The following is a 51,902-nucleotide window of genomic DNA, read 5'->3' on the forward strand; positions in this document are numbered from 1 at the left end:
CCCGGCGGCGTGGGCACTCGTTCGAGGGGCGGACGCACGGAACACACCCGTGACCGCCGATCGGCCGCTACACTCCCACCGCCCGACGTTTCCCCAGGTCAAGCCTCAAAGTCCTGCTGGAGTACTAAGTCAGTGGAGACCGTGACGGCGTGCCACTCGTCGCGTGGTTGACCTACCGGGCCGGCCGCCGCCTGGCGCCGGACGTGTCGTCGTAGTCGTCGATGACGGTGGCGGCGGCGGTGGCGGTGGCGGCGGCGGTGGTGGTCAGGCTGGCGCCGTCGAGGAAGTCAGCGCGGAAGTAACCCGGCTCCACGACGGTCACCTTGACGCCCAGCGGCTCCAGTTCCGCCGCCAGGGCCTCCGTGATGCCTTCGAGGGCGAACCTGGTGGAGGCGTAGATGCCGAACCCGGCGTTGTTGATCAGTACGTCGATCCGCCCGAACCACCTCACGGCGGCCTCGACAGCGGTACGGACCTGGTCCTCCTGCTCGACCCGGCCGCCCGGGATCTCTATGGCGACTGGGAGCAGGTCGCCTCGGAAATGGTCGCCAGCCTGCGGCTCCAGGCCGGGAAATGGCCGGACGACCCCGGAATCACCGAACTCGTCGGCGAACTCGCCATGAGGAGCCCGGAATTCCGGATCTGGTGGGCCGACCACCGGGTGATGGCCCACACCAACGGCACCAAGTATTTCCGGCACCCGCTGGCCGGCGACATGGGGCTGGGCTTCGAAGGGCTGACCGTTCCGGGCGACGAGGAACAGACGATCTACGTCTACACCGCCGAGCCGGATTCGCCCTCCGCCGAGGCGCTGGGCCTGCTGGCGAGCTGGAGCGGCGGCGGCCCGACCCGTACGGCGGCCCAGGGCCCGAACACCGCGCCGGGCGCCACGACCGCACCGGGCCCCGAGACCGCGCCCGGCCCCGAAGCCGCCCCTGCCCCGCGCACCGGCCGCACCCGTTCCTCCGGCGACGTCACCCCCTGATCACGGCGTCCGAAATCCGCCAGCACCGTCCCCCGCGAACCAGCAGAGTGGAGGGTGTACAAGGACACCGAAGCATGAAGGAGGCGGCGGCCATGACCGCTTGGACGACGATCACCAGCCCCTTGGGCGACCTGCTGCTGGTGGGCGAGCCGGGCGAGGACGGGACGTCCCTCGCGTCGCTGACCTCGCTGTCGATGCCCGGCCGGCGCGGCGCCACGGCCGTACGGGACGACTGGTCGCACGACCCGACCCTCTTCGCGGACGTCGCCGATCAGGTCCGGGCCTACTTCGCGGGCGAACGCGTCGAGTTCCGCATCCCGTTCACCCCCGGCGGCAGCGCGTTCCAGCGCCAGGTGTGGCAGGCGCTGGAGGAGATCCCGTACGGCACCTCCACCACCTACGGCGAGCTCACCGCCCGCATCGGCCTGCCCCGCGAGCGCGTCCAGGCGGTCGGCGCGGCGATCGGCGCCAACCCGCTGCTGCTGGTCCGCCCCTGCCACCGGGTGATCGGCGCGGACGGTTCCATGCGCGGGTACGCCGGAGGCGTGGAGCGGAAGGTGCAGCTCCTGACGCTGGAGGGCGTGCTTCAGCCGACGCTGATGTGAAGGCCCGGGACTCGGGCGCGGTCGGTACGGGATCAGTCCGCGGCCGGCCGCAGGCGGGTCCCGGCGCGTTCCTCCAGCAGGGCCACCGCAAGCAGTTCGCCGTCCGCCGGGCCGAAGCGTTCGAGGGCCTGCTGGTGGATGCGGCGGACCGCCTCGGCCGTCTCGTAGGGGGTGCCGTGGGCGCGGGCCATTTCCACGACGGTGGCGAGCTGGTCGTGGATGCGGTCCAGCCCGAAGGAGGCGAGGTAGTCCCCGGCGAACAGCGCGGGCAGGTCCCGGCGGATGAACTCACCGGCCGCCGGGCCCGCCGCCAGCACCTCGCGGAACAGCCCCGGGTCGACACCGGCCCGCTGCCCCAGCAGCAGCGCCTCCGCCGTGGCCACCGCCTGCCCGAACCACAGCGCGTTGACCAGGAGTTTGACCGTGTACCCGGCTCCCTCCCCGCCGACGTGCGCGATCCGCTCGGGCGGGGCCAGCACGTCCAGCACGGGCCGGTACCGGGCCAGCACGTCGGCGTCACCCCCCACGTACAGCCGCAACTGCCCCGCTTCGGCATCCGCCGGACCACCGCCCATCGGGGCCTCCAGCACCTCGATGCCTCGCGCGACGGCCCGGCGCCGTATCGGAGCCGCCGCCGCGGGCGAGTTGCTGCTCAGATCGATCCAGGCCGCGCCCTCGGGCAGCGCGTCCAGCACGGCATCACTCATCGCCGCCTCGACCTCGGCCGCCCCCGGCAGCACGGTCAGCAGCAGATCGGCCCCCGCCGCGACCCCGGCCGCGGTGCCGCTCCAGCCCGCCCCGCGTGCCCCCGCCTCCGCTGCCCGCCCGGCCAGCACGTCATGCACGGTCACCCGATGCCCGGCGGCGACCAGCCGCCCGGCGATGGGCGCACCCATGCGCCCCAGCCCGATAAGTCCGATGCTCAGCACGGGCGGAGCGTAACCGGGGGATGGCTCGGGAGCGTTGCGGGGGTGCGCGCCGCGGGCGTACGGAAGGGTAGGCGCGGGCGTACCCGCAGGTCACACGGTCAGCGGAGGGCGGGACACCGTCTCCGGGCCGGCCGGGAGCGCAACCGGGGATACGCCGGGACGTCGCACGGGTGCCGCTGCGGCCGTACGAGCAGGTGAACGCGGGTGCGCCTGCCGGTCGCGATCAGGCGGGCGGGGAACCGTCTCCGCGCCGCCGCTGCGGCAACCGAGGTACGCGTAGGAGCCGCGCCCCCTTCAACGGCCCGGTCGCCTACCGGAGACAAACGGAATGCCACGTGCGCTCAGTTGGACGGGTTCCCGGTCTCGCCGCCGGTGAAGGGGGTGATCACGAAGACGTTGTCGCACTCGGTGATCTGGCCCGGGATCACCAGCGAGGCGCGGCTGCCGGGCGGGTACATCCGCAGCGAGCTGGACGCGGGCAGGCAGGTGCCCTGCTGGTTGACGGTGTGGATGGTGTCGCTCGCCGAGGCGCCGGGGGCGAGCGGAACGGGCTGGTACGTGAGCCGCTCGCGGGTGGCGGGCTGGCCGATCTGGTTGCCGTTCGCGTCCAGCATGGACAGGCCGGGGAAGCCGGTGACATGGCAGGCGGTCCGGCTGGTGTTGGTGATCACCAGGTAGCGGTAGAGGTTGCCGGCGCCCGCGTCGCCGCCGCCGAGGCGGGCGGAGAGCTGGTCGGCCGTGCACTGCGGGGTGCCGGCCGGGGTCTGCTGCGTGGTCGTGCCGGCGGGGGTCGGCGTGGGACCGGGCCCGGGGACGGTCGCCGAGGGCGTGGGCGGACCGCTGGTGACCGGAGTGGGTACGACGCCGGCGGACGTCGACGTACGGCCGGGGGCGGGCACGAGCGTGGTGGGGGTCCCTGTCGGCCGCGGGGTCGGGGACGGTGCCGGGGCCTGGGTGACCTGGGCGCTGCTGGCCGGCGGGTCGTCCACCGCGCGGGAGGTGTCCGGGGAGAGCGCGCCGGCCAGGTAGACCGAGCCCGTGATCAGGGCGGCGACCACCAGGCCGCCGGCCCCCGCCCGGACCTGGCGCCTTCGCCGCGCCCGGCGTCTGATCCGCTCGAACGCCCCGGGCGGCGGCGGCAGGAACTCCCCCGGCGGCCGCAGCAGCCGGCCCAGCGGATCGGGCAGGTCCACGTCGAAGCCGTCGAGGTCCGCGAAGCGGTCGTCCGTGAAGCCGCCGTTCCTAAAGCTGCCGAGGTCCGTGCCGAAGCTGCCGCCGGAATCCGGCCCGCCGCCCGTACCGCCGTTTCCACCGCCAGGCCCGGAATCCCGCGCAGGGCTCCGGTCCCCGTCGGAGTCGTGCGGGGCAGGGACCGCCTGGCCGGTCGGGCCGGTGGGGCCCGTCGAGCCGTTGGCGCCGGCCGGGCTGGCCGAAGGTGCGGGATCGGCGGGGCTCCGTTCGCCCGGGCCCGTGCCGCCGGACGAACCCGTCGCACCGGTGGAGCCGTGATGATCGGGCGCACTCTCGCGGGGGTCGTCAGGAAATCCGGTCATGGTGTCCCCCGAGCTTGGCGCGGAGTAGTTCGCGGGCGGCGTGCAGATCGGCCTTGACGGTCCCCTCGTTGCGGCCCAGCAGTGCGGCGACCTCACGGACCGGCAGGTCCGCGTAATAGTGCAGAAGGGCGGGATTGCGCAGCCGTTCGGGCAGCGACTGCACGAGCATGCGCACCGACGGGTCCGCCGTCTCCTGCTGCTGCTTCACGATTTCCTCCGTGCCGACCCGGCGCAAGGCCCGCCGTTCGCGCTCCAGTTTGCGCCAGTGGTCGCGGACCAGGTTGGCCGCGGTCACGTAGAGGAAGCCGCTCGGCTCGTCCACCTTGGTCCAGCGCGCCCACAGCCGGGTGAACGCCTCCGAGGCGATCTCGTGCGCGGTGCCGTCGTCGTCCACCAGCCGGCGGCACCAGCCCGCCAGCCGTGGGTACAGCGCCGCGAACAGCTCCGAGGCCGCCGCATCGTCGGAGGACCGGATGGCCGCTCTCCTCACTCCTCGTCGGTCACGCGCCGCCGGGGCGGGCACCGCGCCGCCCGCCCCCGTGGCACGGACCGCGGCCGTACGGGCGGGCGCCGCCTCGATGGCGGTCGGCGGGCCGACCGGCGAGGTGCCTGCCGTCGGCATGCCTGCCGCGACCGTGCGCGCGGCGCCCGTCCGTGGTCCGGTCGTGGTCGTGGTCCGTGCCGTCGTCGTCGCGCCGGGCGCACCGGGGGGCGGCGGGCCCGGCGGTGGCGTCATCGGACCAGTGAGGCGTAGACGACCACGTTGTCCGCGTAGCCGCCGCCGGTCCGGGTGCCGCCGCACGTGATGAGACGCAGGGCGGGATGGTCGACGTTCCCGTACACCGAATTCGTCGGAAAATGTGCCTTGTCGACGGTCTGGACGGAGTCCACGCCGAAGACCGCGGTGACCCCGTTCTGCAGGCCCACCAGGATCCGGTCGCCGGAGCCGAGCGCGGAGAGCCTGCGGAAGACGCCGTCACCGTAGCGGCCGACGGTGACGTGACCGAGGATCACCGACGGTCCGGTGCTGCCCGGCGTGGGCGACCCGTCGTACCAGCCGGCCGGCGAGTGCGGGGCGATCGGCGGCACCTGGACGGTGCCGTCGGCGGCCAGGCCCAGCGGGATCACTTGGGTGTCCACGCCGATCGCCGGGATGCGCAGCCGTACCGGCTCGGAACGGGGCAGTGCGTGGACCGGGGCGGCGCCGTTGCCGGACGGGCTGTGCGTGCCGGGCGCGGACGACGTGGTCGTGGCTGCCGCCGGCCCTGGCGCGGCCGGACTGCCCGTGGACTGGCCGGGGCCGCATGCGGTGAGGACGGTGAGGGTGGTGAGTACGGCGAGGAGGGCGGCGGTACGGGCCCGGGATTTACGGAGCCGAGCCGTACGGAGCCGAGCCGTACCGCCCGTACCGGCCGGGTCGGCAGGGGCCGTACGCAACACCGTACGGACGCGGGAACGCGCACGGCGGCCCGCCGCCGCCGGGGAAGAGCGGCGGCGGGCGGGCGGCTCGTGCGACACGGAAGCCGGGGCCAAAGCTCAGCCCCGGGTACGCGCGGAGCGACGGCGGGCGGCCAGGCCGAGGCCGCCGAGCAGCAGCGCGCCGCCGGCCGCGGCGCCGCCGACGATCGCGGTGGTGTGCGAGTCGGAGGCGGAAGCGGTGGGCGCGAGGCCGGTGTCGGGCGCCCCGGAAGGCACCGCGGTGATCTGGCGGCCGGGCACGGGGGTCGGCGTGGCGCCGACCGACGTGGGCGAGGGAACCGGGGTGGGCTCCTGGCCGCCGGAGCGGGTGGGCACGGGCGTGGGGGCCGGGGCGGAGTTGGACGGGTTGCCCGTGGTGCCGGCGACGAACGGCGTGACGCTGAACAGGTTGTCGCAGTTGGTCACCTTGCCGGGGATCACCAGCGAGGCGCGGTTGTCGGGCGGGTAGACCCGCAGCGAGGTGGAGGTGGGCAGGCAGGTGCCCTGGTGGTTGATCGTGTGGATGGTGTCGCTCGCGGAGGCGCCGGGCCGCAGCACCACCGAGGCGTAGGAGTTGTGGTCGCGGGTCGCGGGCGCGCCTATCTGCTTGCCCTGCGCGTCCAGCATCGACAGCCCCGGGAAGCCGGTGACGTGGCAGGCCGTTCCGCTGGTGTTGGTGATCACCAGGTAGCGGTAGAGGTTGCCCGCGCCCGCGTCGCTCCCGCCGAGGTGGGCGGACAGCTGCGAGGTCTGGCACATCGGGGTGGTGCTGCGGGCCGGGGCGTCGGCCGTCGCGGGGACGGCCGCGACCGCGGCGGTGGTCAGGGCCGCGGCAAGGGCCGCGGTGCCGGCGGCGAGTGAGCGCTTGCGCATGTCGGTCTCTCTTCTCCCCCGTGGCCCCGGGCTCGGGAACGAGCCCGGCCGGGCCGTGCCGGGAATCGCGGGGAGAGACGACACAGCCCCGGGGCGGGTTGTAAAGAGATTCCAAAATGCTGCGGGGCGGCGGGACTTGCCGGCCCGTGCCCCGTCCGTCACATGCCGTACGTCACGCCACAGGTGTCACACTCCAGGCAGGCCACAGGTGTCACCGGCGGCACGCCTTACGCGGAGTGCCGCCGCCCGTAGTGCTGGTAGGCGCGGGCGGCCCGGTCGTTGAGTGCGCTCCCCACGTCGCGCAGTTTCCGTACGACCGGGTTCGGGTGCGGCGGGATCTCGGCGCCCTTGCGGAAGCCGGCGGTGCCCTCGCGGTCGGCCGAGCCGGGCGTCTCCTGGCCCTCGGGCGCGGACGGCAGGGCCCGGCCGGTGAGCGCAGTGAGCTTGGTGGTCGTCCCGGGCGCGACCCCGTGCGTGAAGCCGGCCGCCTTGGCGGCGGGGGTGAGCACGATCCGGGTCCGGCGCCGCTGCATCGCGGTGACGATTCGGTCCGCCGCCCGCCGCGCGTCCATCGACATCAGCGGAGTGCCGGCCAGTGCGGAGAACCAGGCGAACTCCTGCGCCTGCTCCCCGCCGAACTCCGCGGCCAGGTGCGAGCCGGTACGCATCAGCCCCGGCTGCACGGAGGTCACGCTCACGCCCTGCGGGCCCGCCTCCGCGTGCAGCCCCTCGGCGAGCGCGGCCACCGCCGCCTTGGCGCAGGAGTACGGCAGCAGGTGCGGTACCGGCAGCAGGCCGCCGACCGAGCCGATCAGCGCGAGCCGCCCGCCGGCCCGGCTGCGGCGCAGGTACGGCAGGGCCTCCAGGCAGGTGTGCAGGGTGCCGGTGAAGATGGTGTCCATCGCCTCGCGGAACTGCGTGGCGCCGGTGGCGTCCAGCGGCGCCACCTCGATGACCCCGGCGTTGGCGATCACCACGTCCACGCCGCCGCGTTCCTCGGCGGCCGCCCGGAACATCTCGCGTACCGCTTCCTGATCGGTCACGTCGCACACCGCGGTACGCACCCGGGCGCCGGGCCGCAGCCGCAGGAAGTCCTCGGCGGTGGCGAGTTCCTCCTGGTCGCGGGCGGCGACGGTCACCGCGCAGCCGCGCTCGGTCAACTGCTCGGCCAGCAACAGGCCGAGGCCGCGGGAGCCGCCGGTGACCACCGCGGACAGTCCGGCCAGGGATTCTGGGTGGAGCTGGATCGCTGCCATGGGTTCCTCCCGGTGGTGTCGCCGCCGGGCCCGGCCGGACCCGGCCTCCCAGGTGCTCGCCTACCCCGCCCACGGCCCTCACACCGCCCGGGACCCGCGGCGGCGGGGGTTCCGTACGGTCCGCCGCCTCACCCACAGGCATGTGCCCGTCACCGTACGCGTACGGAACCGGGCGGACGGGGTGTGCCGAGTGCGGGGCTCCCCGTAACCGAACGCCTGGTCGGGCGGCAATTCCGCCCCCTTAACTCGCCCCGTCAACACGTCCCGGCAAAAAGGCCGGTGAGGACATCGCATGCTGCCCGGTCTTGCGGGTACGCGACCGTCAAGAAAGAAGGAGGACCAAATGGCTGTCGTCGCTTTGGTGTTGCTGCTGGCGCTCGTTCTCGGGGGTCTCGGATTCGCACTGCACGTGTTGTGGTGGATAGCGCTTGCTGTCCTCGTGCTCTGGCTGCTCGGATTCGTATTCCGCAGCGCGGGTGCCGGTACCGGACGCAGAAGCCGCTGGTATCGATGGTGAGGTGATTCACCGCGATTCCGGGCGCGGGGCGGGGCGGTATTCCCCCGCCCCGCGCTGGCGTGTCCGCAGGCCCGGCGGAGGGGCGCAACGGGCCGCCGACTGCCGCACATTGGTACAGACCGCGCCAAGGTGCCAGGGCAGGGGCGGTTTCACGGCCGGCCCCGTCACCCGGGCCCCTGGAGCATCCTGGCCCCCGTCCGTCCCGCCGGCGGATTCGGGGCCGCGATTCTTTCGGCGAATGGGTACGAGCTTGAAAGGCGGCTGTGAGAGGGTATGCGCTTGACCCCCCGGACGGCTTTACGGAACGGCGGCCGGTATCGTGCCGGCCGCCAGGTGGTTTGTGCCGGTGGGGCATACCTCGGCGAGCCAGCGACACAAGGATCGTGCCCATGGATTCCACACTGCCCCAAGCGGCGTCGGCGGCGCGGAGACGGAAACGCCTGACCAATCGGATCAAGGACGGGCTGCGCGACCTGAGCGTTCAGCTCGCCTTGCTCAACCATCAGGTCGGCAGCCATCTCGATCTGCGTGACACCGATCTGGAGTGCCTGGACCTGATCAGCCGCCACGGCCCGATAGGCCCGACCGCCCTGGCCCGGCGCGGGGGCCTGCATCCGGCCACCCTCACCGGGGTGCTGGACCGGCTCGAACGCGGCGGCTGGGTGGTCCGCACCCCCAACCCCAGTGACCGCAGGGCCGTGCTGGTGCAGATCATCAGGGAGAAGGAGGCCGAGGTCGCGCTGATGTTCTCCGGCCTGAGCAGCGCCATGGAGAGTGTCTGCGCGGAGTACGACGACGCCGACCTGCTCAAGATCGCCGACTTCCTGCTGCGCACCGCACGCGCCAGCCGTATCGCCACCGACCAACTCGCCGAGTCCTGAACCCGGCCCGGAGCCCGAGCCCCGGCCTGAAGCGGAACCCGAACCCGAACGGGAACCTGAACGCTGCGGGGCACCACTGCGCCGGCCACCGAAAACTTTTCGCCGCGGACCCGGTGATCCGGTGGGACGGCCTGGCGATAGCGCTTGTGGCGGGGGGCGAAATTCGGCCGTGCGGGGGCAGCGTACGGGCCGGCGGACGTGCCCGCGCTCGGTGCTCCGAGAACGCGGGCACATTCGAGAAATGCGCCGCCGGCTTACGGCACCACTCAAGGCCAGCCGGCCGGCGACGGATGTGCGCCGGGGTGTGTCAGAAGCTCCACAGGTCCCGGCCGCGATACCGCGGCTGCCAGGACAGCCGGTAGAGCAGCCGCAGGGGCGGCGGCATCCGCTGGAGCCATTTACGGGCTTCGGCCGGCGCCATGCCGTCGGTGATCCAGGGCATCCACTCGGCGGCGCCGCTGAGCTTCTGCCGACGGGCCATGGCACCGCGGAATCCGCCCCAGTCCTTGGGTGTCATCACCGCCTCGATGAGCGGCAGGGCGTCGGCTTCCTCGTGCGCCAGGTGCACGTCCAGGGTGGCCCGCAACTCCTCGACCTTCTGCGTCAGGTGGGGTGCCCGCGCGTCCATGGCGGCGTCCACGGCGGCCAGTTGCGGGTCGAGCACCCCGTGCTCGGCCTCCATCGCGTCCAGCAGCGCCAGGGCGTCGGCCCGCCCGGCCACCCGCTCCCGCAGCCGCGGCCACAGCCAGGCGTCCTCCACCGTGTGGTGCACGTGAAGCTGCCGCTTGAACGTCTCCCACCCCTCCCGCACCCGCGGCGCGTCCGTCCGCCCGGCCGCCGCGGCGCCCGCCAGCCGCTCCAGGTCCCGGCGGAACGCGTCATGCGTGACGTACATCTCGGTGAAATTGATCCTGTCGGGGTCATTGGCAGTGACGATGCGCTCGATCTCGGTCGTCATGATTCCTTCACTCCCTTGCGGCACTGACTCGCGGCGGGGGACGCGCCGGCCGCACCGAGCGCCCGACGCCACCCGTGGCCCCCTCGCCACGTGCCCGCGGCTCCCCTCCCCGCGGTCCCACCCCCAAGAGGCCCCCACCGCGCCGGTGTGTGACATCGGGCTCCGCCCGGCCCGAACCGGCAAAGCCCGCCCCACCGACCGGCAGCCCCAATCACCGCCCACCCACCCGGAATTGCCGATTCCGCCAGCCCCGTTCCCCCGCCGTCCGCCGGAGCCGTCCCCGCAGCCCGCCCTTTGCTCATTCTTGCTCGAACGGCCATCTGTTCGCGCAGCTTCACTCACCTACACTGACGCCAGCAGCACGGCGCGGCGCCGGGGGCGCCGCGTGATCCCCCGGCCGACCGTGAGGAGCCCCGATGCCCGCGTCCCTGACCACCACCGAGATCGCGACGCAGCCCGAGTGCTGGCAGCGGGCGTCCGAACTGGCCACGACGGCCGCCGGGAAGCTGCCGCACGAGGGGGAACGGGTCGCCGTCGTCGGCTGCGGCACGTCCTGGTTCATGGCGCAGTCCTACGCCGCCCTGCGCGAACGGGCCGGCCAGGGCGAGACCGACGCCTTCGCGGCCTCCGAGTTCCCGTTCGGCCGCCGCTACGACCGGGTGCTGGCCATCACCCGCTCCGGCACCACCACCGAGGTACTACGGGCCTGCGAACGGCTGCGCGCGGCCGCCGTACCCGTCACCGCCCTCACCGCCGACCCGGCCACCCCCGTGATGGACCTCGCCGACGAGGTGGTCGTCCTCGACTTCGCCGACGAACAGTCGGTCGTCCAGACCCGGTTCGCCACCTCCGTACTGGCCCTGCTGCGCACCCACCTGGGCGAGGACCTGACCGCCGCCGTCACGGACGCCCGCAAGGCGGTCGAGGAGGACACGGACCCGGCATTGCCCGCCGCCGAGCAGTTCACCTTTCTCGGCACCGGCTGGACCCACGGGCTGGCCCAGGAGGCGGCCCTCAAGATGCGCGAGGCCGCCGGTGCCTGGACCGAGGCGTACCCGGCCATGGAGTACCGGCACGGCCCGATCAGCATCACCGGCCCCGGCCGCGTCGTGTGGGGCTTCGGCCCGCTCCCGGACGGGCTCGCCGAGAACGTCGCCACCGTCGGCGGCCACCTCCACCACCGCCCCGCCAGCGACCCCCTGGCCGACCTCGTCCGCGCCCAGCGGCTCGCCGTCGCCATCGCCGAGGACAAGGGCTACGACCCCGACCGCCCCCGCAACCTCACCCGCTCGGTCGTCCTGCCCTGACCCCCGTTCCCGTACTCGCCGCTCCCTGGCCCGCCCCTCCCCGCCCCGCCGAGGAACCACCCGTGCCTGCCGCCGCCACTTCCGCCCTCGTCACCGCCGCCCGCGCCTCGGGCCGGGGCGTCGCCGCCTTCAACGTCATCACCCTCGAACACGCCGAAGCCGTGGTGGCCGCCGCCGAGCACACCGGGCTGCCGGTCGTCCTCCAACTCAGCGAGAACGCCGCCCTCTTCCACGCCGGCCGCGTCGAACCCCTGCTGGCCGGCGCGGCCGCCCTCGCCCGCGACACCCCGGTCCCGGTCGCCCTCCACCTGGACCACGTGACCTCGGAGGACCTGCTGCGGGCCGGCGTGGCGGCCGGCGTCTCCTCGGTGATGTTCGACGCCTCGACGCTGCCCTACGAGGACAACGTCCGCGCCACCGCCCGCATCACCGCATGGGCCCACTCCAGTGGCGTCTGGGTCGAGGCCGAACTCGGCGAGGTCGGCGGCAAGGACGGCGCCCACGCGCCCGGCGTCCGCACCGACCCCGCCGAGGCCGCGGCCTTCACCGCTGCCACCGGCGTCGACTCGCTGGCCGTCGCGGTCGGCAACTCCCACGCGATGACCGAACGCACCGCTCGCATCGATCTCGACCTCATCGCCCGGCTCCGCGCGGCCCTCGACGTCCCCCTGGTCCTGCACGGCTCGTCGGGCGTCCCCGACGACGACCTGCGCCGTGCGGTCACCGCCGGCATGACCAAGATCAATATCGGCACCGCGCTGAACATCGCCTACACCGCCGCCGTCCGCGACCGTCTCATCACCGACCCCTCCGTCGTGGACCCTCGCCGCTATCTCGCCTCCGCCCGCGAGGCCATGACCACCACCGCGGCCCATCTCCTTCGGGTCGTGGCGGGCTGACACCCCCAGAACGTGCCGACTCGCACCAACCCCGGCGAATCCAGACGCACCATCCGCATGCACCGCGAACGGAGCCCCCTCCGCGTATCGAACCGTAACCTCCTCGCCACGTTTGTCACCGTTACGCGGGTTCCACGTCACAGCAGATCAACAAGCCCATGCGGTCACCGCCGGCCTGTCGTTGACCCCCCGAGGGTGCTGATCAACGGCTCCCCTGCCGTATGGAGGTGCATCTTGACCGACCGGACTCTGTGGTCGTACGCGGACATCGCCGCGCACATCCGCGTGCAGGTCGACACCGTGCGCTCGTACCGCAAGCACGGGCATCTGCCCGAGCCCGACGTCGTGGAGGGCGGCAAGCCGTTCTGGTACGCCGACACGATCCGGGCCTGGAGTGCCCGGCGGCCGGGGAACCGCGGCCGCCGGGATCCCGGCTGAGCGTCAGCTCCCGGAGACCGGCTCGGGGTCCCGCCGCTCCTCGGGGCGTGGGGCCCTCGGCGTGTCCTCGGCCTCGCCGCCCTCGGATATGCCGAACCGTTCGTGGAACCTGCGCAGCACGGGCGGTGCCCACCAGGTGGCCCGCCCGGTCAGCCGCATCACCGCCGGGACCAGCAGGGTGCGCACCACCATGGCGTCCATCAGGACGGCCAGCGCGAGCCCCAGGCCCAGCATCTTGGTGTTGGTCACCCGGGAGGTGCCGATGGCCACCATCACCACGGCGAGGATCACCGCGGCCGCCGTGATCAGCCCGCCGGTCCGTTTCAGGCCGAAGACGATCGCGGACTCGTGGTCGCCGGTGCGGTCGTACTCCTCCTTGATCCGGGAGAGCAGGAACACCCCGTAGTCCATGGACAGTCCGAAGGCCACGCAGAACATCAGCACCGGCAAGGTGGTCTCGATGCTGCCGGTCGCGATGAAGTTCAGCGGGCCGGACAGGTGGCCGTCCTGAAAGACCCAGACCACGCTGCCGAACATCGCGGTGAGGCTGAGGGCGTTGAGAAGTACGGCCTGCAGCGGTATGAGCACGCTGCCGGTCAGCAGGAAGACCAGCACCAGGGTGACCAGGGCGATGATCCCGGCCGCCCAGGGGAGTTTGGCGCCTATGGCGTCCTTGCTGTCCACCAGGACCGCCGCCTGGCCGGTCACGGAGGCGTGGAAGCCGGCCGGCAGCGCCCTGATCTGCCGCACCAGGTGCTGGGTGCCGGCGTCCACGGCCTCGCCCTTGGGCAGCACCGTCACATAGGCGGTGTCCGAACCCGCCGCGGTGTAGGGGCCGTCGACCCGCACCACGCCCGGCAGGGCGGCCAGTTTACGGTCGTAATCGGTCAGCTCGGCCCGGTCGGCGCGCTCGGCCAGCACGGTGATCGCGCCGTCCGGGCTGCCGGGAAACTCCTCCCGGATGTGCTGCTGCACCGCGTGCGCCTCGGCCGAGGCGGGCAGCTGACGGTCGTCCGCCGTGCCGAACTTCACCTGGAGGAAGGGCAGTCCGAGCACCAGCAGACCGGCCACCACGCCCACCACGAACAGCGGCGCCCGGCGCATCACCGTGCGGGCGATGCGGGCGTACCCGGCGCCCGGATCGGCGGCGCTCCTGCGGCGCAGCAACCTGCGCAGGTCCAGCGCGTTGACCCGGTCGCCCAACAGGACCAGTGCGCCGGGCAGTACGACCAGCGCGGCCGCGGCCGCCAGCAGGACGACGGCGATCCCGGAGTAGGCGAGGGAACGCAGGAAATACTGCGGGAAGACCAGCATCGCGGACAGCGACGCGGCCACCGTGAGCGCGGAGAACAGCACGGTCCGGCCCGCCGTGCGCAGGGTCGGCGCCACCGCCGCGCGCGGTGTGCGGCCGTTCGCCAGCTCCTCGCGGAACCGGCGCACGATGAACAGCGCGTAGTCGATCGCCAGGCCCAGCCCCAAGGCGGTGGTCAGGTTCTCCGCGAAGACCGAGACGTCGGTGAACTCGGTGATCGCGCGCAGGACCGCGCTCGCGCCCAGGATCGCCAGGATGCCCACGCCCAGCGGCAGCATGGCGGCCACCGCACTGCCGAAGACCATGACGAGCAGCACCAGGGTGATGGGCAGCGCAATCGCCTCGGCCCGCACCAGGTCGTCCTGGGTGGTGGTCTGCAGTTCGCGCCGCACCTCGGCGGAGCCGCCGACCGAGACCCCGACCGGGCCATGGCTGCCCTCGTAGGCGGGCGCGAGCCTCTTGACCTCCTTGGCCACGGCGTCGTCGTCGCCGCGCAGCCGGGCGGTGATCAGCGCGGAGCCGCCGTCCTTGGCCCGCAGCGCGGGCGAGTGCGTGCTCCAGTACGAGGTCACCCCGGTCACGTCCGGGTCGGTCGCAAGCTTGTGGGCCAGATCCTGGGCCCGGGCGGTCACGGCGGGGGTGTCCACGCCGGCGCCCCGGGAGTCGACCAGCAGCACCAGGTTCGGCTGCGAGGCAGGGAAGTGCCGGCCGAGCGCGTCCGTGGCGTACGAGGACTGGGACCCCGGTGCCTCCCAGCCGCCGCTGGCCAGCCGGCTCCCCACGCCGCTTCCCGCCACCAGAGCCAGCCCGGCGAACACCAGGGCGAGGAGCAGCGTCAGCCGCGGTCTGGCCGTGACGACCCGCACCCATCCCCCGATGGGGACTTCGCGGTTGACATCGGACATGTCTCAGGTGTCCTCTCCCCGTAGAACGACTACCATCGAAAACACGATTGATCGCTCGCGTTTCTCCAGAATGCGAGCGACCCCTCGTGTTTGTCAATCCTTCCTGGGAGTCAACGTGTCCGAGGCGGACGACAGGCCGCGCCGGCGGCAGGCACGCGGCGAGCGGCGCATCAACCAATTGCTGGAGGCTGCCGCCCGGGTGTTCTGCGTGCAGGGCTACACCGCGTCCAGCACGAGCGCGATCGCGCGCGAGGCGGGCGTCTCGCCGGGCACGCTCTACCAGTTCTTCCCGAACAAGGAAGCCATCGCGGTCGAGCTGAGCACGCAGCTCATCGCGGAGATGGAGTCGACCCACGGCCGGATCTTCACCGCGGAGAACGCCCGGCTGCCGCTGGACCGCCTGATCGACGCGGTGACCGACCCGTTCATCGAGTTCTGCGACGACAACCTGGCGCTGCTCGCGCTGCTCAAGAGCCCGGACGCCCCTGGCAGAGTCGCCGAGGACCACGACGTGCTGCACGTGGCACTTCTGCAGAGCGTGACCGACATGATCGGCGTGCGCACGCCCGACCTGTCCACGGCGGAGCGCGCCCTCATCGCCCAGATGTCGTTCGCCATGTTCAAGACGGGGCTGGACCTGATCGCCCAGCACGAAGGTCCCGAGCGCGCCGCCTACGAACGGGAGATGAAGGGCATGCTCTTCCGCTACCTGGCGCCGTACGTCGGCACGGAGGCCATGCCGGACGCGCCGGACATCACCGGGGCCCGGGACGTACCCGCCGGGACAGCAACCCACTGAACACGCGGCAGCGGGTCGTCCGGCGAGTCGTTGTCGTACGACCCGCCGGACCACCCGCCGCGGAATGAATCACCCGTCCGGGCTACTCGCATTGCCGATCAGCGGACACGGCTCGTCCTTGTCCGCATCGTCGGACGAAGCGGCGGGAGCCGGTACGGTGCCCGGCCCGCCGTCGGCCGTCGGTGGCGCCGTGCCGGAGGCGTCCGGCGGCGCGATGGACGCGGCAACCACCGCCGAGGGCCGTACGGCCGCGCCCGGCAGCCCCGCGGCGCTCGGCAGCCGCCGCTCACGGGAGTGGGAGACCCACTGCGCCACAGTGCCGACCCCGGCCACGCCCAGCGATATGCCCAGGCCCAGGCTCAGCGCGTAGAAGGAGTTGGAGGCGGCCTCTCCGGTGAGGTACCCGGCGCCCACCGAGTAGGAGGCCCAGACGGTCTCCGCCACTCCGGCGCCGATCACGTACTTGCGGGCCGGGTAGCGCATCACGCCCGCCGCCAGGCCACCGACCACCCGGCCGCTGGGCAGGAACCGCACGCCGATCACGAAGGGCACGCCGTGGCGCTGTATACGCAGCGCGGCCCACCGGAGCAGGGCGGCGCGGCGGGGTCTGCGGCGCATCCGGCTGACGACGCGGCCGCTCATGGCCCGCCCGGACCGATGGATCACCATGTCGCCCATGACGGCGCTGCCCGCGACCACCAGCAGCACCAGCGCGATGTTCAGGTGGCCCTCGGCGGCCATCACACCGCCGGTGACCAGCAGCACCGCGTTGGGGACGAGCGGCGGCGCCGTGGTGAGCGCCAGCAGGGCGTACGCCCATACGACATGCCCACCCCGGAGGTGGTCAGCAAGTCCTGAGGTGAAGTCCAGTGACGACACGCTCAGTGCAACGTCCATACCTCCGCCCCTCTTCCCGCCCCTCGGGTAACACGCTCGCAGCGATCACACGGATCGGGCAAGCCGCTTTCGGGCGGATCCGGGAACTCCCCGGGGATTCCCAGCACGATTCATTCTCCGGTCGCAGTCCGCGTCCTCCCCCGGGCGTAGCGCCGGCCGAACTGCCGTACACCGCGCCCGCCGTGCCACCGCCGTGCCACCCGGGGAGAAGTCAGCGGCCGAGCAGCTCGCCGCCGTTGCACTGCAGGATCTCGCCGGTGATGAAACCGGCTTCCGGCGAGGCGAGGAAGAGTACCGCCGCCGCCACGTCGTCCGGGCGGCCGACCCGGCCCACCAGGGTGCGCCCGGCCCGTCTGGTCAGCTCCGCCTGGTTCAGCCGCGACCCGAAGAACTCGGTGCCGGCCACCGTGCCCGGAGCGACGATGTTGCAGGTCACGCCCTGCGGGCCGAGCTGGGCGGCGAGCGAGTGGTTCCAGGCGTGCAGAGCGGCCTTGGAGGCGCCGTACGAGCCGCCGCCGCGCAGCGCCGCCACGGACGTCACAGTGACCACCCGGCCCGAGTCGCTGCTGAAACGGTCCCGCAGCGACTCGGTGACCAGGACCGCGGTCAGCACATTGCGCTCGAAGTCGCCGCGCCAGCGGGCCAGCAGGCCGTGCGGTCCCGCGCCGACCGCCAGCTCGCGGCTGCCCGCGCTGTTGACCAGGACGTCCACCCGGTCCGGGAGCTGCGGCAGCGCGCCCTCCACCGCGTCGGGGTCCGCCAGATCACACACCACAGGGGTGACGTCCAGGCCGCGCTCGCCGTGCAGCTCGTCCGCGGTCGTGCGCAGGACCTCCCGGCGCCGTCCGACGATGGTGACGCTGTGCCCGTCCTCCGCGAACCGCGTCGCGATCGCCCGCCCGATGCCCGTGCCCCCACCGGTCACCACGATGTTGCGGACCGCTTTCCCGTTCTCTGACATGTGCTCCGCCCCTGTAGAGGAGACAGCACGCTACGGGATCGGTCTCGATCGGCCGCGCGCGGGGTAGCCTGCGAAAACACGGTTCCACCGAGAGACGTAGATCACACAGCGGACCGGGTAACCATTAAGGTGGTTCGCGGGTCTTATGTCGTGAACACCGTGCTTCCGGCGGAGCCGGTGAGGGGGTTGCGAAAAGGGCTGTCGTGGGGGACGGCCCGATGCGTCGCCGGGGCGACGTCCGGGGAGCTTGAGCGGCCATCCCGGGCAGTCCGCCCCGGCCGGCGGCGCAACCGCCGACAAAAACGCCCGGTTCGGACCCGTGGGGGGATCCGCGCCGGGAGACGGGAGCGCCCCGTGCCGGACCCGTGGGGGGATCCTGCGCGGGGCGCTTCTTCTGCCGGGTGGCCGGCCGGGCGGGCCCGGCCGGCCTACTACGGGGCTCGCCTCAGCGGGCCTCGACCGGTACGTAGTCGCGGGTGACGATGCCGGTGTAGATCTGCCGCGGACGGCCGATCCGGGAACCCGGCTCCTTGATCATCTCGTGCCACTGGGCGATCCAGCCGGGCAGCCGGCCGATGGCGAACAGCACGGTGAACATGCTGGTCGGGAAGCCCATCGCCCGGTAGATCAGGCCGGTGTAGAAGTCCACGTTCGGGTAGAGCTTGCGGGAGACGAAGTAGTCGTCGCTCAGGGCGTGCTCCTCGAGCCGCAGCGCGATGTCGAGCAGCTCGTCGGACTTGCCCAGGGCGGAGAGGACGTCGTGCGCCGCGGACTTGATGATCTTCGCCCGGGGGTCGAAGTTCTTGTAGACGCGGTGCCCGAAGCCCATGAGCTTCACGCCGTCTTCCTTGTTCTTCACCTTGCGGATGAAGGTGTCCACGTCGCCGCCGTCGGCCTGGATGCGCTCCAGCATCTCCAGCACCGACTGGTTGGCGCCGCCGTGCAGCGGGCCCCACAGGGCGTTGATGCCCGCCGAGATCGAGGCGAACTGGTTGGCCTGCGACGATCCGACCAGGCGGACGGTCGAGGTGGAGCAGTTCTGCTCGTGGTCGGCGTGCAGGATGAACAGCTTGTCCAAGGCGCTGACCACGATCGGGTCGAGTTCGTACTCCTCGGCCGGCACCGCGAAGGTCATCCGCAGGAAGTTCTCGACGTAGCCCAGGTCGTTGCGCGGGTAGACCACGGGCTGGCCGACGGACTTCTTGTACGCGTACGCCGCGATGGTCGGCAGCTTGGCGAGCAGCCGGATCGTGGACAGGTGGCGCTGCTCGGGGTCGAACGGGTTGTGGCTGTCCTGGTAGAAGGTCGACAGAGCGCTGACCACGGACGAGAGCATCGCCATGGGGTGGGCGTCACGCGGGAAACCGTCGTAGAACCGCTTGACGTCCTCGTGCAGGAGGGTGTGCTTGGTGATCTCGCGTTTGAAGTCCGCGAGCTGGTCGACGGTCGGGAGCTCCCCGTTGATCAGCAGGTAAGCGGTCTCCAGGAACGTGCCGCGCTCGGCGAGCTGCTCGATCGGGTACCCGCGGTAGCGCAGGATGCCCTGCTCGCCGTCGAGGAACGTGATCGCGGACTTGTAGGCCGCGGTGTTGCCGTAGCCGCTGTCCAGGGTGACCAGACCGGTGTCGGCACGCAGCTTGCCGATGTCGAAGCCCTTGTCGCCGACGGTGCTGTCCGCAACGGGGTAGCTGTACTCGTTGTCCCCGTACCGCAGTACTACAGAGTTGTCGCTCACGTCATTCCCTCACCGACGGTGTTGCCTCTTCTTCGAGGTGCCCTGACTACGTCCACTGTCCCCCATTTGCCACGGTGGTGTGCACTCGGGGTCGGCCATCGGGCCGAAAGGTGGCACTGAGTGCCTATTTTGCGCCCAGGGACAGCCGGTGGTCGAGAGCCGTGTAGCGCTTACCCGCGGAGAGCGTGCGTACCGCCTGACCGATCGCGCGGCGCGAGCCGACCAGGACGACCAGCCGTTTCGCCCGTGTAACGGCGGTGTAGAGCAGATTCCGCTGAAGCATCATCCATGCCCCCGTGGTGACAGGGATCACTACCGCCGGATACTCGCTGCCCTGGGAACGGTGGATGGTCACCGCGTACGCGTGGGCCAACTCGTCGAGCTCGTCGAAGTCGTAATCGATTTCCTCGTCCTCGTCGGTACGGACGGTCAGCCGCTGCTCGACTGTGTCAAGACCGGTGACCACACCGACCGTGCCGTTGAACACTCCATTGGCGCCTTTTTCATAATTATTTCTGATCTGAGTGACTTTGTCTCCCACGCGGAATGTACGACCACCGAACCGTCGCTCGGGCAGGTCCGGGCGGGCGGGCGTCACGGCCTGCTGAAGGAGTCCGTTCAGCACGCCCGCGCCCGCCGGGCCGCGGTGCATCGGGGTAAGCACCTGTACGTCCCGCCGCGGGTCCAGGCCGAACCGGGCCGGGATCCGCCGCGCCACCACGTCCACCGTGAGCCGGCCGGCCTCCTCCGAGTCCTCCTCCGCGAAGAGGAAGAAGTCCGGCAGTCCCTGGGTGACCGGTGGCAGGCCGGAATTGATCCGGTGCGCGTTGGTCACCACCCCGGACTGCTGGGCCTGCCGGAAGATCCGGGTCAGCCGTACCGCTGGAACCGGGCCGGACGGCGCCAGCAGATCCCGCAGCACCTCCCCCGCGCCGACGCTGGGCAACTGGTCCACGTCCCCGACGAACAGCAGGTGCGCGCCCGGCGGCACCGCCTTGACCAGCTTGTTCGCCAGCAGCAGGTCCAGCATCGACGCCTCGTCGACCACCACCAGGTCCGCGTCCAGCGGCCGGTCCTTGTCGTACGCGGCGTCGCCGCCGGGCTTGAGCTCCAGCAGCCGGTGCACGGTGGACGCCTCGGCGCCGGTCAGCTCGGCCAGCCGCTTGGCCGCCCGCCCGGTCGGGGCGGCCAGCACCACCTTGGCCTTCTTGGCCAGGGCGAGCGTCACGATCGAGCGGACGGTGAAGGACTTGCCGCAGCCGGGACCGCCGGTGAGCACCGCGACCTTCTCGGTGAGCGCCAGCCGCACCGCCTGCTCCTGCTCCGGGGCGAGGTCGGCCCCGGTGGTGCGGCCGAGCCAGGACAGCGCCTTGTCCCACTCCACGTTCCGGAAGGCCGGCAGCCGGTCCTCCGGGCCGCGCAGCAGCCGCAGCACCTGTGCGGCCAGCGATATCTCGGCGCGGTGGAAGGGCACCAGGTACACGGCCCTGACCGGCTCGCCGTCGCCGTCCGGGGCGGGCACCTGCTCGCGGACCACTCCCTCCTCGTCGGCGAGCTCGCCCAGGCAGTCGATCACCAAGCCGGTGTCGACCTGGAGGAGCTTGACCGAGTCGGCGATCAGCCGCTCCTGCGGCAGGTAGCAGTTGCCGTTGTCGGTGGCCTGCGACAGGGCGTACTGCAGACCGGCCTTGACCCGCTCCGGGCTGTCGTGGGGTATGCCGACGGCCTGGGCGAGCCGGTCGGCGGTCAGGAAGCCGATGCCCCAGACCTCGGCGGCCAGCCGGTAGGGCTGGTTCTTCACCACGGAGATCGACGCGTCACCGTAGGTCTTGTAGATCCGGACCGCGATGGACGTGGACACGCCCACGCCCTGCAGGAACAGCATCACCTCCTTGATCGCCTTCTGCTCCTCCCAGGCGGCGGCGATCAGCTTCGTGCGTTTGGGACCGAGACCGGGCACCTCGATCAGGCGGGTCGGCTCGCTCTCGATGATCTCCAGCGTGCCGGTGCCGAAATGGTCGACGATGCGCTCGGCGATCCGCGGCCCGATGCCCTTGATCAGCCCCGACCCCAGATAGCGGCGGATGCCCTGGATCGTGGCCGGCAGGACCGTCGTGTAGTTCTCGACCATGAACTGCTTGCCGTACTGCGGGTGCGAGCCCCAGCGGCCGTGCATCCGCAGGGATTCGCCCGGCTGCGCGCCGAGCAGCGCGCCGACCACCGTCAGCAGGTCCCCGGAGCCGCGGCCGGTGTCCACCCGCGCGACCGTGTAGCCGTTGTCCTCGTTGGCGTACGTGATCCGTTCCAGGACGCCTTCCAGCACGGAAAGGTGCGGTGTCTCCCCCATGCCCCGGCCTCCCTCCGGCTCCGGCAGTGATCCGTTCCGAAGGTACCGTCAGACACGGACAGCCCGTGGGGACGCCGGGCACGGCCTGTGGAAAACTCGGCCGCTCCGCCGGCCCGGCCGGAAAGACGAAGGGGGCCCGGCGACCGCCGGACCCCTCTCGTACTCCCCCTCCAACCCCCGAAGCCCCCCTCGGGCGTTTTTCCTGCCCGGCTCCCTGAACCCCTCCTGGGAGCCGTGATGCCATGTACGACCGGCCACGCAGAGGAAGGGTTGTACTACGGACGCCAAATCTCCCAAGATTTTTTCAGGCCACGTGGCGCGCGTAGCGGTCGGAGGTTTCCGCGAGCACTTCGGCGCCGTCCCGGGCCCACAACGCCGGGTTGAAGATCTCCACTTCGACGGCTCCCCGGTAGCCCGCGGCGTCGACGAGCTCCCGCAGCCCGCGCAAGTCGACGCATCCATCGCCGAGTTGGCCGCGCCCGAGCAGCACTCCTGCGGGCAGCGGCGTCACCCAGTCGGCCACCTGGAAGCAGGCGATCCGGCCGCCGGCGCCGGCCCGTGCGATCCCCTCCGGCGTCCGGTCGTCCCACCACAGGTGGTACGTGTCCACCACGACGCCGACCTGCGCCGCGGGGAAGCGCTCGGCGATGTCGAGGGCCTGGCCGAGGGTGGAGATCACGCAGCGGTCGGCCGCGTACATCGGGTGCAGCGGCTCGACTGCCAGCCGCACCCCGCGCTCCGCGGCGTAGGGGGCGAGGTCGGCGATGGCCTCCGCCACCCGCTCGCGGGCGGCGGCGATGTCCCGGTCGCCGTCCGGCAGGCCGCCGCTGACCAGCACCAGGGTGTCGGTGCCCAGTGCCGCGGCCTCGTCGATCGCCGCCCGGTTGTCGTCCAGGGCGGCGGCGCGCGAGCCGGTGTCGGCCGCGGTGAAGAAGCCGCCGCGGCACAGGGAGGTGACGCTCAGCCCGTAAGCGCGCATCAGAGCCGCGGTGCGCTCGACGCCGTACTCCTGCACGGGGGCGCGCCACAGGCCGACCGATCCGATACCGGCAGCCACGCAGCCCGCGGCCAGTTCCGGCAGCGACCACTGCTTCAGCGTCTCCTGATTGATGCTCAGGCGGGCCAGGTCCGGTGTCATGCGTCCACCCCGTGCAGGTTCAGCAGAGCGCGCATCCGGTGCTCCGCCAGGTGCGGGTCGGGGAACAGGCCGGCGCGGTCGGCAAGTTCGTACGCCCGCGCCAGATGCGGCAGGGAGCGCGCGGACTGCAGACCGCCCACCATGGTGAAGTGCGACTGGTGCCCGGCCAGCCAGGCGAGCAGGACGACACCGGTCTTGTAGAAGCGGGTCGGTGCGCCGAACAGGTGGCGGGAGAGTTCCACGGTGGGATCGAGCAGCCCGCGGAATCCGGCCGCGTCCCCGGTGTCGAGTCTGCTGACGGCCGCGCCGGCCACGGGGGCCAGCGGGTCGAAGATGCCGAGCAGGGCGTGGCTGAAACCGTGCCGGTCGCCCTCGATGAGCTGCGGGTAGTGGAAGTCGTCGCCGGTGTAGCAGCGGACGCCGGCCGGCAGGCGGCGGCGCAGCGCCACCTCGCGGTCCGCGTCGAGCAGGGAGATCTTGACCCCGTCGACCTTGTCCGGGTGCGCGGCGATCACGTCGAGGAAGGTCTCGGTGGCGGCGTCGAGGTCGGCACTGCCCCAGTAGCCCTCCAGCGCCGGGTCGAACATCGGGCCGAGCCAGTGCAGGATCACCGGATCGGACGACTGGCGCAGCAGCCGCCCGTACACCTCCAGGTAGTCGTCCGGCCCTTTGGCGACGGCGGCCAGGGCGCGCGACGCCATCAGGATCACCTGGGACCCGGCCGCCTCGACCACCGCCAACTGCTCCTCGTAGGCGGCCGTGACCTCGGCCATGGTGCTCGCCGGGGCGAGCTGGTCGGTGCCCACCCCGGAGGCGATACGCCCGCCCACCGCGGCCGCCTCGGCCGACGACCTGCGGATCAGTTCGGCGGCGGCGGGCCAGTCCAGCCCCATGCCGCGCTGCGCCGTGTCCATGGCCTCGGCCACCGCGAGTCCGTGCGCCCACAGGTGGCGGCGGAAGGCGAGGGTGGCGTCCCAGTCGACGGCCGCCGGCGCGTCCGCGGCGGCGGCGAGCGGATCGGCGACGACGTGCGCGGCGGAGTACACGACGCGACTGCGCAACGGCAATTGCGTCGCATGGGTGACGGGTTCCGAACGCGGCACATAGGTGACCGACCGGCCGGTCCCGGTGGGCAGCACGATGGTCACAGCGACAGCTCCGGCACGTCGAAGCGGCGGCCCTCGGCCGCGGACCTCAGGCCGAGTTCGGCCAGTTGCAACCCGCGCGCGCCGGCCAGCAGGTCCCACTGCCAGGGTTCGTCCAGCACCACATGACGCAGGAACAGCTCCCACTGCGCCTTGAAGCCGTTGTCGAACTCGGTGTTGTCCGGCACCTCCTGCCACTGGGCACGGAAGGTCTCCGTAGCGGGCAGGTCGGGATTCCACACCGGCCGCGGGGTGGCCGAGCGGTGCTGCGCGCGGCAGTTGCGCAGGCCGGCGACTGCCGAGCCGTGGGTGCCGTCCACCTGGAACTCCACCAGTTCGTCGCGGTGGACGCGCACCGCCCACGAGGAGTTGATCTGGGCCACCGCCCCGCCCTCCAACTGGAAGATGCCGTACGCGGCGTCGTCGGCGGTGGCGTCGTACGGCTTGCTCTGCTCGTCCCAGCGCTGCGGGACATGGGTGGCTGTGACCGCCTGGACGGTACGGATCGGCCCGAAGAGCTCGTGCAGCACGTACTCCCAGTGCGGGAACATGTCGAGCACGATGCCGCCGCCGTCCTCGGCGCGGTAGTTCCACGACGGACGCTGGGCGGGCTGCCAGTCGCCCTCGAAGACCCAGTAGCCGAACTCGCCGCGGATGGAGAGGATCCGGCCGAAGAATCCGCCGTCGACCAGGCGCCTGAGCTTGCGCAGACCCGGCAGGAAGAGCTTGTCCTGCACCACCCCGTGCTTCACGCCGGCCGCGGTGGCCAGCCGGGCCAGTTCCAGGGCGCCGGACAGGGTCGTGGCGGTGGGCTTCTCGCAGTAGATGTGCTTGCCCGCCGCGATCGCCTTCGCCACCGCTTCCTCGCGGGCAGCCGTCACCTGGGCGTCGAAATAGATCTCCACTGACGGGTCTTCCAGTACCGAGTCCAGGTCGGTGGTCCAGTGCTCGATCCCGTGCCGCTCGGCGATGTCCCGCAGCGCGGCCTCCCGCCTGCCCACCAGCACCGGCTCGGGCCACAGCCGGGTGCCGTCGCCGAGATCGAGTCCGCCCTGCTCGCGCAGGCTGAGCACGGACCGGACCAGGTGCTGCCGGTAACCCATGCGTCCGGTGACGCCGTTCATGGCGATCCGCACGGCCTTGCGGGTCATGTCCCCTCCTCGGCTATGCCACGACGACCGCGGCCGCCGATGGGCGGACTGCGGTGACGTGCTCGTACGCTGATAGCAAGCGCTTTCTCCCACCTCACGCTAGCCGGGCGGGAGCAGGTTGAGCAAGGGGGCCAATGATCGTGGGAGTAAGCGCTTACTGCGCTGTGCCGCAAGCAGCCGACAGAGCGGACGAGCCGGGCCCGCTCCCGCCGGGCGCCGCGAAATGAGAGCATGAGCCGCGGCCGGCGCAGATCGCACGGGTGCGCGTACCGGCGCGGCGCTTGCGACCCCCACGAGGAGGACCCCACCGAGATGGCAGTGACTCTGGCCGATGTCGCAGCGCGCGCCGGGGTGTCCTCGGCGACCGTCTCCCGGGTCCTGAACGGCAACTACCCCGTGTCCGGGAGCACCCGGGAACGCGTGCAGCGCGCCGTGGAGGAACTGGACTACGTCGTCAACGGCCAGGCGCGCGCCCTTGCCGCGGCGACCTCGGACCTGGTGGGCGTGCTGGTCAACGACGTGGCCGACCCGTTCTTCGGCATCCTGGCGAGCGCGCTGCAGACCGAGATAGGGGCGGGGGCCGCGCAGCGGGGCGGCGGCGGCAAGCTGGCCGTCGTCTGCAACACCGGCGGCTCCCCCGAGGCGGAGCTGACGTATCTCACGCTGCTCGAACGCCAGCGGGCCGCGGGCGTGGTGCTCACCGGCGGCGCCGTGGAGAGCGAGGAGCACACGGCGGCGGTCAGGGCACGGCTGGTCCGGCTCGCCGCCTCGGGCACCCGCATCGTCCTGTGCGGCCGGCCGCCCCTCACCGGGCCGGACGACGGCCCGCCGGTGACGACGGTCACCTTCGACAACCGCGGCGGGGCCCGGCGGCTGACCGAGCATCTGCTATCCCTGGGCCACCGCAGGATCGGTTACGTCGCCGGCCCGGTCGAGCGCAGCACCACCCGGCACCGCCTGGAGGGCCACCGCGAAGCCCTGGCCGCCCGCGGGCTCGGCCCGGACACCCCCGAGGGGGCGGGCGCGCTGCGTCTGACGGTGCACGGCAGTTACGACCGGCCCTCGGGGTACGACGCCGCACTGGAGCTGTTGCGCAGGGAGCCGCGACTGACCGCGATCGTGGCCGCCAACGACTCGGTGGCGCTGGGCGTTTGCGCGGCGCTGCGCGACCGCGGGCTGAGCATTCCGGATGATGTGTCGGTGGCCGGCTTCGACGACCTGCCGTTCAGCGCGGACGCCTGCCCTGCCCTCACCACCGTGCGGATCCCACTGGCCGAGGCCGGGACACGGGCGGGCCGGCTGGCGATGGGACGGCAGTCCCCTCCGCCGGGCGGGGTGGCCACAATCACCACCGAACTCATCGTCCGCGCATCCACCGCACCGCCCGTGACCAGCGGTTCCTGAAGTTTTCCACAGGGCGGTGAAAAGCCCGCGCGCCGAGTTCCGCCATGGGTCTACCTTTGACTCAGTCAAAGAAACGCACGCGGGAGGGGCCATGGCCGTCGAGGAGATCCGAGAGTTCAACCGCTTCTACACCAACCTCATCGGCGCGCTGGACTACAGCCGCCACCTGCACACACCGTTCACCCTCACCGAGGCGCGCGTGCTGTACGAGCTGGCGCATGCCCCGCACACCGACGCCGCCGACCTGCGGGTCGAGCTGTCGCTGGACGCGGGTCATCTGAGCCGGATGCTCGGCAAGTTCGAGGAGCAGCAGCTCGTCACGCGCGGTCCCTCGGACAAGGACGCCCGGCGGCAGCGGATAGAGCTGACCCCGCAGGGCAGGCGGGCGGCGGCGCTGCTGGAGGAGCGGTCGCAGGAGGCGGTGGGCACCCTCGTGGGAAAGATAGCGGCCGAGGACCGGCCGCGGCTGACCGAGGCGATGCGGACCGTGCGGGACATACTGCGTGACGGCGAGCGCCCCCGCAGCCGCCCCCGGGTGGTGGTGCGCGGCACCCGCCCCGGCGACCTGGGCTGGGTCATCGAGCGCAACGCGGCGGTGTACGCGGCCGAGTTCGGCTGGAACGAGGAGTACGAGGCGCTGGTCGCCCGGATCGTCGCGGACTTCGCGGCCACCCGGGACCCGGAACGCGAGGCCGCGTGGATAGCCGAACTCGACGGCGAGCGCGCCGGGTGCGTGTTCTGCGTGCGGGACGAGGCACCAGACACCGCGCGGCTGCGGCTGCTGCTGGTGGACCCGTCGGCCCGGGGCCATGGGATCGGGGGCCGGCTGGTGGACGAATGCATCGCCTTCGCGCGCTCGGCCGGGTACGCCGAAATCGTCCTGTGGACGAATGACATACTGGCCGACGCCCGCAGGATCTACCAGCGCGCGGGGTTCGAACTCGTCGCCGAGCGGCCGCACCACAGCTTCGGCCACGACCTCGTCGGACAGGACTGGAAGCTGGTGCTGGCGACGGCACCGGACGGGCGCTGACCGCCGCGCCCGGCAGGGCCGCTCGGGGGCAGGGGCGTCCGGTGACTGTCGCGTCGGTGACAGGGCCGCTCGGTGCCGTGGCGCGGGGCCGGAGCGTGAGGGCCCGGGCATGAGGGCCGACGCGTGGGCGCCGCGGGGCAGAGCACGGCAAGGCAAGGGGGAGACGATGGCCGTTTCGATGGAGAAGGTGGCCCGGACCGCGCCGGGTCTGGTGAGCCTGTACAAGCAGGCCGCGGTGAGCCTGGACAAGCACCGGCTGTCCGGCGAGCGGGCCGCCGTCTACCTGGTGCTGGACCGGTCGGGGAGCATGCGGCCGTTCTACCGGGACGGCACCGTGCAGCACCTGGCCGAGCAGGTCCTGGGGCTGGCCGCGCACTTCGACGACGACGGCATTGTGCCGGTGGTCTTCTTCTCCACCGAGGTGGACGGAGTCGCCGAGGTGTCGCTCACCGACTACGAGGGACGGATCACCAAGCTCAACGAGGCGTACGGTCACATGGGCCGCACCGACTACGCCGCCGCGATGGAGGCGGTGATCGGACACTACGAGCGGTCCGGGGCCACCGCACCTGCCTTCGTGGTGTTCCAGACCGACGGCGGGCCGAGCAGCAGGAGGGCGGCGGTCGACGTGCTGTGCCGGGCGGCGGAGCTGCCGTTGTTCTGGCAGTTCGTCGGATTCGGTGACGACGAGTTCCGCTTCCTGCGCCGACTGGACGAACTCCCGGTACCGGCCAAACGGGTGGTCGACAACGCCGGGTTCTTCGCGGCGGGCACGGACCCGCGCTCCATATCCGACGGGGACCTGTACGACGAGTTGACGGCGGAGTTCCCCGAATGGCTGGCGGCAGCCCGGGCGAAGGGCATCGTCCGGGGCTGATCCCGGTTGACCGGGCCGGACCCGGTGCCTAGTGTCCGGCCAATGAGACTCGCCTTCTCCACCCTCGGGGTCCCCGCACTGCCCGTCGACCAGGTCGTGCGGCTCGCCACCGAGCACGGCTACCACGGGGTCGAACTGCGCGCGAGCAGCGAGGAGCCCGTCCACCCCGGGCTCACCGCGGACGAGCGGCGCGAGGTGGTGGACCTGTTCGGCCGGGCCGGCATCGAGATCCTGACGGTGGCCTCCTACGCCAAGGTGGCCGCCGCCGGTGACGACAGCCCGGTGCTGGAGGAGATCGGCGCCGCCCTGCGGCTGGCCGCGGACCTGGGAGCGGCCCATGTGCGGGTGTTCCCCGGCGGCGGGGACTCGCCCACCGCTCAGGCCGACGCCATGGCGGCGCGGCGGCTGGCCGCCGTGGCGCCCCTGGCCGAGGACCTCGGGGTACGGGTGCTGCTGGAGACCCATGACTCGCACCGGTCGGGTGCCGACGTGGCGCGGGTGCTGGGCCTGGTGGGCCACAAGTCCGTGGGCGCGTTGTGGGACGTGATGCACACCTGGCTGGCCGGGGAGCAGCCGTCGGTCACCCATCCGGTGCTCGCGCCCTACCTGGGTTATGTGCAGGTCAAGGACATCGCCTCGGCGACGGACGCCACGCCGTTGCCGTTGGGGGCGGGGGTGCTGCCCCTGGCGGAGACGGTCGAGGTGCTCAGCCGGGCCGACTGGGACGGCTGGCTGTGCTGGGAGTACGAGAAGCGGTGGTATCCGCAGGTCCCGGATCTGCCGGAACTGCTGGGGCCGGGGCGGGTGCATCTGAGCCGGTTGCTGCTGGAGTCGGCCTGAGCGGGCTGCGGTGGCCGGCCGCGCCGCCGCCCGGAACCGGCAGAGCCGGCGGGACGAGCCGGGCGGGCGGGAAGGGCGGGACGGAGGGAGGGATCACGGCATGCTGGATCTGGCCCGGCTGAGGGCGTTGCACGCGGTGCACGTCCACGGTTCGGTGGCGGCGGCTGCGACGGCGCTCGGGTACACGCCGTCCGCGGTGTCGCAGCAGATATCCAAGCTGGAGCGGGAGACCAGAACCGTGCTGCTGGAGCGGCAGGGGCGCGGGGTGGTGCTCACCGACGCGGCGCAGTTGCTGGTGTCCACGGCCCGGCAGGTGATGTCGCTGGTGGAGGCGGCCGAGGTCGCGCTGGAGGAGCAGCGGGGCCGGCCGACCGGACAGTTGACGGTGGCGGCCTTCCCCACGGCGGCCTGTGGGTTGCTGCCTCCGGTACTGGCCGAACTGACCGCCGCCCACCCGCTGCTCGACCTGCGACTGGTCGAGGTGGACGCGCATCTGTCGGTGGACCTGGTGGCGCGCGGCGTGGTGGACCTGGCCGTGGCGCACGACTGGGACATCGCCCCGCTGCCCGCGCCGGACGGCCTGGAGCGGGCGGTGATCGGGGACGACCACTGCGACGTGCTGCTGCCGGCCGGTCACCCGCTGGCCGACCGGGAGGCGTTGGTGCGGGCCGACCTGGCCCGCGAGCGCTGGATCTGCCAGCCGGCCGGTTCGGTGTGTCACGACTGGCTGGTGCGCACGTTGCGGGAGGCGGGGACCGAGCCGGATCTGGCGTACCAGGTCGGCGAGTACGGCACGCAGGTGGCGCTGGTGGCGGCCGGGCTCGGAATCGCCCTGGTGCCCAGGCTCGGACGGGGCGCCATCCCCGACGGGGTGGTGGTGCGTCCGCTGGATCCGGCGCCGGTCCGCCGGCTCTACGCGCTGTGGCGGACGGGCGCCGCGCGCAGGCCGTCGATCACCGCGGCGGTCGACACGTTGCGGGCGCACTGGTCGGCTGCCGCCTGAACGGTGCCGCGGCACCGATGATCGGGGCATGCGGGCACTGAGGCCGATGACGACAGCGGCTCGCTCCCGGGCAGGCCGGCCGGGAGTGGGTGCGGGTACGGGTGGACTCGCGGCCAGCGGTACGGAACCGGTGTCCAGTCGATCCCGTCACACCGGTATGGCGAAGGTGAGCCGTGTCGCGAGTGCACTGGTGGCCGCCGCGTGTCTGGTCGGGCTGACGGTGGGCTGTGGAGGCGGTACGACCGTGACGGGAGGGCCGCCCGCCGGTCCGGGAGACGGTGTGCCGTCGTCGGCGCCGTCCGGAGGGCCGGGGCCGACCACGCCGTCGGCCACGCCAACGGCCACGGCGTCTTCTGGTGACTCCGCCGGGGCCCGTGTGGCGTACTTCTCCACTGCGTTGCGGGGACCGGACGGTCTGCACGAGGTGCTGCGGGACCGGGACGGCCTGCGGCTGTTCGCGGAAAAGGCCGCGGGTGGTGATCAGGTGGCGGCCGGGGAGATCACCGCTTCGGGCGCGGCGACCGACTTCTCACGGAAGGTCCTGGTCGGGTGGACGCGGACGACCGGGTGCGGCCGGGCCACGTCGGCGTCCCTGGTGATGACGGGCGACCGGATGGAGTTGCGGGTCGGCCGGGAGGAGGGACCGGCGGAGTGCTTCGCGCCGTATCGGGTCACGGTGGTGTTCGAGGTGGCGAAGGAACGCGTACCGGCGCGGCCGGTGTTCGCCTGACCGGGGGTCAGCAGGCGAGGCAGCCAGAGCAGGCAGGACGGACGAAGGAGCGCGCCAGGCATTCACCGGCGGAAAGTTCCCGGTTATCTGGAGAGGTCTGGAAGTTTCCTTCAGCGTGCACTCTCCTCCGTTCCGGAAGGAGTTCGTCATGCATGACCGGCCTTCGCGCCGTACCGTCCTCGCCACCGCCGCTGCCATCTCGGCCGCGCTCGCCACCGGAATCCCCTCGGCCGCCGCCCGTGCGGATGCGCTCGGCGCCGCCGACCGGCGCCGGATCCGCGCGCTCATCGGGCGGATGAGCATCGAGGAGAAGGTGGGGCAGTTGTTCGTGATGCGGGTGTACGGGAGTTCGGCGACCGACCCCGCCCCCGACGACGTCGCCGCCAACCAGAGTCAGATGGGCGTGTCCAACGCGGACGAGCTGATCGCCCGTTATCACCTCGGCGGCATCATCTATTTCGGCTGGGCGCACAACACCCAGAACCCGCACCAGATCGCCGACCTGTCCAACGGCATCCAGCGGGCGGGTCTCACCCACGGCACCCCGATCCCCTTGCTGATCTCCACCGACCAGGAGCAGGGTGCGGTCGCACGCGTCGGGGCGCCGGCCACGCTGTTCGCGGGCGGCATGGCACTCGGTGCGGACGGCAGCACCGCCGACGCCCGCACCGCGGCCCGCATCATCGGCACCGAACTGGCCGCCATGGGCATCAACCAGAACTACTCCCCTGTCTCGGACGTCAACATCAACCCGGCCAACCCGGTGATCGGCGTACGGTCCTTCGGCGCCGACCCGGCGGCGGTGGCCGCGCTGGCCGCCGCCCAGGTCAGGGGTTACCAGAGCGCCGGAATCGCGGCCACCGCCAAGCACTTCCCCGGCCACGGCGACACGGGCACCGACAGCCACTACGCGCTGCCGGTCATCACCCACACCCTGGAGCAGTGGCAGAGCATCGACGCGCCGCCGTTCCAGGCGGCCGTCGCCGCCGGCATCGACTCGATCATGACCGCGCACATCCTGGTGCCCGCACTCGACGGCTCCGGCGACCCGGCGACGCTCTCCCACCCGATCCTCACCGGTGTCCTGCGCGAACGCCTCGGCTACGACGGAGTGGTGGTCACCGACTCCCTCGACATGGCCGGCGTACGGGAGAAGTACGGCGACGACCGGGTGCCGGTGCTGGCGCTGAAGGCGGGCGCGGACCAGTTGCTCAACCCGCCGCTGCTGGACGTGGCCTTCCGGGGCGTGCTGGACGCGGTGGCGTCCGGCGAGCTGACCGAGGAACGCATCGACGTCTCGCTGACCCGCATCCTGGCGCTGAAGCTGCGCAAGGGCCTGTTCCGCCGGCCCTTCGTCACTCATGAGGGCGTGGACCGGGTGGTCGGGACGCCCTCCCACCTGGCCGCCGCCGACCGGATCACCGACCACGGCATCACCCTGCTGGCCAACGACGCACGATCACTGCCCTTCCCCCGCCGCTCGCACCGCCAAGTACTGGTCGTGGGCGCCGACCCGGCCGCCCCCTCCGGCACCGGCGGCCCACCGACCGCCGTCCTGGCGGCGGCGCTGACCGAACTGGGCCATCCCGCGCGGGCCCTGTCCACCGGCACCGCGCCGAGCCCGGCCCTGATCGCGCAGGCGGTCGCCGCCGCCGGCGGCATGGACGCGGTGGTCGTGGGCACCTACAACGTCACCGCTGCCACCACCGAGCAGATCGCCCTGGTACGGGCCCTGGTCGCGACCGGCGTGCCGGTGATCCAGGTGGCGATCCGCAACCCCTACGACATCGCCTTCCTGCCGCCCACCGCCGCGTCGCTGGCCGCCTACGGCTGGACCGACGTGTCGATGCGCGCCGTGGCCCGGGCCATCGCCGGCCGGGCCCGGCCGACCGGCCGGCTCCCGGTCGCGGTGCCGCGCGCCGACGATCCTGCCACGCCGCTCTACCCGATCGGCTACGGCCTGGGGTACTGACCCCGCTCGCCCCGCGGCCCGCCACCGGTCGTGCTGCGGGGCGAACGTCCGGAAAGGCCGTACGGTCCGGGCGGACCGTGTGGTCAGGCCGCTGCCGCCCGCACCTCGCCGATGAAGGTGCGCCACAGCTCGGCGTACCGCCCGTCGCGGGCCAGCAGCTGCTCGTGGGTGCCGTCCTCGATCACCCGGCCGTGGTCGAGCAGCACCACCCGGTCGGCCCGGGCGGCGGTGGTCAGCCGGTGCGCGACGACCAGGGTGGTGCGGCGCACCGCGAGCCGGTCCGCGGCCTGGTTGACCAGGGCCTCGGTGGCCAGGTCCAAGGCCGCGGTGGCCTCGTCCAGCAGCAGGATCGCCGGATCGACCAGCTGGGCACGGGCCAGGGCGATCAACTGCCGCTGTCCGGCCGACAGGTTCCGGCCCCGCTCGGCGACCTGGTGCAGGTAGCCGCCGTCCAGGGTGGCGATCATCGAGTGGGCGCCGACCGCCCGGGCCGCCGCCTCCACCTCGGCGTCGGTGGCGTCCATCCGGCCGTAGGCGATCGCGTCACGTATGGTGCCCGCGAACAGGTACGGCTCCTGCGGGACGACACCGAGCCGCTGGCGGTAGGCCGTCAGGTCGAGCTCGCGGATGTCGGCGCCGTCCACCCGCACGGCGCCCCCGGTCGGGTCGTAGAACCGGGCGACCATCTTGACCAGCGTGGACTTTCCGGCGCCGGTCTCGCCCACGAAGGCGACGGTCTGCCCCGCGGGTATCCGCAGGTCGACGCCGGCCAGGGCCTCGGCGCCCTCCGCGTCGGCGCCGCCGTAGCGGAAGTGCACGTCCTCGAGCGTGATCTCGCCGCGCAGGTCACCGACGGGACGCGGCCGTTCGGGCGCAGGGGTGGTGGTGGGCTCGCGCAGCAGCTCCCGGATCCGGCCCAGCGAGACCGACGCCTGCTGGTAGCCGTCGAAGACCTGGGAGAGCTGCTGGACGGGCGAGAAGAACAGGTCGATGTAGAGCAGGTACGCCACCAGGGCGCCCGCCGTCAGGGTGCCGTCCTTGACCCGCTGGGCGCCGACGATCAGCACCAGGGCCGCGGCGACGCTGGACAGCAACTGCACGAACGGGAAGTAGACCGAGATCAGGAACTGCCCGCGCACCCGCGCCTTCAGGTAGTCCAGGCTGCGCTGCCGGAAGCGCTCGGCGCCGCGCCGCTCGCCACGGAATGCCTGCACGATGCGCAGGCCCGCGACGTGCTCCTGGAGGTCGGCGTTGACGACCGCGACCCGTTCGCGGGCCAGCGTGTACGCCTTCACCGAGGTGCGGCGGAAGATCCAGGTGGCGGCGACCAGGACGGGGAGGGTGGCGAACACCATCAGGGCGAGCTGGACGTCGATGGCCAGCAGTGCCACCAGGATGCCGACGAAAGTGAGCAGACTGACCAGCGCGGTGACCAGGCCGGTCTGCAGGAACGTGGACAACGCGTCCACGTCCGTGGTCATCCGCGTCATGATGCGGCCGGTGAGTTCGCGCTCGTAGAAGTCCAGGCCCAGGCGGTGCAGGTGGGCGAAGATCTTCACGCGCAGGGTGTAGAGGACGCGTTCGCCGGTGCGGCCGGTGAGCAGGGTGGAGCCCCATTCCACGGCCCACTGGACCAGGACCAGGACCAGGCCCAGCAGGGAGGCCGCCCAGACCGCGCCCAGCGCCTGCTGGCGCACCCCCGCGTCGATGCCGTGCCGGATCAGCACCGGCAGCAGCAGCCCGGCGAAGGCGTCGACGGCGACCAGGCCCAGGCTGATCAGCAAGGGGGTGCGGAAGCCGCGCAGCATCGCGCGCAGGCCGAATCCCGGGTCGGCGGCGGTGGCCTCTTCCTCGTCCACGTCCGGGGCGTCGGTGGCGGGTGGCAGCGCTGCCACCTTGGCCAGCAGCTCCGGGGTGGCGGGCATGCCGGCCAGCGCCCCGGCCATGGCACCGCGGCCCGGACCGATCGCGGGGGCACTGGTGGGCGCGCCCCGCACGCCGGCCTGGTCCTCCGCGTCACTCCCGGCCGGTCGCCGGTCCGCCGGCCACAGCTCCGGGGTGATGCCGGCCGCCCGCGCCCGGTCGTCGGCGGTCGCCGCGGCGGCGCCGTCCTCGCGGGCGAGCAGTTCCTCGGCCTCCGCGGCGACGCTGCCCGCGCCCGGCCCGCCGGACGAGGCGGCCACCGCGCCCGCCGGATCGAGTTCCACCACGTCCGCGCCGAGCGCGTCCGGGTCGGTGAGCAGCGCCCGGTACAGCGGACTGCGCTCCTGCAACTCCTCGTCGGTGCCGATGTCCGACAGCCGGCCGGCGTCCAGGACGGCGATCCGGTCCGCGAGCTCCAGGGTGGAGCGGCGGTGGGCGATCAGCAGGGTGGTGCGGCCGCGCATCACCTCGCGCAGGGCGTCGAAGATCTCCGCCTCGACCCGGGCGTCGACCGCGGAGGTGGCGTCGTCGAGCAGTAGCAGCCGGGGGTCGGTGAGGACCGCCCGGGCCAGGGCGACCCGCTGCCGCTGGCCGCCGGAGAGGGTCAGGCCCTGCTCGCCGACGACCGTGTCGTAGCCGTCGGGCAGCGCCATGATGAAGTCGTGCGCCTGGGCCGTGCGGGTGGCGGCGAGGATCTCCTCCTCGGTGGCGTCCGGCCGTCCGAACGCGATGTTGGCCCGCACGGTGTCGGAGAACAGGAAGCTGTCCTCGGGGACCATGCCGATCGCGGCGCGCAGCGAATCGAAGGTCAGGTCCCGTACGTCCGTGCCGCCGATCCGCACCGAGCCGCCGGTGACGTCGTACAGCCGCGGCAGCAGCAGGGAGACGGTGGACTTCCCGGAGCCGGAGGCGCCGACCAGGGCGACGGTCTCGCCGGGGGCGACCCGCAGGTCGAAGCCGTCCAGGACCGGGCGCTCGGGCTGGTAGCCGAAGGTGACGTCGTCGAACTCGACGGTGGCGGGGGCGTCGGCGGGCAGGGTGTCGGGGCCCTCCTCCAGGGTGGGCCGCGTGTCGATCAGCTCCAGGACCCGCTCGACGCCCGCCCGGGCCTGCTGGCCGACGGTGAGCATCATGGTGAGCATCCGGACCGGGCCGGTGAGCTGGGCGAGGTACGTGGAGAACGCGACGAAGGTGCCCAGCGTGATCTGGCCCCGGGCGGCCATCCAGCCGCCCAGCGCCAGCATGCCGATCTGGCCGAAGGAGGGGACCGCCTGGAGCGCCGGGGTGTAGCGGGCGGACAGCCGCACGGTGCGCAACCGGCCGGCGAACAGCCGGCGGCTGACAGTGCGCAGCTTGTCCATCTCCTGCTGTTCCTGGCCGAAGCCCTTGACCACGCGCACGCCGGTCACCGAGCCGTCCACGATCCCGGCGACGGCGGCGGCCTGACCCTGGGCGTACCAGGTGGCGGGGAACAGCCGCTTGCGGGAGCGGTCCGCGATGAACCACAGGGCCGGGGCGACGGCCAGCGCGATCAGGGTGAGCAGCGGGGAGAGGACCAGCATGACCACCAGGGACAGCAGGAAGAGCAGCAGGTTGCCGATCATGACGGGCATCATGAACAACAAACCTTGAATCAGCTGAAGGTCGCTGGTGGCGCGGCCGACGACCTGCCCGGTGTTCAGCTCGTCCTGGCGGCGACCGTCGAGCCGCATGATCGTGCCGAACATCTCGTTGCGCAGGTCGTGCTGGACGTCGAGGGCGAGCCGGCCGCCGTAGAAACGGCGCATGTAGGTAAGTGCGTAGACCACCACTGCGGCGACGACCAGCGCCGCGGCCCAGGGGGCCAGCGGCTTGTCGTGCCGGACGATCACGTCGTCGATGATCAGCTTGGGAACCAGCGGGACGAGGGCGGTGACCGCCATGCCGGCCAGTGACGCGCCGAAGGCGAGCAGGACACTGCGCTTGTAGCGCCAGGAGTACCCGACCAGGCGGCGGAGCCATCCCTGCTCCCGCCCGCCGTCATCCACCGCCGTCACCGGCTTCGGCTCTCTCACGCGGTCCTCCCTCGCGCCGCCCTGCACGTGTCCCGCACGTCTCCCGCACGGCCAAGTCCAACGCGCTGTGCTGCGCGTTTCATCCTCTCGCAACAGAACAACGACCGAAGTCGTACATGAGTGCGACTTCGGTCGTAGTCCCTTCGGGTGAATCTCCGGCAGGGTCGGGGGCTCAGCGCCCGGCGGCACCGCCCGAGCGGCCGGCCGCGATCTGCCGGCTCATGATCGTCGTGAGCTCGTAGGCGGTGTGGGAGGCGGCCACCGAGGTGATCTCGGCGTGGTCGTAGGGCGGGGCGACCTCCACCACGTCGGCCGAGACGAGACGGCAGGCGGCAAGTCCGCGCAGGATCTCCAGCAGTTCGCGGGAGGTGAGCCCGCCCGCCTCCGGAGTGCCCGTGCCGGGGGCGTGCGCCGGGTCCAGGACGTCGATGTCGACCGACACGTACAGCGGCCGGTCGCCGATCCGCTCCCGCAGTTGCCGGACCACCTCGTCCACGCCACGCCGCATGACGTCGGCCGAGGTCACGATGCCGAAGCCCATCTTCGCGTCGTCGTCGAGGTCCTTCCGGCCGTACAGCGGGCCGCGGGTGCCCACATGGGAGAGGGCGGAGGTGTCGAGCAACCCCTCCTCGACGGCCCGGCGGAAGGGCGTGCCGTGGGTGTAGGCCGCGCCGAAGTAGGTGTCCCAGGTGTCCAGGTGCGCGTCGAAGTGCAGCAGGGCCACCGGGCCGTGCCGCCGGGCGACCGCGCGCAGCAGGGGCAGTGCGATGGTGTGGTCGCCGCCGAGCGTCATCAGGCGGGCACCGGTGTCCAGCAGGTCGCCGGCCGCGCCTTCGACGGTCTCGACGGCCTCGTTGATGTCGAACGGGTTGACCGCGATGTCCCCGGCGTCCGCCACCTGGGCGAGCGCGAAGGGCGACGCGTCCTGCGCCGGGTTGTAGGGGCGCAGCAGGCGCGACGCCTCCCGCACGGCGTTGCCGCCGAAGCGCGCGCCGGGCCGGTAGGAGACGCCGGAGTCGAAGGGCACACCGACGACGGCGACGTCCGCGGTGCCCACCTCGTCGAGCCGGGGCAACCGGGCGAAGGTGGCGGGACCGGCGTAGCGCGGGACGCGCGAGGAGTCGACGGGACCGCGCGGTGCGCTGCTCATGCTGCCTCTTTCCTGCTCATTTTTCCGGCTCGTGGCCGACCTGCGGCGGACGGGGACGCCGCCGTCCCGGACGCCGACCCTACGGGCCGGGGCCGCCGCACCGGGATGTACGTTTCCACCAAATCGGGCGCGCCATTGCGCCGCGACGGCGAGCCGCGTCCCAGGACCGCAACCTCGGCCGTCGCACGCCCGTACGGCGGGGCGGGAGAATGTGCGCATGCCTATGGACTCCGCGCCCACCGCCCCTTCCCGCCAGGAACTCGTCGAACACCTGATACGTACCCGGATCGCCGGGGACGTCGCCACCAGCCGGGAGAACAACCTCGACCACTACCGGGAGCTCGCCGAGGGCAACCGGCACTTCTGGCTCGGACTGGAGCTCGGCGACCGCTGGCAGGACCCGGCGGACGTGCTGAAGGTCATGGTCGAGCGGTGCGGGGTGGTCGCCGACCCCGGCCACCGGCGCGGCCAGGACACCATCGACCCCGAGCTGACCGTCGACGCGCTGGACCGCATGGCCGCCGTGCTGCAGAAGGCGGCGGAGAACTCCTCCGGCGTGCTGGTGGCGACCGGCCACCCGGCCGGCCTGTTCGCGGTGCACCGGGTGCTGGCCGAGGCGCTGCGGGCGGCCGGCTGCACCGTCATCGAGCCCGCGGAGCACCTGTACGCGGACGGCGGTGAGATCCGTCACATGACGGGGGTCGCCATGCTGCACCGGGGCGGCGGCCTGATGCACACCCACTCCCCCGAGCCCATGCGCAAGATCCTCGACGCCCTGGAGCGGGACGGCCGGCCGCTCCCCGACGTAGTGGTCGCCGACCACGGCTGGGCCGGGTACGCCGGCAGCCAGGGCATCGACACCGTGGGCTTCGCGGACTGCAACGACCCCGCCCTGTTCATCGGCGAGGCCGAGAGCACCGTCCTGGTGAGCGTCCCCCTGGACGACAACGTGTCGCCGCACCACTACGCGCCGATGACCGCGTACCTGCTGGCCGCGGCCGGCCTGGACGGACGGTCCTGAGCCCGGCCGTCCTCGTCCGCGGGGTCCGCACTCCCGTCGGACGTCCTCACGCCCGCGGGACGCGGACCAGGCCCTCCTGGATGACGGAGACGGCCAGCCGCCCGTCCTGGGTGTAGATCCTGGCTGTGCCCAGGCCCCGGCCGCCGGAGGAGGACGGGCTCTGCTGGTCGTACAGCAGCCATTCGTCGGCGCGGAAGGGCCGGTGGAACCACATGGCGTGGTCCAGGCTGGCGCCCACGACGTCGCCGACGGCCCAGCCACCGCGGCCGTGGGCGAGCAGGACCGAGTCCAGCAGGGTCATGTCCGACACATAGGTGGCCAGGCAGACGTGGAGCAGGGGGTCGTCGGCGAGCTTGCCGCGGGTGCGGAACCACACCTGGGAGCGCGGCTCGCGGGACACCCCTGCGGTCAGGAACGGCGGATCACCGGCGTAGCGCAGGTCGACGGCGGCGCGCGCCTCCAGGAGGCGGTCCACGACGGTGGGGTCGGGGAACTTGTCCGCGTGCGCCGGCAGCAGTTCCTCGGAGGTCGGCAGCGTCTCCGGGTCCGGCGCGGGCGGCATCGGTTCCTGGTGGTCCAGGCCCTCCTCGTGGGCCTGGAAGGAGGCCGAGAGGTGGAAGATCGGCTGGCCGTGCTGGACGGCGACCACGCGGCGAGTGGTGAAGGAGCCACCGTCGCGGATGCGGTCCACCTGGTACACGATGGGCGCGCCCGGATCGCCCGAACGCAGGAAGTACGCGTGCAGCGAGTGCGCGCCGCGCTCCTGCGGCACGGTGCGCCCGGCGGCCACCAGGGCCTGCGCGGCGACCTGGCCGCCGAAGACCCGCGGCACCACTGCGGCGCGGCTGTGCCCGCGGAAGATGTCCTGCTCGATCCGCTCCAGGTCCAGGAGCGCGAGCAGGGCGTCCAGCGGTTCGTGCGCCGCCCTCGCCGCCCCCGGGACGGCGGCGGTGCGGCCGTCCGGGGGCAGGCGGTCGGAACCGGCGGCCGGGCCGTCGTTCAGCGACGGGTCTCCGGAGCCGGTGATGGAGCGGTCGTTCACAGGCCCATCGACTTGGCGATGATCGTCTTCATGACCTCGCTGGTGCCGCCGTAGATGCGGTTGACGCGGTTGTCGGCGTACAGGCGGGCGATCGGGTACTCGTTCATGTAGCCGTAGCCGCCGTGGAGCTGGAGGCAGCGGTCGATGACACGGGAGGCGACCTCGGTGCAGAACAGCTTGGCGGAGGCGGCGTCGGCGGCGGTCAGCTCGCGCAGGTCGTGGGCCTCCAGGGCCCGGTCGACCACCGCTTCGGCGGCGTCCACCTCGGCCTTGCAGGCCGCCAGCTCGAACTTGGTGTTCTGGAACGCGGCGACACTCTGGCCGAAGACGGTGCGCTCGCGCACGTACTCCTGGGTGAAGCGGATCGCGGCCGCGGCCTGGGCGTAGGCGCCGACGGCGATGGCCAGGCGCTCCTGCGGAAGGTTCTGCCCCAGGTAGGAGAAGCCCTTGCCCTCCTCGCCGAGCAGGTCCTCGACGGGCACCATGACGTCGGCGAAGGACAGCTCGGCGGTGTCGGAGGTCTTCAGGCCGATCTTGTCCAGCTTGCGGCCGACGGTGTAGCCGTCGGACTTGGTGTCGACGACGAACAGGGAGATGCCGGCCCGGCGGTCCTCGGGGCTGGGCGGTGCGGTGCGGGCGCAGACGATGACGCGGTCGGCGTGGACGCCGCCGGTGATGAAGGTTTTGGCGCCGTTGAGCACATAGTGCCGGCCGTCGTCGGTGAGCTTGGCGGTGGTCTTCATGCCGGCCAGGTCCGAGCCGGTGCCGGGCTCGGTCATGGCGATGGCGAACATGGTCTCGCCGGTCACGAAGCCGGGCAGCCAGCGCTTCTTCTGCTCGTCGGTGGCGTACGCCATCACGTACGGCAGGCACAGGCCGACGTGGACGCCGCTGCCGCCGAAGCTGACCCCGGCGCGGGCGCACTCCTCGCTGATGACGGCCTGGAACTTGAAGCTGTGCTCGCCCGCGCCGCCGTACTCCTCGGGCACCTCGATGCCGAAGAGGCCCAGCTCGCCGAGCTTGTAGTAGAAGTCGCGCGGCACCTGCCCGGCGGCCAGCCACTCGTCGTGCACGGGGACGACCTCGGCCTCGATGAAGGCACGTATCGTCTCGCGGAACGCCTCGTGGTCCTCGCTGTACACCGTACGGCGCATGGCGCGCCTCCCCTCGACCCTGAATAAGCAAGCGCTCAGTAAGTTACCTTTCGGTCGGGTGAGCTGTCCAGGGCCGCCGGGGCGGGGCCTGGTTCTCCAGGGCCTCCAGCGCGCTGAGCGCGAGGCGGTGCAGCAGGGCGGCGGTGGACGCGCGGTCGGGCAGGCCGCTCTGACCGCCCAGGTGCGGGGTGGAGTTGAGCAGGCCGAAGACCGCGTGGACGGCGGCACGGGCCTCCAGCACGCTGGCCTCCGGGTAGACCCGGCGCACCACGCCGACCCATTCCTCCACGTACTGCCGCTGGAGCTGGCGGACCAGCTTGCGGTCGGACTCGCGCAGCCGGTCCAGCTCGCGGTCGTGCAGGGTGATCAGCGGACGGTCGTCGATGGCGAAGTCGATGTGGCCGCGGATCAGCGCGTCCAGCGCCTGCGCGGGGTCGGGAGTCTCGGCGACCCGCATCCGGCCGGCGGCCAGCAGCCGGCCGCTGATGCCCACCAGCAGCTCGGCGAGCATGGCGTCCTTGCCCGCGAAGTGCCGGTAGAGGCCGGGGCCGCTGATGCCGACCGCGGCCCCTATCTCGTCCACGCCGACTCCGTGGAATCCGCGCTCGGCGAAGAGCCGGGCGGCTTCTCTCAGGATCTGCTCGCGCCGGTTTTCCACAGCCTTCGTCGGGTTCATGGGAATGAGTCTAGACAATCCCGTTAGCGAGCGTTAACGTGGTGACATCACGTTAACGCTCGCTAACACGACCGGGGGCCGAACGATGGCAGCACCCGCCCTGTCCAGCACCGTGGATCCGGTGTCCGAGGCGTACCGCGCCAACACCGAGGCGCACGCCGTGCTCGGCGCCGCACTCCGCGACAAGCTGGCCGCGGCACGTCTCGGCGGCGGCGAGAAGGCCCGCGCGCGGCACACCGCCCGGGGCAAGCTGCTGCCCAGGGACCGGGTGGACGGGCTGCTCGACCCGGGCTCCCCCTTCCTGGAGCTGGCCCCGCTGGCCGCCGACGGGATGTACGACGGCCAGGCCCCGGCGGCGGGCGTGATCGCCGGCATCGGGCGGGTCGCCGGGCGCGAGGTGGTCGTGGTCGCCAACGACGCCACCGTCAAGGGCGGCACCTACTACCCGATGACCGTCAAGAAGCACCTGCGCGCCCAGGAGGTGGCGCTCGACAACCGGCTGCCGTGCGTCTACCTGGTGGATTCCGGCGGCGCCTTCCTCCCCCGGCAGGACGAGGTCTTCCCCGACCGCGACCACTTCGGCCGCATTTTCTACAACCAGGCCACCATGTCCGCGCGCGGCATCCCGCAGATCGCCGCCGTCATGGGCTCGTGCACGGCCGGCGGCGCCTACGTGCCGGCGATGAGCGACGAGGCGGTGATCGTCCGCAACCAGGGCACGATCTTCCTCGGCGGGCCGCCGCTGGTGAAGGCGGCCACCGGCGAGGTCGTCACCGCCGAGGAACTGGGCGGCGGCGAGGTGCACTCCCGCATCTCCGGCGTCACCGACCACCTCGCCGAGGACGACGCCCATGCGCTGAGCATCGTCCGGGACATCGTGGCCACCCTCCCGGTCAAGAGCGCCCCGCCCTGGCCGGTGCGCCCGGCCGAGCCCCCGGCCGTGGACCCGGCCGGGCTGTACGGAGCGGTACCGGTGGATTCGCGTACGCCCTACGACGTACGGGAGGTGATCGCCCGGGTGGTGGACGGCAGCCGGTTCGCGGAGTTCAAGGCGGAGTACGGCACCACGCTGGTCACCGGGTTCGCCCACGTGCAGGGCCACCCGGTGGGCATCGTGGCCAACAACGGCATCCTGTTCGCCGAGTCGGCCCTGAAGGGCGCGCACTTCATCGAGCTGTGCGACCAGCGCGGCATCCCGCTGGTGTTCCTGCAGAACATCTCCGGGTTCATGGTGGGCCGGCAGTACGAGGCGGGCGGGATCGCCAAGCACGGGGCGAAGATGGTGACGGCGGTGGCCTGCGCGCGGGTACCCAAGCTGACGGTGGTGATCGGCGGCTCGTACGGCGCCGGGAACTACTCGATGTGCGGCCGCGCCTACAGCCCCCGCTTCCTGTGGATGTGGCCCAACGCCAAGATCTCGGTCATGGGCGGCGAACAGGCCGCCTCGGTGCTGGCCACCGTCAAGCGCGATCAGCTGGCCGCGGCCGGGGAGAAGTGGAGCGAGGCGGAAGAGGAGGCGTTCAAGGCCCCGGTCAGGGAGCAGTACGAGACACAGGGCAACGCGTACTACGCCACCGCCCGGCTCTGGGACGACGGGGTGATCGACCCGCTGGAGACCCGCACCGTGCTGGGCCTGGCCCTGACCGCCTGCGCCAACGCCCCGCTGCCCGCCGCCGATCCGGCCGCGCCCGGCTACGGCGTCTTCCGGATGTGAGGACCGTGACGACCATGACGACACCGGGCAGCATGTTCGACACCGTGCTGGTGGCCAACCGCGGCGAGATCGCGGTGCGCGTCCTGCGCACCCTGCGCGAGCTGGGAGTGCGGTCGGCGGCCGTCTTCACCGACGCCGACGCGGAGGCCCGGCACGTACGGGAGGCCGACACCGCGGTACGGGTGGAGAGCTACCTGTCGGCGGCCGAGCAGGTACGGGCCGCGGCCGCGGTCGGCGCGCAGGCCGTGCACCCCGGCTACGGCTTCCTCGCGGAGAACGCCGGGTTCGCCCGGGCGTGCGCCGAGGCCGGGCTGGTCTTCATCGGCCCGCCCGCGGACGCCATCGAGCTGATGGGCGACAAGATCCGGGCCAAGGAGACGGTACGGGCCGCCGGGGTGCCGGTGGTGCCCGGCAGCAGCGGCAGCGGCCTGTCCGACGCCGAACTGGCCGCGGCGGCCCGCGAGATCGGCATGCCGGTGCTGCTCAAGCCGTCCGCGGGCGGCGGCGGCAAGGGCATGCGGCTGGTGCGGGACGAGGCACTGCTGGCCGAGGAGATCGCGGCGGCCCGGCGGGAGGCGCGCGGCGCGTTCGGCGACGACACCCTGCTGGTGGAGCGGTGGATCGACCGGCCGCGGCACATCGAGATCCAGGTGCTGGCCGACGGCCACGGCCATGTGGTGCACCTGGGCGAGCGGGAGTGCTCGCTCCAGCGGCGGCACCAGAAGGTGATCGAGGAGGCCCCCTCGGCGCTGCTGGACGCCGCCACCCGCGCGGCAATGGGCGAGGCCGCGGTGCAGGCGGCGCGGGCCTGCGGCTACACGGGCGCCGGGACCGTGGAGTTCATCGTGCCGGGCGGGGACCCCGGGGCGTACTTCTTCATGGAGATGAACACCCGGCTCCAGGTCGAGCACCCGGTCACGGAGCTGGTCACCGGGATGGACCTGGTGGCCTGGCAGCTCCGAGTGGCCTGCGGGGAGGCGCTCGACTTCGGCCAGCAGGACGTGACCCTCACCGGGCACGCGGTGGAGGCCCGGATCTGCGCCGAGACGGCTCGGCCCGGGGACGGCCGGTTGGACTTCCTGCCGTCGGCCGGCACCGTGCTGGCGCTGCGCGAGCCGACCGGTCCCGGAGTGCGGGTGGACTCCGGGCTGGCACAGGGCACCGAGGTGGGCACCGCCTACGACCCGATGCTGGCCAAGGTGATCGCGTACGGCCCGGACCGGCCGACCGCGCTGCGTCGGCTGCGGGCCGCGCTCGGCGGCACAGTGGTGCTGGGCCTGGACACCAACACCGGTTTCCTGCGCCGGCTGCTGGACCATCCGGCGGTGGCGTCGGGCGACCTGGACACCGGGCTGATCGACCGGGACGGCGCCGATCTGGTCGCGGCCGGGGTGCCGGAGGAGGTGTACGCGGCGGCGGCACTGCTGCGGCAGCGGGAGCTGACCCCGGAGCCGGACGGTTCGGGCTGGACCGACCCCTTCTCGGTGCCCACCGGCTGGCGGCTCGGCGGCCGGCCGGCCTGGACCGTGCACCATCTGCGGGTGCCCGGGCACGGTCCGGTGCAGGTCCGGGTCGCGGACGACCAGGTGCGGGTCGGGGACGGGCCGGCGGTCACCGCCCGGCTCGCGGTGGACGGGGAGCGGGTGCTGCTGCACCGGGAGGGCACGGTGACCACCTTCCACCACGCGGGCGAGTGGCTGGGCCGGGACGGCGACTCCTGGCGGGTGCAGACGTACGACCCGGTGGCGGCGGCGCTGCGGCAGGCCGCCGCGGGCGCCGGGGCCGAGGCGCTGACCGCGCCGATGCCCGGCACGGTCACGGTGGTGAAGGTCGCCAAGGGCGACGAGGTGGTGGCCGGACAGAGTCTGCTGGTGGTGGAGGCCATGAAGATGGAGCACGTGATCACCGCCCCGCACGACGGGACGGTGTCGGAGATCGACGTCACCGCGGGCTCGACGGTGGCGATGGACCAGGTGCTGGCGGTGGTGACCCCGGTGGACGGGGACACCGCGGACCAGGGCGCCGTGAACCAGGGCGCCGCGGGCGAGGCCATCGCCGGGGCCGGGACACCGGCGGCGACCACTCCCGGGGCGCGGACCGGGGAGGCGTCATGACGGAGCGTTTCCCGGCGGACCCGGCGGCCGCTGCAGCCGCCACCGGCTCCACGAACCCCACGGCCGCAGACGCCACGGCCGGCGAACCCGCAGACGACGGTGTGCTCGCGCTCGGGCTGCCGATGACCGTGCCCATGCAGGGGCCGACGGCGGGGCGGCCGCCGATCGAGGGGCTGCCGCGGGAGGTGCGGATCCACGAGGTCGGCGCGAGGGACGGGCTGCAGAACGAGCAGGCGACGGTGCCGACCGAGGTGAAGGCCGAGTTCGTGCACCGGCTGGCCGAGGCGGGGCTGACCACGATCGAGGCGACCAGTTTCGTGCATCCCAAGTGGGTGCCGCAGCTGGCGGACGCCGCGGAGCTGATGCCGCTGCTGGCCGATCTACCCGGCCGGTATCCCGGCGTGCGGCTGCCGGTGCTGGTGCCCAACGAGCGGGGCCTGGAACGGGCGCTGGAGCTCGGGGTGCGGGAGATCGCGGTGTTCGGCAGCGCCACCGAGTCCTTCGCGCGGGCGAACCTGAACCGGACGGTGGACGAGTCGCTGGCGATGTTCGAGCCGGTGGTGGCCCGGGCGAAGGCGGCCGGTGTGCGGGTGCGGGGCTATCTGTCGATGTGCTTCGGCGACCCGTGGGAGGGCCCGGTCCCGGTCGCCCAGGTGGCAGGGGTGGCCCGGCGGCTGTACGAGATGGGGTGCGACGAGTTGAGCCTCGGCGACACCATCGGAGTGGCCACGCCCGGTCATGTGGCCGCGCTGCTGGCGGAGCTCACCGGCACCGGCACGGACGGGTCCGGCCCGGCGGGCGGCGGCACCGTCCCGGTGGAGCGGACAGCGGTCCACTTCCACGACACCTACGGCCAGGCGCTGTCCAACACGCTGGCCGCACTTCAGCGGGGCGTCACGGTGGTGGACGCCTCGGCCGGCGGGCTCGGCGGCTGCCCGTACGCCAAGAGCGCCACCGGCAATCTCGCCACCGAGGACCTGGTCTGGATGCTGCACGGGCTCGGCATCCGTACCGGGGTCGACCTGGCCCGTCTCAGCGCCACAAGCGTCTGGATGGCCGACCGGCTGGGGCGGCCCAGCCCCTCCCGCACCGTTCGTGCCCTGAACCGACAGGAGCAGCAGCAATGACGTTCGACCACCGCCTCTCCGAGGAGCACGAGGAACTGCGGGCCACGGTGGCCCGGTTCGCCCAGGATGTCGTCGCCCCGAAGATCGGCGAATTCTACGAGCAGGAGGAGTTCCCGTACGAGATCGTGCGGGAGATGGGGCGGATGGGGTTGTTCGGCCTGCCGTTCCCGGAGGAGTACGGCGGGATGGGCGGCGACTACTTCGCGCTGGGCGTGGCGCTGGAGGAGCTGGCCCGGGTGGACTCCTCGGTGGCGATCACCCTGGAGGCGGGGGTGTCGCTGGGCGCGATGCCGGTGTTCCGGTTCGGCACCGAGGAGCAGAGGCGGACCTGGCTGCCGAAGCTGTGTTCGGGCGAGATGCTGGGCGCGTTCGGGCTCACCGAGCCGGGCGGCGGCTCGGACGCGGGAGCCACCCGGACCACGGCCCGGCTGGACGAGACCACCGGCGAGTGGGTGATCAACGGCACCAAGTCCTTCATCACCAACTCCGGCACCGACATCACCGGCCTGGTCACGGTGACGGCGGTGACGGGACGCAAGTCCGACGGCCGGCCGCGGATCTCGTCGATCATCGTGCCGTCCGGGACCCCCGGGTTCACGGTGGCGAAGAAGTACAGCAAGGTCGGGTGGAACGCGTCGGACACCCACGAGCTTTCGTTCGCGGACTGCCGGGTGCCGGCCGCGAATCTGCTGGGCGAGGAGGGCCGCGGGTACGCGCAGTTCCTGCGGATCCTGGACGAGGGCCGGGTGGCGATCGCGGCGATGGCCACCGGGCTGGCCCAGGGCTGCGTGGACGAGTCGGTGGCGTACGCGCGCACCCGGGAGGCGTTCGGCCGGCCGATCGCGGACAACCAGGCGATCCAGTTCAAGATCGCCGACATGGAGATGCGGGCACACACCGCACGGCTGGCCTGGCGGGACGCGGCCTCGCGGCTGGTGCGGGACGAGTCGTTCAAGAAGGAGGCGGCGCTGGCGAAGCTGTACGCGTCGGAGGTGGCGGTGACCAACGCGCGGGAGGCCACCCAGGTCCACGGCGGGTACGGGTTCATGAACGAGTATCCGGTGGCCCGGATGTGGCGCGACTCGAAGATCCTCGAGATCGGCGAGGGCACCAGCGAGGTGCAGCGGCTGCTGATCGCGAGGGAGTTGGGGCTCGTGAGCTGATCGGGACACTCCCGGGAGCGGGGTGACGCGGGAGACCATGGCGGCGATAAGTTAGGTTAGGCTCACCTAACTTACCCAGCCCCCATGGGAGGTCTGCCCATGCGCTCACACCTGCTCACCGGGACCACGACACGGGAGTACCGGCGTTCCGTCGTCGACGGGGTCGAGCGGGTGGCGGCCAGACTGGCCGCGACCGACCGTCCGTTCACCGGGATCACGCCCGACGCGCTCGCCCCGCGCGTCGACGCCATCGACCTGGACCGCCCGCTCGGCGACACCGCCGCCGCGCTCGACGAGCTGGAGGCCGTCTACCTGCGGGACGCCGTCTACTTCCACCACCCCCGTTACCTCGCCCACCTCAACTGCCCGGTCGCGATCCCCGCGGTCGCCGCCGAGGCGGTGCTCAGCGCGGTCAACTCCTCGCTCGACACCTGGGACCAGAGCGCGGGCGCCACCTTGATCGAGCGCCGGCTCGTCGCCTGGACCGCGGCCCGTATCGGCCTGGGCCCGGCCGCCGACGGGGTGTTCACCAGCGGCGGCACCCAGTCCAACCTCCACGCCCTGCTGCTGGCCCGCGAGGAGGCCCTGGCCCGCGGCGCCGACCCGGCGGCACTGCGCGTGTTCACCTCCGAGTGCGGCCACTTCAGCGTGCAGAAGGCGGCCAAGCTGCTCGGGCTCGGCCCCGGCGCGGTGATCGCCGTGCCCTGCGACCACGACAAGAGGATGCGGGTCCCGGCGCTCGCCCGCGCGCTGGAGGAGTGCGCGCGGGCCGGCCTGGCCCCGATGGCCGTGGTGGCCACGGCCGGCACGACCGACTTCGGCTCGATCGATCCGCTGCCGGCCGTCGCCGCGCTCACCGCCCGGCACGGCGCCTGGCTGCACGTGGACGCCGCCTACGGCTGCGGGCTGCTGGTCTCCCCCACCCGCCGCCACCTGCTGGCCGGCATCGAGCACGCCGACTCGGTGACCGTCGACTTCCACAAGTCCTTCTTCCAGCCGGTGAGTTCCAGCGCGATGCTGGTCCGCGACAGCGCCGCGCTGCGGCACGCCACCTACCACGCGGACTACCTCAACCCGCGCCGGGCGGCGGCCGAGCGGATCCCCAATCAGGTGGACAAGTCCCTGCAGACCACACGGCGGTTCGACGCGCTCAAGCTGTGGCTGACTCTGCGGGTGATGGGCGCCGACGGGGTGGGCGCCCTCTTCGACGACCTGCTCGACCTCGCCGAACAGGGCTGGAAGGTGCTGGACGCCGACCCGCGGTTCGAGGTGGTGGCCCGGCCCGCGCTGACCACGCTGGTCTTCCGCTGGCTGCCCCCGCACCCGACCGGCCCGGCACTGATCGACCGGGCCAACCTGCACGCCCGCGCGGCGCTGTTCGCCTCCGGCCGGGCCGTGGTCGCCGGCACCACCGTGCACAGCAGCCACTACCTGAAGTTCACCCTGCTCAACCCGAACACCACGCCCGCCGACATCGAGGCCGTGCTCGACCTGCTGGCCGCGCACGCCGACCGGTACCTGGAGGAGGAGAGCCTTGTCCGTGTCCCGTGAGAAGGCCCGCACGGCGCCCCGCGAGACGGCCGGCGCAACGCCCCCTGACAAGGCCCGCCCGACTGCCCCCACGACGCCCGGCGAGCAGCCCCGCGACGAACCGGCCACGTACGAAGCCGACTTCATCGGCATCGGCCTGGGCCCGTTCAACCTGGGCCTGGCCTGCCTGACCGAGCCGATCGAGGGGCTGACCGGCCTGTTCCTGGAGCGCAAGCCCGACTTCGACTGGCACTCGGGCATGTTCCTGACGGGCAGCACGCTCCAGACGCCGTTCCTGTCCGACCTGGTCACCCTCGCCGACCCGACCTCGCCCTACTCCTTCCTCAACTACCTCAAGGAATCGGGCCGGATCTACTCCTTCTACATCCGCGAGAACTTCTTCCCGCTGCGCGCGGAGTTCAACGACTACTGCCGCTGGGCCGCCGCCCGGCTGACGAACATCAGGTTCGGGCGGACGGTCACCGAGGTCCGGTTCGACGAGCGCGGGCAGCGGTACGCGGTGACCACGGCGGGCGGCGAGACGTACCGCGCGCCCAGACTCGTCCTGGGCACCGGCACGCCGCCGTACGTGCCGCCGGCCTGCGAGGGGCTGGGCGGCGACGTGGTGCACAGCTCCGGCTACCTGCCGGCCCGGGACGCGCTGAAGGCCAAGCGCAGCATCACCGTGGTGGGCAGCGGCCAGAGCGCGGCCGAGATCTACCACGACCTGCTCCAGGACACCGGCCCCGGCGGCTACCACCTGACCTGGCTCACCCGCTCCCCCCGGTTCTTCCCGCTGGAGTACACCAAGCTCACCCTGGAGATGACCTCCCCGGAGTACGTCGACTACTTCCACGCGCTGCCCGGCGAGCTGCGCGACCGGCTCGGCCCGGTCCAGCGGAGCCTGTACAAGGGCATCAACGCCAGTCTGATCAATGAGATCTTCGACCTGCTCTACGCCAAGGGCCGGTCCGGCAAGGTCCCCACCCGCCTGCTCACCAACACCTCGCTGGACAGCGCGCGCCACGACCCGGCCACCGGCACGTACACGCTCGGCCTGCGCCAGCACGAGCAGAACCGGTCGTACGACCTCGACACCGAGGGCCTGGTGCTGGCCACCGGCTACCGCTACGAGGTGCCGGACTTCCTCGCACCGGTCCGCGACCGCATCCGCTGGGACGCGCAGGGCCGGTACGACGTCACCCGCGACTACGCGATCGACCGCACCGGCAACGGCATCTACGTGCAGAACGCCGAACTGCACACGCACGGCTTCGCCGCCCCCGACCTCGGCATGGCCGCCTACCGCAACTCCCGCATCATCCGCGAACTGCTCGGCCGCGAGCACTACCGGGTGGAGACCGCCATCGCCTTCCAGGAGTTCACCGCATGACCGCGCCCGACGCGCCCGACGCGCCCGCCGGCGCCCCGCCCGCCGACCCCCTGGTCGCCCCGGCCCCGGCACGGCCCCGCGACCTGGCACCGTCCCCGGCCCGCTTCGTCTTCCGCCCGCTCGACCCGCGCGCCGACACGCCGCTGCTGCACACCTGGGTCACCCACCCCAAGGCGGTCTTCTGGCTGATGGGCGACGCGAGCCGGGCCGAGGTCGAACGCGTCTACACCGAGATCGCGCGCGAGCCGTACCAGGACGCGTTCCTCGGAGTGTACGACGGCAGGCCCGCGGTGCTGATGGAGCGGTACGACCCCGCGTACGTGGAACTGGCCGGCGTGTACGAGGCCGAGCCGGGCGATGTGGGCATGCACTTCCTGGTCGCGCCCACCGACACCCCCGTGCACGGCTTCACCCGGGCGGCCATCGCGGCGGTGCTGCGCGAGCTGTTCGCCGATCCGGGCGTACGGCGCGTGGTGGTCGAGCCGGACGTACGCAACACCGCCGTGCACGCGCTCAACGTGGCCGTCGGCTTCGAGGTGGTCCGCCGGATCACCTTGCCGGACAAGGAGGCGTACTTGAGCATGTGCACCCGCGAGCGGTTCGAGGCGATCGAGGCGGACCGGGGAATCCGATGAGCACACCGCAGCCGCCCACGGCACCCCTGCCGCCCGCCGAGTCCGAGCCCACGCCCACGCCTGCGCCTGCGCCTGCGCCCACCGAGCCAGGGCCCGCCGACCCCGCGCCCGAGCCCGAGCCCGCCCACCCGACGGCCGCTCGGCCAACCACCGTGCCCACGGCCCCCGCGGCGCTCCCGGGTCTCGGGGACGGGGGCGAGCAGGCGTTCGTGGGTGAATTCGGCGATCGCTTTGCGTATCAGGTGGCGGGTGGCGCGCTGCCAGAGGCCGGGGGTGAGGTGGGCGGGGGTGAGGTGGG

44 protein-coding genes are annotated in these 51,902 nt (G+C 72.5%); 23 read left to right on the forward strand and 21 right to left on the reverse strand.

What is annotated here, in order from left to right; all coding sequences use genetic code 11:
• Positions 1–172 precede the first annotated feature (172 nt).
• A complete protein-coding gene (locus tag ITX44_RS41955; RefSeq protein WP_307795692.1) occupies positions 173–451 on the reverse strand; it encodes an SDR family NAD(P)-dependent oxidoreductase in 279 nt (92 codons plus the stop codon).
• Between the two features lie 90 nt (positions 452–541).
• On the opposite strand from ITX44_RS41955, the gene ITX44_RS38790 reads away from it, so the two are divergent.
• A complete protein-coding gene (locus tag ITX44_RS38790) occupies positions 542–985 on the forward strand; it encodes an MmyB family transcriptional regulator (RefSeq protein ID WP_205364379.1) in 444 nt (147 codons plus the stop codon).
• Positions 986–1,077: 92 nt separating this feature from the next.
• Positions 1,078–1,590 (forward strand): methylated-DNA--[protein]-cysteine S-methyltransferase, encoded by a 513-nt coding sequence (locus ITX44_RS38795; RefSeq protein ID WP_205364381.1) that lies wholly within the window; start codon positions 1,078–1,080, stop codon positions 1,588–1,590.
• Between the two features lie 32 nt (positions 1,591–1,622).
• Here the strand turns inward: ITX44_RS38795 and ITX44_RS38800 are convergent, their stop codons facing one another.
• The 6 genes from ITX44_RS38800 to ITX44_RS38825 all read right to left on the reverse strand — a co-directional run bounded on the left by ITX44_RS38800 (position 1,623) and on the right by ITX44_RS38825 (position 7,659).
• Positions 1,623–2,519, reverse strand: coding sequence for an NAD(P)-dependent oxidoreductase (locus ITX44_RS38800; RefSeq protein WP_205364383.1), 897 nt, complete (start codon positions 2,517–2,519; stop codon positions 1,623–1,625).
• A 341-nt stretch (positions 2,520–2,860) separates the two neighbouring features.
• Entirely contained in the window at positions 2,861–4,072 is a 1,212-nt protein-coding gene (locus tag ITX44_RS38805; protein ID WP_205364385.1) for a DUF4232 domain-containing protein, read from the reverse strand.
• Entirely contained in the window at positions 4,056–4,547 is a 492-nt protein-coding gene (locus ITX44_RS38810; RefSeq protein ID WP_205364473.1) for an RNA polymerase sigma factor, read from the reverse strand. Before ITX44_RS38810 ends, ITX44_RS38805 begins: the two co-directional genes overlap by 17 nt.
• Before the next feature lie 257 nt (positions 4,548–4,804).
• Positions 4,805–5,509, reverse strand: a complete 705-nt coding sequence (locus ITX44_RS38815; protein WP_205364387.1) for a class F sortase — start codon at positions 5,507–5,509, stop codon at positions 4,805–4,807.
• Between the two features lie 99 nt (positions 5,510–5,608).
• On the reverse strand, positions 5,609–6,403 hold the full coding sequence (locus ITX44_RS38820) for a DUF4232 domain-containing protein (protein ID WP_205364389.1): 795 nt from the start codon (positions 6,401–6,403) through the stop codon (positions 5,609–5,611).
• 227 nt (positions 6,404–6,630) lie between these two features.
• Positions 6,631–7,659, reverse strand: coding sequence for an SDR family NAD(P)-dependent oxidoreductase (locus ITX44_RS38825; RefSeq protein ID WP_205364398.1), 1,029 nt, complete (start codon positions 7,657–7,659; stop codon positions 6,631–6,633).
• 343 nt (positions 7,660–8,002) lie between these two features.
• Here ITX44_RS38825 and ITX44_RS38830 point away from each other — a divergent pair, with 343 nt between their 5' ends.
• Together ITX44_RS38830 and ITX44_RS38835 are read left to right on the forward strand one after the other, a co-directional pair.
• Positions 8,003–8,176 carry a hydrophobic protein gene (locus ITX44_RS38830; RefSeq protein ID WP_205364400.1) on the forward strand — a complete coding sequence of 58 codons (174 nt, stop codon included), beginning with the start codon at positions 8,003–8,005 and terminating at the stop codon, positions 8,174–8,176.
• A 389-nt stretch (positions 8,177–8,565) separates the two neighbouring features.
• A complete protein-coding gene (locus ITX44_RS38835; RefSeq protein ID WP_205364402.1) occupies positions 8,566–9,057 on the forward strand; it encodes a MarR family transcriptional regulator in 492 nt (163 codons plus the stop codon).
• A 307-nt stretch (positions 9,058–9,364) separates the two neighbouring features.
• Here ITX44_RS38835 and ITX44_RS38840 read toward each other — a convergent pair whose 3' ends face one another.
• Positions 9,365–10,015 (reverse strand): hemerythrin domain-containing protein, encoded by a 651-nt coding sequence (locus tag ITX44_RS38840; protein WP_205364403.1) that lies wholly within the window; start codon positions 10,013–10,015, stop codon positions 9,365–9,367.
• A gap of 416 nt (positions 10,016–10,431) precedes the next feature.
• On the opposite strand from ITX44_RS38840, the gene ITX44_RS38845 reads away from it, so the two are divergent.
• The 3 genes from ITX44_RS38845 (at position 10,432) to ITX44_RS38855 (ending at position 12,659) form a co-directional block, all read left to right on the forward strand.
• Positions 10,432–11,322 (forward strand): SIS domain-containing protein, encoded by an 891-nt coding sequence (locus ITX44_RS38845; protein ID WP_205364408.1) that lies wholly within the window; start codon positions 10,432–10,434, stop codon positions 11,320–11,322.
• Between the two features lie 62 nt (positions 11,323–11,384).
• Positions 11,385–12,221 (forward strand): class II fructose-bisphosphate aldolase, encoded by an 837-nt coding sequence (locus ITX44_RS38850; protein WP_205364409.1) that lies wholly within the window; start codon positions 11,385–11,387, stop codon positions 12,219–12,221.
• Positions 12,222–12,455: 234 nt separating this feature from the next.
• Positions 12,456–12,659: a MarR family transcriptional regulator gene (locus ITX44_RS38855; protein WP_205364410.1), complete on the forward strand. Its 204-nt coding sequence runs from the start codon at positions 12,456–12,458 to the stop codon at positions 12,657–12,659.
• A gap of 3 nt (positions 12,660–12,662) precedes the next feature.
• Here ITX44_RS38855 and ITX44_RS38860 read toward each other — a convergent pair whose 3' ends face one another.
• Positions 12,663–14,876, reverse strand: a complete 2,214-nt coding sequence (locus tag ITX44_RS38860; RefSeq protein WP_205364412.1) for an MMPL family transporter — start codon at positions 14,874–14,876, stop codon at positions 12,663–12,665.
• Between the two features lie 115 nt (positions 14,877–14,991).
• Between ITX44_RS38860 and ITX44_RS38865 the strand changes: the two genes are divergently transcribed.
• A complete protein-coding gene (locus ITX44_RS38865; RefSeq protein ID WP_307795693.1) occupies positions 14,992–15,675 on the forward strand; it encodes a TetR/AcrR family transcriptional regulator in 684 nt (227 codons plus the stop codon).
• 69 nt (positions 15,676–15,744) lie between these two features.
• On the opposite strand, the gene ITX44_RS38870 is transcribed toward ITX44_RS38865, so the two are convergent.
• From ITX44_RS38870 to ITX44_RS38900, 7 genes are all read right to left on the reverse strand, one after another.
• Positions 15,745–16,572 carry a DedA family protein gene (locus ITX44_RS38870; protein ID WP_205364416.1) on the reverse strand — a complete coding sequence of 276 codons (828 nt, stop codon included), beginning with the start codon at positions 16,570–16,572 and terminating at the stop codon, positions 15,745–15,747.
• A 211-nt stretch (positions 16,573–16,783) separates the two neighbouring features.
• On the reverse strand, positions 16,784–17,533 hold the full coding sequence (locus tag ITX44_RS38875) for an SDR family NAD(P)-dependent oxidoreductase (protein WP_205364418.1): 750 nt from the start codon (positions 17,531–17,533) through the stop codon (positions 16,784–16,786).
• 445 nt (positions 17,534–17,978) lie between these two features.
• Positions 17,979–19,268 (reverse strand): citrate synthase, encoded by a 1,290-nt coding sequence (locus ITX44_RS38880; protein WP_205364426.1) that lies wholly within the window; start codon positions 19,266–19,268, stop codon positions 17,979–17,981.
• Between the two features lie 124 nt (positions 19,269–19,392).
• Positions 19,393–21,615 carry an SF1B family DNA helicase RecD2 gene (recD2, locus tag ITX44_RS38885; protein WP_205364428.1) on the reverse strand — a complete coding sequence of 741 codons (2,223 nt, stop codon included), beginning with the start codon at positions 21,613–21,615 and terminating at the stop codon, positions 19,393–19,395.
• Positions 21,616–21,919: 304 nt separating this feature from the next.
• Positions 21,920–22,753: a sugar phosphate isomerase/epimerase family protein gene (locus ITX44_RS38890; RefSeq protein WP_205364430.1), complete on the reverse strand. Its 834-nt coding sequence runs from the start codon at positions 22,751–22,753 to the stop codon at positions 21,920–21,922.
• A complete protein-coding gene (locus ITX44_RS38895) occupies positions 22,750–23,901 on the reverse strand; it encodes a dihydrodipicolinate synthase family protein (protein WP_205364432.1) in 1,152 nt (383 codons plus the stop codon). Before ITX44_RS38895 ends, ITX44_RS38890 begins: the two co-directional genes overlap by 4 nt.
• Positions 23,898–25,049 carry a Gfo/Idh/MocA family protein gene (locus ITX44_RS38900; protein ID WP_205364434.1) on the reverse strand — a complete coding sequence of 384 codons (1,152 nt, stop codon included), beginning with the start codon at positions 25,047–25,049 and terminating at the stop codon, positions 23,898–23,900. Before ITX44_RS38900 ends, ITX44_RS38895 begins: the two co-directional genes overlap by 4 nt.
• A 312-nt stretch (positions 25,050–25,361) precedes the next feature.
• On the opposite strand from ITX44_RS38900, the gene ITX44_RS38905 reads away from it, so the two are divergent.
• From ITX44_RS38905 to ITX44_RS38935, 7 genes are all read left to right on the forward strand, one after another.
• Positions 25,362–26,453 carry a LacI family DNA-binding transcriptional regulator gene (locus ITX44_RS38905; protein WP_205364436.1) on the forward strand — a complete coding sequence of 364 codons (1,092 nt, stop codon included), beginning with the start codon at positions 25,362–25,364 and terminating at the stop codon, positions 26,451–26,453.
• Between the two features lie 91 nt (positions 26,454–26,544).
• Entirely contained in the window at positions 26,545–27,486 is a 942-nt protein-coding gene (locus ITX44_RS38910; RefSeq protein WP_205364438.1) for a bifunctional helix-turn-helix transcriptional regulator/GNAT family N-acetyltransferase, read from the forward strand.
• Positions 27,487–27,652: 166 nt separating this feature from the next.
• A complete protein-coding gene (locus tag ITX44_RS38915) occupies positions 27,653–28,363 on the forward strand; it encodes a vWA domain-containing protein (protein WP_205364440.1) in 711 nt (236 codons plus the stop codon).
• A 42-nt stretch (positions 28,364–28,405) separates the two neighbouring features.
• Positions 28,406–29,203, forward strand: coding sequence for a sugar phosphate isomerase/epimerase family protein (locus tag ITX44_RS38920; protein WP_205364442.1), 798 nt, complete (start codon positions 28,406–28,408; stop codon positions 29,201–29,203).
• Between the two features lie 100 nt (positions 29,204–29,303).
• Positions 29,304–30,206: a LysR family transcriptional regulator gene (locus ITX44_RS38925; RefSeq protein ID WP_205364443.1), complete on the forward strand. Its 903-nt coding sequence runs from the start codon at positions 29,304–29,306 to the stop codon at positions 30,204–30,206.
• Positions 30,207–30,582: 376 nt separating this feature from the next.
• On the forward strand, positions 30,583–30,936 hold the full coding sequence (locus tag ITX44_RS38930; RefSeq protein ID WP_205364446.1) for a hypothetical protein: 354 nt from the start codon (positions 30,583–30,585) through the stop codon (positions 30,934–30,936).
• A 148-nt stretch (positions 30,937–31,084) separates the two neighbouring features.
• Complete coding sequence (locus ITX44_RS38935) at positions 31,085–32,908, forward strand: glycoside hydrolase family 3 protein (RefSeq protein WP_205364448.1); 1,824 nt, start codon at positions 31,085–31,087, stop codon at positions 32,906–32,908.
• 83 nt (positions 32,909–32,991) lie between these two features.
• Here the strand turns inward: ITX44_RS38935 and ITX44_RS38940 are convergent, their stop codons facing one another.
• Entirely contained in the window at positions 32,992–36,885 is a 3,894-nt protein-coding gene (locus tag ITX44_RS38940; protein ID WP_205364450.1) for an ABC transporter ATP-binding protein, read from the reverse strand.
• 172 nt (positions 36,886–37,057) lie between these two features.
• Entirely contained in the window at positions 37,058–38,035 is a 978-nt protein-coding gene (gene speB, locus ITX44_RS38945; protein WP_205364451.1) for an agmatinase, read from the reverse strand.
• 217 nt (positions 38,036–38,252) lie between these two features.
• On the opposite strand from speB, the gene ITX44_RS38950 reads away from it, so the two are divergent.
• Positions 38,253–39,056 carry a phosphatase gene (locus ITX44_RS38950; RefSeq protein WP_205364453.1) on the forward strand — a complete coding sequence of 268 codons (804 nt, stop codon included), beginning with the start codon at positions 38,253–38,255 and terminating at the stop codon, positions 39,054–39,056.
• Positions 39,057–39,102: 46 nt separating this feature from the next.
• On the opposite strand, the gene ITX44_RS38955 is transcribed toward ITX44_RS38950, so the two are convergent.
• From ITX44_RS38955 to ITX44_RS38965, 3 genes are all read right to left on the reverse strand, one after another.
• Positions 39,103–39,966 (reverse strand): acyl-CoA thioesterase, encoded by an 864-nt coding sequence (locus ITX44_RS38955; protein ID WP_205364475.1) that lies wholly within the window; start codon positions 39,964–39,966, stop codon positions 39,103–39,105.
• A gap of 128 nt (positions 39,967–40,094) precedes the next feature.
• The gene (locus ITX44_RS38960; RefSeq protein WP_205364455.1) at positions 40,095–41,252 is read right to left on the reverse strand and encodes an acyl-CoA dehydrogenase family protein; all 1,158 of its coding nucleotides are present in this window, start codon (positions 41,250–41,252) and stop codon (positions 40,095–40,097) included.
• Between the two features lie 43 nt (positions 41,253–41,295).
• Complete coding sequence (locus ITX44_RS38965) at positions 41,296–41,928, reverse strand: SACE_7040 family transcriptional regulator (RefSeq protein ID WP_205364456.1); 633 nt, start codon at positions 41,926–41,928, stop codon at positions 41,296–41,298.
• Positions 41,929–42,013: 85 nt separating this feature from the next.
• On the opposite strand from ITX44_RS38965, the gene ITX44_RS38970 reads away from it, so the two are divergent.
• From ITX44_RS38970 to ITX44_RS39000, 7 genes are all read left to right on the forward strand, one after another.
• Positions 42,014–43,642, forward strand: coding sequence for a carboxyl transferase domain-containing protein (locus tag ITX44_RS38970; RefSeq protein ID WP_205364459.1), 1,629 nt, complete (start codon positions 42,014–42,016; stop codon positions 43,640–43,642).
• A gap of 32 nt (positions 43,643–43,674) precedes the next feature.
• The gene (locus tag ITX44_RS38975) at positions 43,675–45,756 is read left to right on the forward strand and encodes an acetyl/propionyl/methylcrotonyl-CoA carboxylase subunit alpha (RefSeq protein WP_205364477.1); all 2,082 of its coding nucleotides are present in this window, start codon (positions 43,675–43,677) and stop codon (positions 45,754–45,756) included.
• Positions 45,757–45,890: 134 nt separating this feature from the next.
• Complete coding sequence (locus ITX44_RS38980) at positions 45,891–46,883, forward strand: hydroxymethylglutaryl-CoA lyase (protein ID WP_372441099.1); 993 nt, start codon at positions 45,891–45,893, stop codon at positions 46,881–46,883.
• On the forward strand, positions 46,880–48,046 hold the full coding sequence (locus ITX44_RS38985) for an acyl-CoA dehydrogenase family protein (protein ID WP_205364467.1): 1,167 nt from the start codon (positions 46,880–46,882) through the stop codon (positions 48,044–48,046). The genes ITX44_RS38980 and ITX44_RS38985 overlap by 4 nt, the downstream gene beginning before the upstream one ends.
• Positions 48,047–48,145: 99 nt before the next feature.
• The gene (locus ITX44_RS38990) at positions 48,146–49,597 is read left to right on the forward strand and encodes a pyridoxal phosphate-dependent decarboxylase family protein (protein WP_205364482.1); all 1,452 of its coding nucleotides are present in this window, start codon (positions 48,146–48,148) and stop codon (positions 49,595–49,597) included.
• 124 nt (positions 49,598–49,721) lie between these two features.
• Positions 49,722–50,969: a lysine N(6)-hydroxylase/L-ornithine N(5)-oxygenase family protein gene (locus ITX44_RS38995; protein WP_307795694.1), complete on the forward strand. Its 1,248-nt coding sequence runs from the start codon at positions 49,722–49,724 to the stop codon at positions 50,967–50,969.
• Entirely contained in the window at positions 50,966–51,604 is a 639-nt protein-coding gene (locus tag ITX44_RS39000) for a GNAT family N-acetyltransferase (protein WP_205364471.1), read from the forward strand. The genes ITX44_RS38995 and ITX44_RS39000 overlap by 4 nt, the downstream gene beginning before the upstream one ends.
• The last annotated feature ends 298 nt before the right edge of the window (positions 51,605–51,902 follow it).

This window comes from Actinacidiphila acididurans, assembly GCF_016918855.1.
Lineage (GTDB): Bacteria > Actinomycetota > Actinomycetes > Streptomycetales > Streptomycetaceae > Actinacidiphila > Actinacidiphila acididurans.

Excerpts from the sequence above, each read along its gene's own strand:
- ITX44_RS38965 (WP_205364456.1), bottom strand. The coding sequence starts at position 41,928 with ATGAACCCGACGAAGGCTGTGGAAAACCGGCGCGAGCAGATCCTGAGA.
- ITX44_RS38805 (WP_205364385.1), bottom strand. The coding sequence starts at position 4,072 with ATGACCGGATTTCCTGACGACCCCCGCGAGAGTGCGCCCGATCATCAC.
- ITX44_RS38845 (WP_205364408.1), top strand. The coding sequence starts at position 10,432 with ATGCCCGCGTCCCTGACCACCACCGAGATCGCGACGCAGCCCGAGTGC.
- ITX44_RS38990 (WP_205364482.1), top strand. The coding sequence starts at position 48,146 with ATGCGCTCACACCTGCTCACCGGGACCACGACACGGGAGTACCGGCGT.
- ITX44_RS38925 (WP_205364443.1), top strand. The coding sequence starts at position 29,304 with ATGCTGGATCTGGCCCGGCTGAGGGCGTTGCACGCGGTGCACGTCCAC.
- ITX44_RS39000 (WP_205364471.1), top strand. The coding sequence starts at position 50,966 with ATGACCGCGCCCGACGCGCCCGACGCGCCCGCCGGCGCCCCGCCCGCC.
- ITX44_RS38970 (WP_205364459.1), top strand. The coding sequence starts at position 42,014 with ATGGCAGCACCCGCCCTGTCCAGCACCGTGGATCCGGTGTCCGAGGCG.
- ITX44_RS38935 (WP_205364448.1), top strand. The coding sequence starts at position 31,085 with ATGCATGACCGGCCTTCGCGCCGTACCGTCCTCGCCACCGCCGCTGCC.
- ITX44_RS38985 (WP_205364467.1), top strand. The coding sequence starts at position 46,880 with ATGACGTTCGACCACCGCCTCTCCGAGGAGCACGAGGAACTGCGGGCC.
- ITX44_RS38920 (WP_205364442.1), top strand. The coding sequence starts at position 28,406 with ATGAGACTCGCCTTCTCCACCCTCGGGGTCCCCGCACTGCCCGTCGAC.
- ITX44_RS38980 (WP_372441099.1), top strand. The coding sequence starts at position 45,891 with ATGCAGGGGCCGACGGCGGGGCGGCCGCCGATCGAGGGGCTGCCGCGG.
- ITX44_RS38905 (WP_205364436.1), top strand. The coding sequence starts at position 25,362 with ATGGCAGTGACTCTGGCCGATGTCGCAGCGCGCGCCGGGGTGTCCTCG.
- ITX44_RS38950 (WP_205364453.1), top strand. The coding sequence starts at position 38,253 with ATGCCTATGGACTCCGCGCCCACCGCCCCTTCCCGCCAGGAACTCGTC.
- ITX44_RS38960 (WP_205364455.1), bottom strand. The coding sequence starts at position 41,252 with ATGCGCCGTACGGTGTACAGCGAGGACCACGAGGCGTTCCGCGAGACG.
- ITX44_RS38900 (WP_205364434.1), bottom strand. The coding sequence starts at position 25,049 with ATGACCCGCAAGGCCGTGCGGATCGCCATGAACGGCGTCACCGGACGC.
- ITX44_RS38975 (WP_205364477.1), top strand. The coding sequence starts at position 43,675 with ATGTTCGACACCGTGCTGGTGGCCAACCGCGGCGAGATCGCGGTGCGC.
- ITX44_RS38835 (WP_205364402.1), top strand. The coding sequence starts at position 8,566 with ATGGATTCCACACTGCCCCAAGCGGCGTCGGCGGCGCGGAGACGGAAA.
- ITX44_RS38890 (WP_205364430.1), bottom strand. The coding sequence starts at position 22,753 with ATGACACCGGACCTGGCCCGCCTGAGCATCAATCAGGAGACGCTGAAG.
- ITX44_RS38820 (WP_205364389.1), bottom strand. The coding sequence starts at position 6,403 with ATGCGCAAGCGCTCACTCGCCGCCGGCACCGCGGCCCTTGCCGCGGCC.
- ITX44_RS38790 (WP_205364379.1), top strand. The coding sequence starts at position 542 with ATGGTCGCCAGCCTGCGGCTCCAGGCCGGGAAATGGCCGGACGACCCC.
- ITX44_RS38795 (WP_205364381.1), top strand. The coding sequence starts at position 1,078 with ATGACCGCTTGGACGACGATCACCAGCCCCTTGGGCGACCTGCTGCTG.
- ITX44_RS38830 (WP_205364400.1), top strand. The coding sequence starts at position 8,003 with ATGGCTGTCGTCGCTTTGGTGTTGCTGCTGGCGCTCGTTCTCGGGGGT.
- ITX44_RS38840 (WP_205364403.1), bottom strand. The coding sequence starts at position 10,015 with ATGACGACCGAGATCGAGCGCATCGTCACTGCCAATGACCCCGACAGG.
- recD2 (WP_205364428.1), bottom strand. The coding sequence starts at position 21,615 with ATGGGGGAGACACCGCACCTTTCCGTGCTGGAAGGCGTCCTGGAACGG.
- ITX44_RS38875 (WP_205364418.1), bottom strand. The coding sequence starts at position 17,533 with ATGTCAGAGAACGGGAAAGCGGTCCGCAACATCGTGGTGACCGGTGGG.
- ITX44_RS38870 (WP_205364416.1), bottom strand. The coding sequence starts at position 16,572 with ATGGACGTTGCACTGAGCGTGTCGTCACTGGACTTCACCTCAGGACTT.
- ITX44_RS38910 (WP_205364438.1), top strand. The coding sequence starts at position 26,545 with ATGGCCGTCGAGGAGATCCGAGAGTTCAACCGCTTCTACACCAACCTC.
- ITX44_RS38825 (WP_205364398.1), bottom strand. The coding sequence starts at position 7,659 with ATGGCAGCGATCCAGCTCCACCCAGAATCCCTGGCCGGACTGTCCGCG.
- ITX44_RS38860 (WP_205364412.1), bottom strand. The coding sequence starts at position 14,876 with ATGTCCGATGTCAACCGCGAAGTCCCCATCGGGGGATGGGTGCGGGTC.
- speB (WP_205364451.1), bottom strand. The coding sequence starts at position 38,035 with ATGAGCAGCGCACCGCGCGGTCCCGTCGACTCCTCGCGCGTCCCGCGC.
- ITX44_RS38915 (WP_205364440.1), top strand. The coding sequence starts at position 27,653 with ATGGCCGTTTCGATGGAGAAGGTGGCCCGGACCGCGCCGGGTCTGGTG.